This is a genomic window from Bacillus sp. SIMBA_074 (assembly GCF_046534555.1).
In the GTDB taxonomy this organism is placed as follows: domain Bacteria; phylum Bacillota; class Bacilli; order Bacillales; family Bacillaceae_G; genus Bacillus_A; species Bacillus_A mycoides.
Genome location: NZ_JAWRYM010000002.1, coordinates 287302 through 344972, shown reverse-complemented (window position 1 = coordinate 344972; position 57671 = coordinate 287302). Strand labels below are relative to the sequence as shown.

Annotated in this window: 54 protein-coding genes and 1 riboswitch; of the genes, 37 read left to right on the top strand and 17 right to left on the bottom strand. The window is 36.0% G+C overall.

Features of this window, described 5'->3' with window-relative positions; all coding sequences use genetic code 11:
* Window positions 1-159 precede the first annotated feature (159 nt).
* The 29 genes from fabZ (at window position 160) to SB773_RS03920 (ending at window position 27268) form a co-directional block, all read left to right on the top strand.
* Window positions 160-594, top strand: a complete 435-nt coding sequence (fabZ, locus tag SB773_RS04060; protein WP_000931959.1) for a 3-hydroxyacyl-ACP dehydratase FabZ — start codon at window positions 160-162, stop codon at window positions 592-594.
* A 366-nt stretch (window positions 595-960) separates the two neighbouring features.
* Window positions 961-1638, top strand: a complete 678-nt coding sequence (locus tag SB773_RS04055) for a CpsD/CapB family tyrosine-protein kinase (protein ID WP_353825702.1) — start codon at window positions 961-963, stop codon at window positions 1636-1638.
* 275 nt (window positions 1639-1913) lie between these two features.
* Window positions 1914-2657, top strand: a complete 744-nt coding sequence (locus tag SB773_RS04050; protein ID WP_410588707.1) for a YveK family protein — start codon at window positions 1914-1916, stop codon at window positions 2655-2657.
* Window positions 2647-3351 carry a CpsD/CapB family tyrosine-protein kinase gene (locus SB773_RS04045; RefSeq protein WP_215563812.1) on the top strand — a complete coding sequence of 235 codons (705 nt, stop codon included), beginning with the start codon at window positions 2647-2649 and terminating at the stop codon, window positions 3349-3351. Before SB773_RS04050 ends, SB773_RS04045 begins: the two co-directional genes overlap by 11 nt.
* A 109-nt stretch (window positions 3352-3460) precedes the next feature.
* Window positions 3461-4228, top strand: a complete 768-nt coding sequence (locus tag SB773_RS04040) for a tyrosine-protein phosphatase (protein WP_410588704.1) — start codon at window positions 3461-3463, stop codon at window positions 4226-4228.
* Window positions 4229-4476: 248 nt separating this feature from the next.
* Window positions 4477-5358 (top strand): UTP--glucose-1-phosphate uridylyltransferase BpsC, encoded by an 882-nt coding sequence (bpsC, locus tag SB773_RS04035; RefSeq protein ID WP_410588702.1) that lies wholly within the window; start codon window positions 4477-4479, stop codon window positions 5356-5358.
* Between the two features lie 17 nt (window positions 5359-5375).
* Window positions 5376-6056 (top strand): sugar transferase, encoded by a 681-nt coding sequence (locus tag SB773_RS04030; RefSeq protein ID WP_078206559.1) that lies wholly within the window; start codon window positions 5376-5378, stop codon window positions 6054-6056.
* Window positions 6057-6094: 38 nt separating this feature from the next.
* On the top strand, window positions 6095-6832 hold the full coding sequence (locus SB773_RS04025; RefSeq protein WP_410588700.1) for a PHP domain-containing protein: 738 nt from the start codon (window positions 6095-6097) through the stop codon (window positions 6830-6832).
* Window positions 6771-7379: a phosphoribosyltransferase gene (locus tag SB773_RS04020; RefSeq protein ID WP_410588698.1), complete on the top strand. Its 609-nt coding sequence runs from the start codon at window positions 6771-6773 to the stop codon at window positions 7377-7379. Before SB773_RS04025 ends, SB773_RS04020 begins: the two co-directional genes overlap by 62 nt.
* Window positions 7366-8316 carry a glycosyltransferase family 2 protein gene (locus SB773_RS04015; protein WP_410588696.1) on the top strand — a complete coding sequence of 317 codons (951 nt, stop codon included), beginning with the start codon at window positions 7366-7368 and terminating at the stop codon, window positions 8314-8316. The genes SB773_RS04020 and SB773_RS04015 overlap by 14 nt, the downstream gene beginning before the upstream one ends.
* Window position 8317: 1 nt before the next feature.
* Window positions 8318-9358: an EpsG family protein gene (locus SB773_RS04010; RefSeq protein ID WP_410588694.1), complete on the top strand. Its 1041-nt coding sequence runs from the start codon at window positions 8318-8320 to the stop codon at window positions 9356-9358.
* Window positions 9359-9457: 99 nt separating this feature from the next.
* Window positions 9458-10201 carry a glycosyltransferase family 32 protein gene (locus tag SB773_RS04005; protein WP_410588692.1) on the top strand — a complete coding sequence of 248 codons (744 nt, stop codon included), beginning with the start codon at window positions 9458-9460 and terminating at the stop codon, window positions 10199-10201.
* A 58-nt stretch (window positions 10202-10259) separates the two neighbouring features.
* Entirely contained in the window at window positions 10260-11402 is a 1143-nt protein-coding gene (locus tag SB773_RS04000) for a CDP-glycerol glycerophosphotransferase family protein (RefSeq protein ID WP_410588690.1), read from the top strand.
* Between the two features lie 18 nt (window positions 11403-11420).
* Complete coding sequence (locus SB773_RS03995) at window positions 11421-12848, top strand: oligosaccharide flippase family protein (RefSeq protein ID WP_410588688.1); 1428 nt, start codon at window positions 11421-11423, stop codon at window positions 12846-12848.
* Between the two features lie 27 nt (window positions 12849-12875).
* Complete coding sequence (gene tagD, locus SB773_RS03990) at window positions 12876-13268, top strand: glycerol-3-phosphate cytidylyltransferase (RefSeq protein WP_137075933.1); 393 nt, start codon at window positions 12876-12878, stop codon at window positions 13266-13268.
* A gap of 99 nt (window positions 13269-13367) precedes the next feature.
* On the top strand, window positions 13368-14282 hold the full coding sequence (tagU, locus tag SB773_RS03985; protein ID WP_137075932.1) for a polyisoprenyl-teichoic acid--peptidoglycan teichoic acid transferase TagU: 915 nt from the start codon (window positions 13368-13370) through the stop codon (window positions 14280-14282).
* Window positions 14283-14381: 99 nt separating this feature from the next.
* Window positions 14382-15212, top strand: a complete 831-nt coding sequence (locus SB773_RS03980; RefSeq protein WP_410588685.1) for an SGNH/GDSL hydrolase family protein — start codon at window positions 14382-14384, stop codon at window positions 15210-15212.
* A gap of 92 nt (window positions 15213-15304) precedes the next feature.
* Window positions 15305-16297, top strand: a complete 993-nt coding sequence (gene galE, locus SB773_RS03975; RefSeq protein ID WP_410588683.1) for a UDP-glucose 4-epimerase GalE — start codon at window positions 15305-15307, stop codon at window positions 16295-16297.
* 119 nt (window positions 16298-16416) lie between these two features.
* The gene (locus SB773_RS03970; protein WP_002166430.1) at window positions 16417-17088 is read left to right on the top strand and encodes a response regulator transcription factor; all 672 of its coding nucleotides are present in this window, start codon (window positions 16417-16419) and stop codon (window positions 17086-17088) included.
* An 11-nt stretch (window positions 17089-17099) separates the two neighbouring features.
* The gene (locus SB773_RS03965; protein WP_002034822.1) at window positions 17100-18530 is read left to right on the top strand and encodes a HAMP domain-containing sensor histidine kinase; all 1431 of its coding nucleotides are present in this window, start codon (window positions 17100-17102) and stop codon (window positions 18528-18530) included.
* Window positions 18531-18596: 66 nt separating this feature from the next.
* Complete coding sequence (locus SB773_RS03960; RefSeq protein ID WP_016102280.1) at window positions 18597-19379, top strand: DUF3919 family protein; 783 nt, start codon at window positions 18597-18599, stop codon at window positions 19377-19379.
* Complete coding sequence (locus tag SB773_RS03955; RefSeq protein WP_410588680.1) at window positions 19376-20410, top strand: ABC transporter substrate-binding protein; 1035 nt, start codon at window positions 19376-19378, stop codon at window positions 20408-20410. Before SB773_RS03960 ends, SB773_RS03955 begins: the two co-directional genes overlap by 4 nt.
* A 19-nt stretch (window positions 20411-20429) precedes the next feature.
* On the top strand, window positions 20430-21764 hold the full coding sequence (gene pgtP, locus SB773_RS03950; RefSeq protein ID WP_410588678.1) for an MFS transporter: 1335 nt from the start codon (window positions 20430-20432) through the stop codon (window positions 21762-21764).
* Window positions 21765-22013: 249 nt separating this feature from the next.
* Window positions 22014-23201: an efflux RND transporter periplasmic adaptor subunit gene (locus tag SB773_RS03945; RefSeq protein ID WP_410588676.1), complete on the top strand. Its 1188-nt coding sequence runs from the start codon at window positions 22014-22016 to the stop codon at window positions 23199-23201.
* A complete protein-coding gene (locus tag SB773_RS03940; protein WP_002130002.1) occupies window positions 23198-23878 on the top strand; it encodes an ABC transporter ATP-binding protein in 681 nt (226 codons plus the stop codon). Before SB773_RS03945 ends, SB773_RS03940 begins: the two co-directional genes overlap by 4 nt.
* Window positions 23875-25074 (top strand): ABC transporter permease, encoded by a 1200-nt coding sequence (locus SB773_RS03935; protein WP_002167364.1) that lies wholly within the window; start codon window positions 23875-23877, stop codon window positions 25072-25074. The genes SB773_RS03940 and SB773_RS03935 overlap by 4 nt, the downstream gene beginning before the upstream one ends.
* A 127-nt stretch (window positions 25075-25201) precedes the next feature.
* The gene (gene yknW, locus SB773_RS03930; RefSeq protein ID WP_088292023.1) at window positions 25202-25900 is read left to right on the top strand and encodes a YknW family membrane protein; all 699 of its coding nucleotides are present in this window, start codon (window positions 25202-25204) and stop codon (window positions 25898-25900) included.
* A gap of 15 nt (window positions 25901-25915) precedes the next feature.
* Window positions 25916-26584: a YknW family membrane protein gene (gene yknW, locus SB773_RS03925; RefSeq protein ID WP_410588673.1), complete on the top strand. Its 669-nt coding sequence runs from the start codon at window positions 25916-25918 to the stop codon at window positions 26582-26584.
* 213 nt (window positions 26585-26797) lie between these two features.
* Window positions 26798-27268, top strand: a complete 471-nt coding sequence (locus tag SB773_RS03920) for a sigma-70 family RNA polymerase sigma factor (RefSeq protein ID WP_410588671.1) — start codon at window positions 26798-26800, stop codon at window positions 27266-27268.
* A 53-nt stretch (window positions 27269-27321) separates the two neighbouring features.
* On the opposite strand, the gene SB773_RS03915 is transcribed toward SB773_RS03920, so the two are convergent.
* Window positions 27322-27828, bottom strand: coding sequence for a competence protein ComK (locus tag SB773_RS03915; protein ID WP_410588669.1), 507 nt, complete (start codon window positions 27826-27828; stop codon window positions 27322-27324).
* Window positions 27829-28022: 194 nt separating this feature from the next.
* Between SB773_RS03915 and SB773_RS03910 the strand changes: the two genes are divergently transcribed.
* Window positions 28023-28421 carry a DUF4359 domain-containing protein gene (locus SB773_RS03910; RefSeq protein WP_002034805.1) on the top strand — a complete coding sequence of 133 codons (399 nt, stop codon included), beginning with the start codon at window positions 28023-28025 and terminating at the stop codon, window positions 28419-28421.
* Window positions 28422-28441: 20 nt separating this feature from the next.
* Here the strand turns inward: SB773_RS03910 and SB773_RS03905 are convergent, their stop codons facing one another.
* Together SB773_RS03905 and SB773_RS03900 are read right to left on the bottom strand one after the other, a co-directional pair.
* The gene (locus SB773_RS03905; protein ID WP_410588667.1) at window positions 28442-28657 is read right to left on the bottom strand and encodes a DUF2922 domain-containing protein; all 216 of its coding nucleotides are present in this window, start codon (window positions 28655-28657) and stop codon (window positions 28442-28444) included.
* Between the two features lie 21 nt (window positions 28658-28678).
* Window positions 28679-28903 carry a DUF1659 domain-containing protein gene (locus SB773_RS03900; protein ID WP_002089672.1) on the bottom strand — a complete coding sequence of 75 codons (225 nt, stop codon included), beginning with the start codon at window positions 28901-28903 and terminating at the stop codon, window positions 28679-28681.
* Window positions 28904-29014: 111 nt separating this feature from the next.
* On the opposite strand from SB773_RS03900, the gene SB773_RS03895 reads away from it, so the two are divergent.
* Entirely contained in the window at window positions 29015-29500 is a 486-nt protein-coding gene (locus SB773_RS03895) for a VanZ family protein (RefSeq protein ID WP_001080696.1), read from the top strand.
* Between the two features lie 99 nt (window positions 29501-29599).
* Here the strand turns inward: SB773_RS03895 and SB773_RS03890 are convergent, their stop codons facing one another.
* The 4 genes from SB773_RS03890 to SB773_RS03875 all read right to left on the bottom strand — a co-directional run bounded on the left by SB773_RS03890 (window position 29600) and on the right by SB773_RS03875 (window position 35364).
* Window positions 29600-32356, bottom strand: a complete 2757-nt coding sequence (locus SB773_RS03890; RefSeq protein ID WP_410588664.1) for a DEAD/DEAH box helicase — start codon at window positions 32354-32356, stop codon at window positions 29600-29602.
* Window positions 32340-33959 carry an SWIM zinc finger family protein gene (locus SB773_RS03885; protein WP_002068435.1) on the bottom strand — a complete coding sequence of 540 codons (1620 nt, stop codon included), beginning with the start codon at window positions 33957-33959 and terminating at the stop codon, window positions 32340-32342. Before SB773_RS03885 ends, SB773_RS03890 begins: the two co-directional genes overlap by 17 nt.
* 138 nt (window positions 33960-34097) lie before the next feature.
* A complete protein-coding gene (locus SB773_RS03880) occupies window positions 34098-34400 on the bottom strand; it encodes a DUF3910 family protein (protein WP_033731083.1) in 303 nt (100 codons plus the stop codon).
* An 85-nt stretch (window positions 34401-34485) separates the two neighbouring features.
* Window positions 34486-35364, bottom strand: coding sequence for a cell wall-binding protein EntA (locus tag SB773_RS03875; RefSeq protein WP_002167369.1), 879 nt, complete (start codon window positions 35362-35364; stop codon window positions 34486-34488).
* Between the two features lie 676 nt (window positions 35365-36040).
* Here SB773_RS03875 and opuD point away from each other — a divergent pair.
* Window positions 36041-37555: a glycine betaine transporter OpuD gene (gene opuD, locus SB773_RS03870; RefSeq protein WP_215576686.1), complete on the top strand. Its 1515-nt coding sequence runs from the start codon at window positions 36041-36043 to the stop codon at window positions 37553-37555.
* Window positions 37556-37861: 306 nt separating this feature from the next.
* Window positions 37862-37996, top strand: coding sequence for a hypothetical protein (locus tag SB773_RS03865; protein WP_002068447.1), 135 nt, complete (start codon window positions 37862-37864; stop codon window positions 37994-37996).
* Window positions 37997-38151: 155 nt separating this feature from the next.
* Here the strand turns inward: SB773_RS03865 and SB773_RS03860 are convergent, their stop codons facing one another.
* The 6 genes from SB773_RS03860 to SB773_RS03835 all read right to left on the bottom strand — a co-directional run bounded on the left by SB773_RS03860 (window position 38152) and on the right by SB773_RS03835 (window position 47395).
* Window positions 38152-39453: a glycosyltransferase family 2 protein gene (locus tag SB773_RS03860; RefSeq protein WP_002129979.1), complete on the bottom strand. Its 1302-nt coding sequence runs from the start codon at window positions 39451-39453 to the stop codon at window positions 38152-38154.
* Window positions 39450-40205 (bottom strand): diguanylate cyclase domain-containing protein, encoded by a 756-nt coding sequence (locus SB773_RS03855; protein ID WP_410588660.1) that lies wholly within the window; start codon window positions 40203-40205, stop codon window positions 39450-39452. Before SB773_RS03855 ends, SB773_RS03860 begins: the two co-directional genes overlap by 4 nt.
* 266 nt (window positions 40206-40471) lie before the next feature.
* The gene (locus SB773_RS03850) at window positions 40472-41683 is read right to left on the bottom strand and encodes a NupC/NupG family nucleoside CNT transporter (RefSeq protein WP_410588658.1); all 1212 of its coding nucleotides are present in this window, start codon (window positions 41681-41683) and stop codon (window positions 40472-40474) included.
* A 361-nt stretch (window positions 41684-42044) separates the two neighbouring features.
* The gene (locus SB773_RS03845; protein WP_410588656.1) at window positions 42045-43796 is read right to left on the bottom strand and encodes a C40 family peptidase; all 1752 of its coding nucleotides are present in this window, start codon (window positions 43794-43796) and stop codon (window positions 42045-42047) included.
* 211 nt (window positions 43797-44007) lie between these two features.
* Window positions 44008-44892 (bottom strand): D-amino-acid transaminase, encoded by an 885-nt coding sequence (locus SB773_RS03840; RefSeq protein ID WP_131246500.1) that lies wholly within the window; start codon window positions 44890-44892, stop codon window positions 44008-44010.
* Window positions 44893-45466: 574 nt separating this feature from the next.
* Window positions 45467-47395, bottom strand: coding sequence for an LTA synthase family protein (locus tag SB773_RS03835; RefSeq protein WP_002191187.1), 1929 nt, complete (start codon window positions 47393-47395; stop codon window positions 45467-45469).
* A 550-nt stretch (window positions 47396-47945) separates the two neighbouring features.
* Here SB773_RS03835 and SB773_RS03830 point away from each other — a divergent pair.
* Both SB773_RS03830 and SB773_RS03825 read left to right on the top strand, forming a co-directional pair.
* On the top strand, window positions 47946-48311 hold the full coding sequence (locus SB773_RS03830) for a YkvA family protein (RefSeq protein ID WP_002016186.1): 366 nt from the start codon (window positions 47946-47948) through the stop codon (window positions 48309-48311).
* 50 nt (window positions 48312-48361) lie between these two features.
* Window positions 48362-48853 carry a metal-binding protein gene (locus tag SB773_RS03825; RefSeq protein WP_002089644.1) on the top strand — a complete coding sequence of 164 codons (492 nt, stop codon included), beginning with the start codon at window positions 48362-48364 and terminating at the stop codon, window positions 48851-48853.
* Window positions 48854-49029: 176 nt separating this feature from the next.
* Here the strand turns inward: SB773_RS03825 and SB773_RS03820 are convergent, their stop codons facing one another.
* Window positions 49030-49347 carry a magnetosome magnetite crystal formation protein family gene (locus tag SB773_RS03820; RefSeq protein ID WP_002167374.1) on the bottom strand — a complete coding sequence of 106 codons (318 nt, stop codon included), beginning with the start codon at window positions 49345-49347 and terminating at the stop codon, window positions 49030-49032.
* A gap of 287 nt (window positions 49348-49634) precedes the next feature.
* On the opposite strand from SB773_RS03820, the gene lldP reads away from it, so the two are divergent.
* Both lldP and thiC read left to right on the top strand, forming a co-directional pair.
* Window positions 49635-51296: an L-lactate permease gene (gene lldP, locus SB773_RS03815; RefSeq protein WP_410588652.1), complete on the top strand. Its 1662-nt coding sequence runs from the start codon at window positions 49635-49637 to the stop codon at window positions 51294-51296.
* Between the two features lie 71 nt (window positions 51297-51367).
* Window positions 51368-51483: riboswitch (TPP riboswitch) on the top strand.
* Window positions 51484-51595: 112 nt separating this feature from the next.
* Window positions 51596-53356 (top strand): phosphomethylpyrimidine synthase ThiC, encoded by a 1761-nt coding sequence (gene thiC, locus SB773_RS03810; protein WP_410588650.1) that lies wholly within the window; start codon window positions 51596-51598, stop codon window positions 53354-53356.
* A gap of 236 nt (window positions 53357-53592) precedes the next feature.
* Here the strand turns inward: thiC and SB773_RS03805 are convergent, their stop codons facing one another.
* The 3 genes from SB773_RS03805 to cydA form a co-directional block, all read right to left on the bottom strand.
* Entirely contained in the window at window positions 53593-54951 is a 1359-nt protein-coding gene (locus SB773_RS03805; RefSeq protein ID WP_410588648.1) for an arsenic transporter, read from the bottom strand.
* 219 nt (window positions 54952-55170) lie between these two features.
* A complete protein-coding gene (locus tag SB773_RS03800; protein WP_002089640.1) occupies window positions 55171-56196 on the bottom strand; it encodes a cytochrome d ubiquinol oxidase subunit II in 1026 nt (341 codons plus the stop codon).
* Entirely contained in the window at window positions 56189-57544 is a 1356-nt protein-coding gene (cydA, locus tag SB773_RS03795; protein WP_002016174.1) for a cytochrome ubiquinol oxidase subunit I, read from the bottom strand. The genes SB773_RS03800 and cydA overlap by 8 nt, the downstream gene beginning before the upstream one ends.
* Between the last annotated feature and the right edge of the window lie 127 nt (window positions 57545-57671).

Here is a 57671-nt window from a genome sequence, read left to right as displayed (position 1 = left end):
AGTGCAACTATTTTAATGGAATAGAGTGTGTGCATTTTTTTATAATAAGAAGCTAAACGGAGTAAAGTTTTACTTTATAATGACAAATAATAAACAAAATGGGATAATAACAATATGTCCAAGTGGTAAGACCAATATTGTAAAAGGGGCGATTGTTACATGCTAAATATAGAACAAATTAAAGAAATCATTCCTCACCGCTATCCATTTCTACTTGTTGATAAAATATTAGAAGTAGATGAAGGAAAAAGAGCGGTTGGAATTAAAAATGTATCCGCAAACGAGGAGTTCTTTAACGGACATTTTCCTGACTATGCAGTTATGCCTGGTGTACTTATTGTAGAAGCATTAGCACAAGTTGGTGCAGTTGCTGTATTAAAGAAAGAAGAAAACCGCGGGAGACTTGCTTTCTTCGCAGGTATCGACAACTGTCGCTTCAAAAAACAAGTACGCCCAGGTGATCAACTTCGTTTAGAAGTAGAAATGACACGCGTACGTGGACCAATCGGAAAAGGAAAAGCAATCGCAACAGTGGATGGTGAAGTTGCGTGTGAAGCTGAAATTACATTTGCAATTGGTGATAAAAAAGAATAGAGAGTAATTAAAAAAATCCTTCTGCATATTACAGAAGGATTTTTTTAATTACCTATATTCTTTGTTCTAAATATAAAAATGCAAAGTAATCAGAAAGTTTATTGTAAATTAATGGGATTTTGTATATAATAGCGATGTAAATATCTTGAAATTAAGATAAATGATAGTGCGACAAAAATAGAGATGTCGTTGTCACATTATAGAGGTTATGAGATAGGACAAAGGTTATTATGATTCGTTATGATGAACTGTAGAGGAAAGTAATGGGGAAATTTAACGGTAGAAGTTAATGAAAAATAGGCGTAGCATATCGAGCATAAAAGAGAAAAAGGGAAAAGGTCGCATTTTGAAAAAGGAGACTAGAACATGTTCGGAAGAAAGAAAAGAAAACCATTACGACAATTAATTACACATAAAGAGCCTAAATCACGTATTACAGAACAATACCGTAACATTCGTACGAACATTGAATTTACATCTGTAGATAACCATATTCGTTCTATTATTGTCACTTCAGCAGATCCAGGAGACGGGAAAACAACGACTATTTCTAATCTAGCAGTTGTTTTCGGTCAACAAGGGAAAAAAGTATTGTTAATTGGGGCGGACTTACGTAAGCCGACATTACAAAACTTATTTGCGGTTCACAATCCAAATGGTTTAACAAATTTATTATCAGGACAGGCTTCGTTTATGCAATGTATTCAAAAAACAGATATAGATAATGTATATGTCATGCCAGCAGGCCCAATCCCGCCAAACCCAGCAGAACTACTAGGATACCGTAAAATGGATGAAATGCTTCTAGAGGCATATAAGATGTTTGATGTCATTTTAATCGATACACCACCTGTACTAGCCGTTACAGATGCACAAATACTCGCAAATAAATGCGACGGAATTGTATTAGTAGCTCGTAGTGAAAAAACAGAAAAAGATAAACTGATAAAGGCGAAACAAATATTAGATAAAGCATCTGGAAAACTACTTGGCGTCGTTTTAAATGATAAAAAAGAAGAACAAAAACAATATGGATATTATTAGAAAATAATGTGTAAAATAGTAATTTTTAAAACTGGTAAGTGTTTTTACCAGTTTTTTTGAATTATTTCAAAATTATATATTGAATTATATAAAAAAAATGATATAATAGGAATTTTGGAAATTTGATGGAATGTGTTGTCATATTTAAGATTATTTTGTAAGATTATATATGTTTTCAAATACCAATCGTACATAGATATTACTAAAATAAAAAAATATAAGATTATATGTTATAATTTTTCTTGTGTGCAAATTTTAGAAAGTTGGAGGAACTTATGGAAGAAACAATTAGTTTAAAAGAGCTATTTTATATCTTAAAAAAACGTTTAGCAATGATCCTCGTAATCGCCTTTGGTGCAGCTATTGTAAGTGCTATCATTAGCTTCTTCTTCATGACACCAATCTATCAATCTTCAACGCAAATTCTTGTGAATCAGAAGAAGCAAGAAGGGGCAATGATTCAAGCTGGTGAAATTCAAACAAATATTCAATTAACGAATACATATAAGGTCATTATTAAAAGTCCAGTAGTCTTAGACCAAGTGAATGAAAAATTACATTTAAATATGACTGCACAAGCTTTAACAGGAAAGATTAATGTTGCAAACGAAAAAGACTCACAGGTCATTTCTGTTACAGCGGAGGATAAAGATCCGAAGTTAGCTCGTGATATTGCAAATGCAACTGCAGATGTATTTAAAGGTGAAGTTGCAAAAATTATGAATGTCGATAACGTAACGGTATTATCGAAAGCAGAAGTTGGAGAAAATCAGTCTCCAATTAAACCACGTCCGATGTTAAACGTAGTAATTGCTTTTGTTGTTGGTTTAATGGCTGCAGTTGGTCTTGCATTCTTACTAGAATACTTAGACAACACAGTGAAAAAAGAAGAAGACGTAGAAAACTTACTTGGATTACCAGTGTTAGGTATTGTTGCGCGTATGGATGAAGAAACAACGAACGTGAAATCACATGCTTCATCATCAAGAAAAGTGAGGGGGCAAACAATTGGCTCTTAATAGTTTATTTAAAAAGAACAAAAATCATCGTCAACGTCGTCAATTAATTGCTCATCAACAACCGAAATCACCAATTTCAGAACAATATCGTAATATTCGAACGAATATTGAATTTGCAGCTGTTGATACAAACTTGCATTCGTTAATGGTAACATCTGCGAACCCGAGTGAAGGGAAAACGACAACGACAGCGAATATGGCAGTTGTTTTCGCTCAACAAGGAAAGAAAGTATTGTTAATTGATGCAGATATGCGTAAACCGGCGATGCATCAAATGTTCCAAGTCGATAATATTTTCGGATTAACGAACGTATTAACACATAGTGAACGTTTAGAGAAGTGTGTACAAACGACAAATGTAGATAATTTATACTTTTTAGCATGTGGCCCAATCCCGCCAAATCCAGCGGAATTATTAGGTTCGAAATCGATGCAAGAGCTTCTTGCTCAAGCGTATAGTATGTACGATTTAGTTATTTTTGATTTACCGCCAATTTTAGCTGTAACAGACGCACAAATTATGGCGAATGTATGTGATGCATCTATTCTTGTCGTTCGTAGTGAATCGACAGAAAAAGAAACAGCGGTAAAAGCAAAAGGATTATTAGAATCTGCAAAAGGTAAATTGTTAGGTGTTGTTCTGAACGATCGTGAAAGAGAACACGGCTTATATTATTACTACGGTGCGAACTAATTAAAAAGTGAGATATGGCAAGAACATATCTCCTTTTTTCCTTTGGATATGAGATAACTCATATTCAAAGGAAAAAAGATTTTTATATGAGAGAGGGAGGATGAAACAAATGATTGATTTACATTGTCACATTTTACCTGGCATCGATGACGGTGCACAAACAGTAACAGATAGTCTGGCCATGGCACAAAAGGCTGTCCAAGAAGGAATACATACAATCGTCGCAACACCACACCATCAAAACGGGAAATATACAAATGAACGTACTTCAATTATTCATCAAGTAAAACAACTAAATGATGAACTACAACAAAATGAAATTCCGCTGAAAATTTTACCAGGGCAAGAGGTCAGGTTATATGGTGATTTATTAGAAGACTATGAAGCTAGTAAAATCGTTACCTTAAACGAAACGAATAAATACATATTAATTGAGTTTCCATCTAATCACGTACCTCGCTATGCAGAACAACTATTATATGAACTACGCGTTAAAGGGATGATCCCAATTATCGTTCATCCGGAACGCAATGCCGAGTTAATCGAGCGGCCAGATAAGTTATACAATCTTGTAAGTAAAGGTTCATTAACACAAGTAACGGCAGGAAGTTTACTAGGAAAGTTCGGCAAAAAGATAAAAAAATTCTCACTACAACTCGTTGAACATAATTTAACGCATATGATCGCATCAGATGCACATAACACAACATCAAGAGGATTTCATCTAGCGGAAAGCTACGAATTAATCGGAAAAGAATTCGGAATGAACGTTATGAGTGATTTAAAAGAAAATCCGTATTTATTAATTAGTGGAAAAGCAATTTATAAAGAAGATCCAGAACTAATTCGTCGTAAAAAATTGTTCGGTATTTTCTAAATAAAGAATTGGTGATGTCTCCTAACCGTTATCAACGGGGGCACTCGGTTGTGCTGTGGGTAGAAATTTTTATTTCGAACCTACCTTAGACGCTTGTCGTCGGGAGTATGGCGTGAGGATGGGTTGGATGCCCATAAATTTATTTTTATTAGAAACTCTACCTATGGAGTTATAAAAATGACTCTATAGGTAGGGTTTTTGTTATTGCTACATATAGATAAACCAATGTTCTTTTGGGGGGACTAGATTTGAAAAAAGTAAGAAAAGCAATTATACCCGCTGCTGGTCTTGGGACAAGATTTTTACCAGCAACGAAGGCAATGCCGAAAGAAATGTTACCAATTGTCGATAAACCGACAATTCAATACATAGTTGAAGAAGCGATAGAATCAGGAATTGAAGACATTATTATTGTTACTGGAAAAGGAAAGCGTGCGATTGAAGATCATTTTGATCATTCTTTTGAGTTAGAACAAAACTTACTTGAAAAAGGAAAGCATGAAGTTCTTGAAAAAGTACAAGCTTCTTCAAAAATTAACATTCATTACATAAGACAAAAAGAGCCAAAAGGTTTAGGGCATGCGGTATGGTGTGCACGTAAATTTATTGGAAATGAGCCATTTGCGGTATTGCTTGGCGATGATATTGTTCAAGCTGAAACACCATGTTTACGACAATTAATGGATCAATATGAAGGTACACAATCATCAGTTATTGGTGTGCAAACAGTGTCAGAAAATGAGACACATCGTTATGGAATTATCGATCCGATTGAGCGAAATGATCGCAGTTATCAAGTGCGTCAATTTGTTGAGAAACCTGCAGAAGGTACAGCACCATCTAATTTGGCAATTATGGGACGTTACGTATTAACGCCAGAAATTTTTATGTTCCTTGAGAATCAACAGACAGGCGCTGGTGGAGAGATTCAGTTAACAGATGCGATTCAACGGTTAAATGAAATTCAACGTGTGTTTGCTTATGATTTTGAAGGAGTTCGCTATGATGTTGGAGAGAAGTTTGGGTTTATTAAGACTACAATTGAGATGGCACTTCAACATGAAAATTTAAATAAAGAATTAATAAATTACATGAATGAGGTTATAAAAAGAGAACAGGTAAATGTATAAAGGAAAAGGTGATATATTTGGACAATCGTGAAATAGCAAGTGAGCCATTAGAACAAAGTACGTTGGAAATAAAAAAACCTAATATTATTTATTTATGTGCAAAAAGGATTATGGATCTACTTGGAGCAATGGTTGGATTGATAATCTTTTCTCCAATATTTCTTGTAATTTCAATTTTATATATGACAGGGGATAATAAAGGGCCTATCTTTTTTAAACAGATTCGCATGGGGAAAGATGGAAAAAGATTTTATATTTATAAATTCAGGTCAATGATTGTGAACGCGGAAGAAAAACTAAAGGGCAATGAAATATTATATAAAAAATATATAGATAATAATTATAAATTAGAACCAATTGAAGATCCACGCATAACAAAAGTAGGACAGTTTTTAAGAAAGACTAGTTTAGATGAACTTCCACAGTTTTTAAATGTTTTAAAAGGTGATATGAGCCTTGTTGGTCCAAGACCAGTGGTACAAGAAGAGTTGATAGAGTATGGTAAAAGAAAAGATGAATTTTTATCTGTAAAGCCAGGTCTTACAGGCTATTGGCAAGTGAGTGGAAGAAGTGATGTAGGATATCCAGAGAGGGTAGATTTAGAGTTGTATTATGCTTATAATGCATCATTATGGTTCGATATTAAGATTTTGCTATTAACTGTTAAGAATGTTGTAGTCGGCAGAGGCGCATATTAAATTTTTTGATTTATTTGTTTAGAAAGTAGGAGGAATATATGGGGATAAATGTTGAATTGCACACCCATACTTGTCATTCACATGATAGCACTTTAGGCAAGTGGTTCTATTTGGTTATGTTAAAACTAAGAAGAATAAATGTAGTAGCGATTACGGATCATGATGAAATTGAGGGTGCGTTAAAATTTAAACCTTTTCTTGAGAAACATTCAATTAGAGTAATTATTGGAGAAGAAATATTTTCTAGTAAGGGTGAAATAATAGGATTATTTATAAATGAAAAGATAAGCCCGGGAAAATCTCCAAGGGATACAATGCTAGAGATAAAAAAACAAGGAGGAATAGTATATATTCCTCATCCATATGATGAAAAAAGATATAAAACAGTTTTGGTGGAAGAAGAGATTCGAAAAAACCTAGATTTAATTGATATCATTGAAGTTCACAATGGTAGAAATATAAAGGGATATTTTTCAGAAATTCAATTAGAAATTGCGAACAGATATAATGCAACTAAGGCTATAGGTAGTGATGCGCATACATTTATAGAATTAGGTAGAAACTACAACGTTATGGAAGAGTTTAATGATGATCCACAGAAATTTAAAGAAAATTTAAAAAGGGCAAAATATGTAAAAAAGGAATGCCTGCAGATGGCCCATCATATAACTAAGTTCGCTAGAGTTTTTAAATTAATAAAAAGAGGTAAATACAGTGAATTGTGTAGAATTATCAATAAGAAATTTAGAAATAGAAAGCAAAAAATTAGCAACTAAAATTGAAAAAGATTTTCAACCAGATGTAGTTATATTTATAGCTAAGGGTTCATTTTTAATAGGAGAAACAATAAGTGAGTACTTAAGGGTGCCATTATTAGAAATCCAAGCAGTACGTAAGGGAAATAAATTAAAAGAATTTATAAAACCTGTAATAAAAATTATTCCTAAATCCCTTAAAGAATATTTAAGACGTAAAGAAATTCAATCCGGAGTTCATAATCAGAATGTAGATAGAGAAATTTACTTTGATATGAATAAACATGAGATGAAAAATATAAATAAAATTTTGGTTGTAGATGATTCGGTAGACACGGGGCACACAGCTAATCAAGTAGTAAAATATTTAGGGAATATGTATACTGAAACAGAAATTAAATTTGCTAGTTTAAATTATTTTAAAGATAGTGTGAATGTTTTTAGAGTTGATTACTCTTTATATGAAAATCATATTTTAATGGGACCCTGGTCCAATGATTCCAAATATAATAAAGAATTTATTGGATTATATAATCGATGGAAGGAGGTAAACTATGGAGAGGCCTAAAATTAGTATAGTTGTAGCAGCATATAATGTTGAGGATTATATTGAAAAGTGTTTGGAAAGTCTTATTGCGCAGAGTATTAAGGAAGTTGAAATATTAGTTATAAATGATGGCTCACGTGACAATACAGTAAATATCGCTAATGAGTTTACAAAGCATGATAAACGTGTACGAGTAATTTCTCAAGAAAATGGTGGCTTAAGTGTCGCAAGAAATACGGGGATTAATCATGCTAGTGGAGAATTTATAGCATTTGTAGATGGTGATGATTATTTAGATAAATCTATGTATGAGACTTTGTATAAAAAAATCATTGCAGATAATCTTGATTTGGTAATTTGTGGTTTTAAAAAGGTTTGGTTAGCTGAGGATGCAAGTAAGCTTCGTGAGAAAGAATATTATTTTAATAAAGATTTATTGAATGGTAATATTCTAGAGAATTTCCTGTGTAAACATGATGAGCCTTTTGTTGTAGCTTGGAACAAGTTGTATAGAACAGAAATAATTAAACAAAATGGGCTATACTTTGAAAATCGTGCTTTCTTTGAAGATGTAGGTTTTATGCCACGATATTTATATTTTTGTAATAGTGTAGAAGTAGTAAATGAAGCTTTGTATTATTATATCCAGAGAGAAGGATCAATAACTCGAAGTTATAATCCGATCATTGAGGAATCTTTAATAAATACCATGAATGTATTAAAAACATTTTTTAAAGAAAGTCCCTATGAGAAATATTGTGGAGTGGTTGAAGCAAGATTGTGGATATACTTAATAAATTACTCATTAGAAAATAAGAAATCTGTAAAAGAGAAAAAGAGGCAACTGAATAGTCTTTCAGATTCTTACAACTTATTACCTTTTAAGCATAGAATAGGTGTTGTTTTATTAAAGATAGGCTTGTATGAAGTTTTATTTAAACGTTTAAGGAGTTCATAAAATGTTTGCATATATTTTTATGCTAATACTATCGTTATTAACCTTATTGAAGGGGAAATATGCTCAAGTGTTCTATTGGTTGGCTAGTACGTACGTTCTTCTATTAGCCGGATTTAGATATGGAGTAGGGACAGATTATTATTCTTATGAAAGAATGTATACTGAGGGGAGAGTTTGGTTTTCAGAACCTGGGCTAGTATATATAATGGATTTTATGAAGTTTTTAGGCATACCAGTCCAAATCTTTTTCTTAGTTATAGCGTTTCTTATACAGTATTTAATTTATAAAGCAATAAAAAGTTACAGCGGCACAAGAGAAGTATATTACATGGCTGTATTCTTTTATATTAGTTTATATTATTTTAATACCTCTTTAAATACAATAAGGCAATTTATGGCCATGGGACTGTTTTTAATTAATATAAATAATATAATCAATAAAAGGTTCATTAAATATAATTTAATGTTTGTTGTAACAATTATGTTTCATACCAGTGCAATATTCTTCTATCCAATGTATTTTTTACATAATTTAGTAACGAAATATATTAATACCAATACTAAAAGAGTTACTTTACTAGTTATTTCTTTTTCTTTGATGTTTGTTAGATTTGACGAATTAATTATTAAAATAATATCTAAAGTTTTTGGTAATCAATATGCTTATTATACAGAATGGGCATCAAGTCAATATTTAGAATACTCATTATCATGGAAAATGGCAATGCTATTAATTGTTAAATTGTTATTAAGTATATGGTTAGTAAGAAATAAAGAGAAGTTTATTCATCTAAAGAAGCATGAGGTTATATTTGGGATATATTATATAAGTTTAATATTAACATTTCCTTTGTATCCAATGCTAATATTTAGACGTTTACTTTTCTATATTAGTATTACAGAAATTATTATCTTTGCGTTATTTATACAAAAAAATCAAAAAGCAAAGCTTGTATTTATTCTTTTTGCACTAAGTTATTATTTTGCCAACCTATTATTGGGATATAGTACGCCGCTTCCCTATGAAATCAGGTTGTGGTAGTGTTTTTATAAGTTAATATATTAAAAATAGACATAATGAATTTAAATTCATTATGTCTATTTTTAAATAAAGATACAATTTATTAAATTATTTTATAGAATGGGGCATAATGAAATGAATAAAATTCCTAAGGTAATTCATTACTGTTGGTTTGGAAAAAATAAAAAATCGGAATTTATAGAAAAATGTATAGAGTCATGGGAGAAACATTTACCAGATTATGAATTTGTGGAATGGAATGAGGAGAATTTCGATATTAATTGTAATCAATTTGTAAAAGAGGCTTATGAGGAGAAAAAGTGGGCATTTGTTTCTGATTATGTACGGCTATGGGCACTTTATCATTATGGTGGTATTTATCTTGATACGGATGTGGAAGTTTTAAAGGGATTTGATGCATTTTTAGGGCATGACAGCTTTAGTGGGTTTGAAGATGATATTACTATTCCAACAGGAATTATAGGAGCTATGAAAAATAGTCAGGCAATCAATATGTTTTTGAAATACTATGATAATAGAAGTTTTTATTTAGAAAACGGGGATCTTGATACAACTACGAATGTAGAAATTATAACTGAAATTTGCTCTGATCAAGGATTTGAGGCTAATGGAAGTTATCAAATATTAAATAATGGGATGCATATTTATCCTAAAGAGTATTTTTGTCCTAAAGAATATAAAACAGGGATTTTAAAAGTAACTAAAAATACGTATTGTATTCATCATTTTAATGGGTCTTGGATTACCAAGGATAAAAAGTTTAAAAAGGAAATCAGATTATTTATGTTTAGGATTCTGGGGGAAAGAACAACTAATTTTCTTTTGAATATCGTGAAAAGATAAATAAGGAAGAAATTTTTATTGCTGTTACATTGAAAAATAGTAAGCCAGGAGAGAAAATATGAGGAATAGAATTATATTTTTAATTGCTAGAATTATTTTCTGTTTTTTAAGAATAAATCCCCAGAAATTAATTTTTATAGATTATGTACCAGGTTCAGGATCTAATGTAAAAGTGTTATATGATTTTATGATTAAAGAATATGGTGATCTAGATTTAATATATATAAATTTTCAAAAAGTACTAGAAAACCCAATAAAAAATGCTATGCATTTAGGGACGGGATATATTGTTATCACATCGCATGGCCCTATAAAAAAAATGAAAAAGAAACAAAAATTCATTGAATTATGGCATGGAATACCATTGAAAAAAATGGGGCTATTAGAAAATGAAACTACCATGAATAAAAAGAAAATCGATACATTAGATCGCGTAATATCTAGCTCAGAAACGTACACGACGTTATTGAATGCTTGTATAGGAATAAATAATAAATATGTTATCACTGGATTCCCTCGAAATGATCTTTTAAATTTGAGGGGGGGAGAAAAGAGAGACATTATATTGAAGTACTTTTCTGTTAGTGAAAATGATAAATTAATGGTATTTATGCCGACATTCAGAAAAGGGTATATTAGGGAAGAATCAGACTTGAATAGAGAATGTAATATATTCGGTTTAACAGATATGGATGTTAATGAATTTAATACTTATTTACTAAAAAATAGAATTACAGTTATTGTGAAATTACACCCTAAAGAGGAGGAGTATTATAAAAAAACATTAGGGGACCTTTCTAATATCAAGTTATGTACGTTGGAATTTTTAGCAAAATATAATTTAGATATATACCAAATATTGTCTGAAACAGATTTATTAATAACAGATTACTCGAGTGTTTATTTTGATTATCTTTTAGTAGATAAGCCGATATTGTTTTTGAATACAGATTTAGCTCAATATCGCAATAATAGGGGATTCCTATTAAATCCATTTGACTTTTGGACACCTGGCCCAAAAGTGAACATGTACAATGATTTTATCTGTGAATTAGAGAAATTGCTTACTGATGAAAAATATTATAAAACTGAAAGGGAAAATATAAAAAAGATAGTTCATGAGTATACTGATTTTAAGTATTCAGAAAGGGTGGCTAAATATATATATAGTGATTATTTAAATATGAATAATTACAAATAAATTAGCTGAAATTACAATATGAAAAAAGTGTTACGTGACTTTTTATATAATGCTTTATATCAATTATTTATTATAATAACTCCAATTCTTACTATGCCATTTCTCTCTAGGGTCTTAGGAGTAAAGGCACTAGGAATAAACAGTTATACTTTTTCAGTTGTTCAAATTTTAAGTGTATTAGCTTTTTTAGGGATTGGTCAACTGGGGATTAGAAATATAGCAAAAAATAGAGAGTCTCAAAATAAAGTAAATGAAACATTTTGGGGACTATGGTTAATTCAATTTTTAGCGGGGATTATAGTTATAGGGTTATATATATTCTATATTACGAATGTAAATCAAGAATATAGAATGTATTTTTTGTTGCAACTACCAATTCTTTTGGGAGTTATTTTTGATATTTCATGGTTTTATATTGGAATTGAAAGAATTAAACAAGTAGTTTTAAGAAATATGCTAATTAAATCTGTATCAATTATATTGATCTTTATTTTGATTCGCAGTGAAAATGACTTGTGGAAATATATGCTTATAATGTCCTTAGGGGCCTTGCTAGGAAATATAGTATTTTGGATTGGGCTATCTAAATATGTAACAAAGATTTCATTTAATAGACAGTACCTGAAGGATAACTTTAGGGCTGCCTTACTACTACTAATTCCACAATTATCTATTCAAGTATATATTACATTTGATAAAACAATTTTAGGAATGATAGCTGGCCCTGTTGAATTATCCTATTATGATCAATCACAAAAAATATCTAGAATTATTTTGGCTGTCATTACCTCGCTAAGTATGGTTTTATTACCTAGACTCGCAAATATGGTTGTTAATGACCAAAATGAAATTCTTCATAAATACTTGAAGAAGTCTTTAGATTATACGATAGTGCTCTCACTATTATTCTGTAATATCGTAATGCTTAATTCCTATGAATTTGTTCCCTGGTTCTTTGGAGAAAGCTTTATTCCTATGTCACCTCTAATGTTTTGGGTAAGTTTAATCATTATTTTTATTCCGATAGGTGGTGTCTTTGCAAATCAATATGCGCTCGCTTTTGAGAAGGATAAACAATACGTATTACCATTATTGCTAGGTGCAATAATCAGCCTGACACTTAATATAATATTTATACCACGATATGGTGCAATAGGTGCAACAATTGTTATAGTAGCTGTTGAATTTATGGTGTGCTTTTTTAGGATATATCTAATTCGAAAATATCTGGATTTAAAGTTTATGTTCCAAGGAGTATATACTTATTTTTTTGCAGCATTGATAACTTTTATTTTCGTATATTTCATCCCAAAAATGTTTGTAAATGATTTTATAAATATGACGGTTAAATCTTTAGTCATTGGCACGATATATATAATAATTATTTTTGTTTTACCTAATAGTATTTCTCAGGATTTAAAAAGATTAATCTTAAAAAATAAATAAGAAGATTTTAGGAGTGTATTTTAAAATATGAAGCGAATTTTAACTTATGGAACATTTGACTTACTACATTATGGTCATATAAATTTAGTAAGACGAGCAAAAGATTTAGGTGATTATTTAATAGTTGGAATATCAACAGATGAATTTAATGCATTAAAAGGAAAAGAATCTTATTTTAAATTTGAAGAGAGAAAAATGCTACTGGAAAGCATTAGATATGTGGACTTAGTAATATCGGAAAATACTTGGGAACAAAAGATTGAAGATATCATAAAGTATGAAATTGATGTATTTGTTATGGGTGATGATTGGGAAGGGAAATTTGATTTTTTAAAAGAATATTGCGAAGTGGTTTATTTACCAAGAACTGAAGATATATCAACTACTCAAATAAAAAGTGAACTTTCATTACAATCATAAGAAATAAAAAAGCTTTTATTTATAAATGTATTTGTTGTAATATGTGAATAGCAATAACGCATAATTAGTTATAAATAAAAATTAAAGAAGGTATAAGTTATGAAAAAGAAAATTTTATTTTGGATTTTAGGTATAATAGGTTTTCTAGTTGTTGCAGGAGGAGCATATGCATACTATGTGTATTCTAATGTGTCAAATACATTAAATGCAGTGCATAAACCGTTAGATCGTGATAAGTCTGAAAAACGTGATAAGAAAGTAGATGTTGCAGATAATAAGCCGATATCTATTTTATTAATGGGTGTGGATCAAAGAGCAGATGAGACAGGACGTTCAGATTCGATGATGTTATTTACGCTAAATCCACAAAAAAAATCCATGAAAATTACTAGTATTCCACGTGATTCTTATACAGAAATTGTAGGTAAGGATAAAAAGGATAAGATTAATCATGCCTATGCTTTTGGTGGAATTGATATGGCTGTAAAAACGGTAGAAAATTTCCTTGATATACCAGTTGATCATTATATTGAAGTGAACATGGCTGGCTTTAAAGATGTTGTGGATGCAGTTGGTGGAGTAGACGTTAATAATGATTTAGAATTTAAATATGAAGGATCACAATTTGCTAAAGGGAATATACATCTTAATGGTACAGAAGCATTAAGATATTCTCGTATGCGTTATGAAGATCCACGCGGTGACTTCGGTCGTCAAATGCGCCAGCGTCAAGTTATCCAAGCAGTAATTAAAAAAGGTGCAAGTGTTTCTTCTCTAGCAAGCTACGGTGATGTATTAAAAGCAATTGAGAAAAACGTTAAAACAAGTTTAACTCAAGACCAAATGTTTGATATTCAAAAGAACTATAAAGATTGCCTGCAGAACAGTGAAGAAATCCAAATCCCTGGCGACGGTCACAAAGCCGCTGACGGCATTTGGTACTACTATGTTCCGGATGCAGCAAAACAAGATTTAACGAACAAGTTAAGATCACATCTTGAATTAACGAAGTAATGTTTATTGAACCCAACTCCTTTGGAAGGAGTTGGGTTTATTTTTGCGTAGGTTTGTATTAGTATTATATATTGTGAGATTAATAGATGAGGTGAATCGATGAATAAGAAAGCAGTACTTGTCCTATTTATTTTTGTATTGTTTATCGCTTCGGTTGTGAGCGGTAAATTATATTGGAATAAGAAGATTGCGAATGCAACAGGGCAAACGAGTGAAGTAACGAAAACAAAGGCTGAAGTGAAAGATAGCCGTGCGAAGAAGGACGAGAAAAAAGAAGAGAAAAAACAAGATGTAAAGTCATCTTTTAATGAAGCATACGCGAAGAACTTACCTGATGCAGTGAAAGAGAAGTTGAAGAAAGCTGCTGCGGATAAGAAGGCAGTAAACCTTGTTGTTGTTGGTGATGAAGCTTCTTCATCTGAAAAAGATGCTTGGGTAGGTAAGTTCACTGCTAATTTAGAGGCTTCTTACGGTAAAGGTTTATGGAATGTGACGGTAAAGGAATATAAGGGTGAAAGTACAGAGGAATTAATTGCGAATAAACGCGATAAAGAGATTGCGAAAGACGATCCGGATGTAATTTTATTTGAACCACCATTTATTACCGACAACGGAAAAACTGGTAATGGAAATTCTGTAGCGAGTACACAGAAGTTTGTGCAAGCACTTTCTACTAGTGCAAAAGGCGCTACAATTATGATTCAACCATCAAACCCAGTGTATGGTGCGAAGAATTATCCGAAAGCGATTGAAGCATTAAAACAATTTGCGACGCAAAATGGTTATACATATGTTGATCATTGGACAGCTTGGCCTGATGCAACAACGAAAGCAATTTTACCGTACTTACAAACAGAGTTCGGTTTCCCAAGTGCTAAAGGGCATGAAGTTTGGGCGCAATATGTAACGGATTATTTTGTAGCTAAGTAATGAAGGGTATATAAAAGGTATACGAGTAGTCGTATACCTTTTATATTAGTAAAGTAATTAAGAAATCTTAGTAAATATGTGGGAGGAAAACAATGAACTCAATCTTAATCTGCGGCGGAGCGGGCTATATCGGTTCTCATGCTGTGAAAAAATTAGTAGACGAAGGTTTATCTGTAGTAGTAGTAGATAACTTACAAACTGGTCATGAAGATGCGATTACGGAAGGCGCGAAGTTTTATAATGGTGACCTTCGTGATAAAGCATTTTTAAGAGATGTTTTTAAACAAGAAAATATCGAGGCGGTTATGCATTTTGCAGCTGATTCTTTAGTTGGAGTTAGTATGGAGAAGCCTCTTCAGTATTATAATAATAATGTGTATGGTGCACTTTGCTTGCTAGAAGTAATGGATGAGTTTAAAGTAGAGAAGTTTATTTTCTCTTCTACTGCGGCGACTTATGGTGAAGTAGATGTAGACCTTATTACTGAGGAAACGAAGACAAATCCGACGAATACATACGGAGAGACGAAGTTAGCAATCGAAAAGATGCTTCATTGGTATAGCCAAGCTTCAAATTTACGCTATAAGATTTTCAGATACTTTAATGTGGCTGGTGCAACTCCAAGTGGTATTATTGGAGAAGATCACCGTCCAGAGACACATTTAATTCCGCTTGTTTTACAAGTGGCGTTAGGTCAACGTGAGAAGATTATGATGTTTGGTGATGATTATAATACACCAGATGGTACTTGTATCCGTGATTATATTCATGTTGAAGATTTAGTGGCAGCTCATTTCTTAGGGCTTAAGGACCTGCAAAATGGTGGAGAGAGTGATTTCTACAACTTAGGAAATGGTAATGGCTTTAGTGTAAAAGAAATCGTTGATGCAGTTCGTGAAGTTACGAATCATGAGATTCCAGCTGAGATGGCACCACGCCGTGCGGGAGATCCAGCACGCTTAGTAGCTTCTTCTCAAAAGGCGAAAGAGAAGTTAGGATGGAATCCTGAGTATGTAAATGTGAAGACAATTATCGAGCATGCGTGGGATTGGCATCAGAAGAAACCTAATGGGTATGAGAAATAAGTTTAATAAATGAGAGAGGGTACTGTCGTTCAACATATGTTCGACAATACCCTCTCTTTTTTCGTCTTATTTTTGCTATACTAAACTGTACTATAATACAGGATGGAAGGAGGAGAATGATGAAAATACTTGTAGTAGATGATGAATCGAGTATTCGTAATTTGATTCGGATGCAGTTAGAGATGGAAGGGTATGAAGTATTGACGGCGGCTGATGGGAGAGAAGCTTTAGAGAGATGGAATGAGCAGCCGGATGTACTTATTTTAGATGTGATGCTTCCTGATACGGATGGGTATGAGTTGTTACGTTTATTCAGAGAGAAGGAGCGTGATATTCCGGTGCTTATGCTGACAGCGAAGAGTCAGATGAATGATAAGTTACTTGGTCTTCAGCTTGGAGCTGATGATTATGTGACGAAGCCTTTTAATTATGCGGAGCTTATTCTTCGGGTGAAGAATATGGCGCGGCGCGTGAAGAAGAAGGAGGTTCCTTTAAATCATGAGGTGATTGGGGCTGGTGATTTACTTATTTGTCCAAAGGAACGAAAGCTTCATGTGAGTGGGCAGGAGATTCAGTTAACGTACCGAGAGTTTAATTTATGTCAGTTGTTTGTTTCGAATCCGCAGCGTGTGTTCATGAGGGATGAGCTATTAGAGAAGGTATGGGGGTTTGAGTATATCGGAAATACGAGAGCGGTTGATATTATGGTGCAAAGGCTTCGGAAGAAACTCGGCGCAAGCGGGGAGTATATTAAGACAATTTATGGTGTGGGGTATAAGCTTGATTGCTAAAAGGTGATGATATGTCTTTAAAACGAAATATGGTGTTTGGAATAGTTGGGTTGTTGATTCCAATTCTTGTTCTTTTGTATGCGGTTGTTTATATTGCACTGGAGAAGAATGTGTATCATAATGCGGCAGATTCCTTAGAAAAGTTAAGTGTGGAAGCGCAAATTTATACGATGAATTATTTAGAGAAGGAAGCAGAAGTGGAGACGTTAGGTCCTAATTCGCTTTTAATTGCTTCGTATTTAGCGAAGCGAATGGATGTCCGGGTGCAGATGATTGGGAAGAATGGAGATGTTGTTGCAGATACACAAAAAGGAGCGTTACTTCATCGGAATATTGACATTGAGAGTTCTTTGAAGGGAAAGAAATCGTATGTTTTCGAGGAGGGAGACCCAGCTCCAATTCTTTTGTTTTCAAGTCCGGTTTATTATGGAAACGATGTCATTGGAAGTATTCGTTTTATAAATGAGTTAACGGATGAGAAGGAAGTTTTAACAAATGTAAGTTGGACGTTTTTAATGACATCGCTTTGTTTAGTAGCTGCTGGTATTTTCTTTGCGATTCGTTTGGCGAAGTCTCTTCATAAACCAATTGATCAGTTAAGGCAAATGGCATATCGGCTTGCGAATGGAGATTATGAAAGTAAGATTGAGCTGAATGAGTATGTGGAAATTGCGCAGCTTTCAGCGTCCTTTAATGCGATGGCTGATGGGATTGAGCTGCATATTAAGCAGCTGAAGGAAGAGAAAGAGAAACAGAAAGATTTCTTGGACCGCATTACGCATGAGCTGAAAACACCGCTAACAGCGATTATCGGTTATGTGGATTTAATTCCGAAGTTGCAGTCGAAGGAGGATGTGCAGGAGAGCCTCCGTTATGTGTCTGTAGAAAGTGAGCGTCTATTATCACTTGTAGAGGAATTACTTAAGTCTTCAAAGTACGGGAAGAGTACGTTTGAAGTGTCACCTACAGTCGTGAATATTAAAGAATTGGCAGAAGAAGCGGTTTCGATTGTGAAACTTAGGTTGCAGCAGTTTGAAATTGAAGTTATGAATGAGTTAACAGAAGTACACGTCGTTGCGGATTTTGATAAGACGAAGCAAATTTTCTTGAATGTGCTTGATAATGCGATTAAATATAGTGATGCTACGCAAGTTCGTATGAATGTAATTATAAATGAGCAGGAAGCGAAAGTTTTTGTTCATGATGATGGTATTGGTATGGATGAAGGTGTGCTTGCAGAATGGAATGAGTCTCCGGAAGGTAAGGTGCTTCCTTCAAGTTACGGGAATGGCTATGGCTTATACATTTGTCAGGAGATTATGAAGAAGCAAGGCGGAAGTATGCGAATTGAGAGTAGTGAAGAAATGGGAACTACAATATGCATTACATTTTTACTTCCGAGACGGATGGAAGACATAAAAAACTTGAAAGCGGTTAAATGATACATTTATGAAACAATTATGCGGTATTTTCGAAACAACGTTTTTTTATCTTGGAGGTAGGCAGAAATGAAAAGGCTATCATTTCAAATTCTTATGTTTGTCTTTTGTATGATCGTTTCTCTTATTTTGTTTTATGTTATTGAGAAGCAAATATATAATCGAATCACAATTGTGGATGACAAACAAGCCGTTTTACAAAGAGTGAATGAATCTCTTCCTACTGAAGTGAAAGTAAGGCATGAGAAGTGGGGAGAAATTGTTGTAACGGATGAAGTTCGTTTGCATACGATTGTTTCATTCTTTGACCGAATTCGAATAGAACCGAGAGAAGCGAGGAATCAAGAACAAGTATTTACTGGAGAAGTAACGTACTTGAATGGACATAAACGTACTTTTGCAGTAGGTGACTTGTTCCAGTACGAGACTAATGTATACGGAAAGAATGGCACGGATCCGATGATCTCAGCATTTCAAACGTATTTGTTAAGTCTGTATTATACACCAGAGCGCATTAGTAATTTCTTTGCGGAGGCAAAGGAAGTTGTAGTGAGGCAAGGGGATGTAATACGTACTATAGATCTTACACACATATTTGATTCTATTCGATACGCAAGGCAAATTACAGATTACGGAGAAATTCAGAAATTATTACAATCACAGAATGAGCCGATTGCTTATATTACTGCCTATAAAACAGGCAAACGTGTAAAGAATGAGCGGGAGGATATTCTAACTATTTCTGTGTATCCATCTTACTTTGTTGTGCAATATCTCGGTGATAATAACGGGAATGTCATGTATATGAAGGGCTCCCTAGCAGAATTCCTTGTAAAGGAGAGTGTGTCATGAGAAAGATAGCCTTTTTCTTCTTTTTGCTAGTAATCGGAGGAGCGATGTCTAGTTGCTCTCGAGATACAACCTCTATTAAATATAATAAAAGTGGTCTCCCTATTTTGGATGATCGTCATCTCGTTGCGTATGTAGCGGCCCGCGAGGAAGTTGGTGAAGCTTTGCTTTCGTCATTTTGTAAACAACGCGGGTGTACATATGAATTTATTCGTCTATCGACAGAAGAACTTCTTCGGAGAGTAGAAGAGGAAGCTGGAAATCCGAAGGCGGATATTATTATTGGCGGTACAGTAGATGCGCATCAAATGATGAAGCAAAAGAACCTTTCTATTCCTGTTACGACCCAGCATGCGAATCGTATTTCAAAGACTGTTAAAGATAAAGATGGTTATTGGTACGGTTATGAAGTGGAGAAACTGGCAATCGCGATTAATAAAGAGCGGTGGAATGAAGAAATAGCGCCGCTCGGTCTTCCATATCCATCAAGGTGGCAAGATTTATTAGATCCGGTATATACGGATAAGATTGCAATGCCTGATCCAAATGTTTCCGGCACAGCATATACTTTGTTTCAATCACTTATTGATACTTTAGGTGAAAGAGAAGCGAAAGAGTATGTTAAGAATCTTGCAAGGCAAGTTGGTGAAGTAACGGTGAATGGTTATATGCCTGCAGAACTGGTTGCGAGCGGTGAATATATGATAGGCATCAATTTTGCGGGAGATCAGAGAATGCTTCAAAAACAAGGCTTTCCTATTTTAAGTAACGAACCTGAGCAAACAGGGTTGTCCGTTAATGCGATTTCGAAACTAAAGCGTGCGCCGAGTGGTATTATTGCGGATTTATTTATTGATTATTGTTTATCGGAAGAAGCGGGGCATATTTTAGAAAAAGTTTCGTTTGGCGTACCAACGATGTTTGCGAAGAATGAGAAAGAAATAGAAGGACAGCCGGTTAGAAGGACGAACCAAAATATATCAAATAGTGGAATAATCGAGATATGGAATAGACAGCGTCTCTCTCAGCAGTGAGAAAAGGAGACGAAAGAATATGTTTAAATGGCTTAAGCCAGCACCTGCAATTGAGAGATTGCCGGCGGATATGATTGACAGGGTATACAAATTATTACGTATTCGTGTGCTAATGGGAATTTCAGTTGGGTATGCTGCTTATTATTTAGTTCGTAGTAACTTTAATTTATCTACTACGTATTTAGTAGACGAGTACGGATTTAGCACTACACAAATTGGGTTATTAGGTGCAGTAATGGCTGTTGTTTATGGACTTAGTAAATTCTTTATGGGGAATTTATCGGATAAGGCTTTTGCTCAACGATTTATTGCAGTAGGTTTATTTTTATCTGGGCTTGTTAATATTTGTTTCGGTTTTGCATCTTCCTTTGGGATGATTTTAACATTACTTGTTCTAAACGGTATTGTACAAGGTATGGGAGCACCACCGTGTAGTATTGTTATGACGAAATGGTTTTCAAAGAAAGAACGTGGTACGAAAACAGGTCTTTGGAATATTTCACATAACGTGGGTGGATTACTTGTTCCGCCATTCATTGGAATTGGTGTAGGTATTTTTGGTGAAAGTCATTGGCAAGGTGGCGTATTTATTTTCCCAGCGATTATCGTTATGGTAATTGCAGTTCTAGTATGGATTAATGCGAAGGATACACCAGAATCTGAAGGTCTTCCGCCAATTGATGAGTATCGTAATGACTATGAAAATCTTGAAAAAGCAGACAATGCTAACAAGATGTCACCAAAAGAAATTTTAATGAAATATGTAGTGACAAATAAGTTCGTTTGGTATTTATGTATTGCCAATGCATTTGTTTACTTAATTCGCTTCGGTGTTATTAACTGGGTACCAATTTACTTAACAACAGTTAAAGGTTTTACAAAAACAGAAGCGCATGCAGCGTATTCAATATTTGAGGCAGCAGCGATTCCAAGTTCTTTAATTGTCGGCTTTTTAAGTGATAAATTATTCAAAGGGAAACGTATGCCATTATGTGTTATTAGTATGGCTGGGGTTGTTGTTGGTACGGTTGTATATTGGCAGGCAACTAGCATACTTGTTGTGAGTATTGCAGTTTCTGTTATCGGTTGTTTAATTTACGTACCACAGTTTTTAATTGGTTTAAGTGCAATGGAATTAGTACCGAAATTTGCAGTAGGTACAACAGTTGGTATGTGTGGTCTGTTTGGTTATGTTGGAGGAAGCTTCGTAGCAAACGCAGCAATTGGTATTATTGTTGATCGTTCTGGCTGGGATGGTTGTTTCATGTTACTGTTAGCAGGCGGTGTTTTATCAACAATTTTCTTACTGATTGTTCAAATGGGACATGAGAGAAAAGGTCCTAAAGTGGCGTAATAGTTTATTCAGAAAAGCGATCCAATCATTATTTTGGATCGCTTTTTTTTATATAAGGAAACCTTTCCTTAAAACTATCTTAAAAGATAGAATGTCATATTTCTAATCATTGGTATTTTTGTTACAATATAAATGATTGTGTAAAACTTTGTAAAATGAGTGTAACAATGTAAGTGGTGATGAAATTTTCCGAAAGTTTTATACAATTAAATATCTATTAAACTATTAAGATATAAAAGGAGAGAGAATATGTTACCAAATACGGTTCGTACTCCAAACAAGAAGAAGAAATGGATTATCATCGGAGTTATTGCACTAATTGTTATTGTAGCAGCAGTTAATATTTTTGTAATGCAAGGCAAGAAGAAAGGCGCAGCAACAACGACTGATGCTGTGAGCTTTGAGAAGGTGACAGAGCGAAAGCTTAATAATACGAAGTTAATTTCTGGTCAAGTGAAGCCAGGAAATATTGAAAGTTTCTATGCGGATCCGACTAAAGGAAAAGTGAAAGATATTGAAGTGAAAGAAGGACAAGAGGTAGAAAAAGGAACGAAACTATTCTCTTATGATAATGAAGAAATTAATCTTCAAATGAAGCAAGCTGATCTTGATCAGAAGATGGCTGATATGCGTTACGATCAAGGGAAAAAGAAGATTGATTCATTGAAGAAAGAAATTAAGAAGGTAAAAGATAGTGGGGCTGGGAAAGAAGTAACAGACCCAATGGAAGAGCAAGTAAGTGAGTTAGAAGTGGCACAAAAGACAACTGACCTTGAGAAAGAAAAAGGGAAGTTACAAAAAGAAGAGTTAAGTAAAAAACAGAAAGAACTTACGATTTATAGTAATTTCACTGGTGTTGTACAGAAGTTAGATAAGGATGCAGCGCAAAGTTCATCTCAGGCATTAGGTGGTCAAGGGAAAGCATTTTTACAAGTTGCTTCTAAAGACCCGTTCCAGGTTCAAGGGACTTTAACAGAGCTTCAAAAGTCACAAATTCAAAAAGATCAAACGTTCACTGTAACTGCGAAAGCAAATAATAAGAAGAAGTGGACAGGTAAGATTACGGAAGTAAGTGAATTCCCAACGAGTGCAGAGATGGCTCAAGCTGCTGGTGAGGGAACTCAAAATATGTCTCAATATACATATAAAGCAAGTCTTGATAGCCAAGATGGTTTATCTCCAGGTTATCACGTTTCTCTGCAAGTAAATTTAGAGAATAAGACGATGATTGCTGTTCCAAGTAAGAGCATTGTAGAAAAAGGCGAAGATGCATTTGTTTATATTGAAGAGAAAGGAAAGCTTCGTAAACAAAATGTGAAAAAAGGTTCTACTGATGGAGACTGGACAGAGATTGTTGAAGGCGCAACAGTGGGGCAAAAGGTGGTTAAAAATCCTTCCGACGACGTGTATGACGGAATGGAAGTGAAAGAGAAATGATTACGTTAAATAATATTGCTAAAACATATTATCAAGGAAAATTGGCAGTGCCGATTTTACATGGTATTAGTTTAACAATTCAAAGCGGTGAGTTCGTTTCTATTATGGGACCGTCTGGTTCTGGTAAATCAACGCTTATGAATATTATCGGTTGTTTAGATCGTCCAACAGAAGGTGAATATATGTTGAATGATGTGAATATCTTAACAGCAGACGAGTCAAAACTAGCTTTAATTCGTAATGAATATATCGGCTTTGTGTTCCAGCACTTTAATTTGCTGCCGCGTCTTTCCGCAGTGGAAAACGTTGAACTTCCGCTCATCTACGGTGGGGTGAAGAAAGCAGAGCGTCGTCAGAGAGCCCTTGAAGCGCTTGGGAAAGTTGGATTATCAGATAGAGTCCATCATTTACCTAGTGAGTTATCAGGTGGACAGAAGCAACGTGTAGCGATTGCGAGATCGATTGCAAATAATCCAACGTTTATTATGGCCGATGAGCCGACAGGTGCACTTGATACGAAGTCTGGTGCACAAGTTATGGATATTTTCACGAAGCTAAATGCAGAAGGTACGACGATTGTTATGGTTACGCATGAAGAAGAGGTAGCAGCGTATTCTTCCCGCCGCATTGTACTGCGAGATGGGAAAGTTACAGAAGATAGAAGGTGTGCAGTATGAGTTTACTAGATAGTATGAAAATTGCCTTATCGTCTATTTTAGCTCATAAACTACGCTCAGCTTTGACGATGCTAGGGATTATTATCGGTGTAGGCTCTATTATTACCGTCGTTGCGATTGGGCAAGGCGGGGAAGCTGCACTGAAATCCCAATTTGTTGGATCAGGTAATCAAACGGTACCGATTCATTATAGTGCCGATATGAATGATCCTTTTGGTATGGCGATGGTAGAAGCACCGAAGATAACTGAAGAAGATATTTTTGAAATTAAAAAAATTCCAGATATCGCACATGTTGTAACAACAAATTCAAGTATGGAACCAATTGATATTGAAGATAAAATAGAAATGGTGAATATTACTGGATTAGACAGTGAGTACTTTGCAGTAAATAAAGTAAAGTTGTTAAAGGGACGTTCTTTACAAGAATCAGATGTGGATCAAGGTAATAATGTTGTCATGATTAGTAAACAAATGGAAGAAAAGGTGTTTAAGGATGCCAATCCAGTCGGTAAAATTATTGAAATGAAAGGTCAACCGATGCAAATTATCGGTGTCTACAAATCAGATAACGAGTTTATGGGAATGGGACCATCAGAAGCACTAGTTCCAATTTCATTATGGCCGACACTGTATGGAAAAGATGAAATTCAAAATATTTCTGTTCAAGCAAAAAATGTGGATAATTTAGAAAAAGCAGGTAAAAAAGCTGCAGATGTCTTAAATAGTCGTAAACCGAGTGATGCAACTGGTAAATACGAGGTTATGAATTTAAAAGAACTTCAAGAAGGTATTTCAAAAATGACTAATATTATGACGATGATCATCGGCGGTATCGCTGGTATTTCATTAGTCGTTGGTGGTATTGGTGTAATGAACATCATGCTCGTATCTGTAACGGAGCGTACGCGTGAAATCGGAGTGCGTAAAGCGCTTGGAGCAACACGTAGTAAAATTTTATTACAGTTTTTAATTGAAGCAGTTATGTTAACGCTTCTAGGTGGTTTAATCGGAATCGGTCTTGGGTATGGCGGGGCATATATCGTTTCCACATTTGCGAAATGGCCACCACTCGTTTCATGGGAAGTTGTCGTTGGAGGCGTATTGTTCTCGATGACACTTGGTATTATTTTCGGATTAATTCCAGCGAACAAAGCTGCGAAATTAGATCCAATTGAAGCACTTCGTTATGAGTAGATTATTAGTGTAGTAGAGAAGGGGTTCTCTACAACACATTACCGTTCTAGTGGGCGGTTCGTAGCCTCTATATGAGGATGTGAACCGCCCGTTAGAACGGGTTATATACATAGAAGGAGGCGTTATAATGGAAGCGAATTTGAATACGCAAAAAGTTAGCGGAGAGAAGCCGTCATTATTTGGAATGATTACTGCTCCAGGCTTACAGTTTGAGCGAATGAAGACGAGTGAAAAAGTTTGGGGTATGTTTTTCTTAGTTGCATTGTTACAAGGGCTTGTAGGTGGTTTGGAAGCATATGTTATGCATACATCACCTGAGATGATTAAATTGCAAAAAGAATTAGGTGAATTTGCAGGACAGAGTTCACTTTCATCGGAAGTTATTTACGGTGTTGTATCGGGTACTTTAGGTGCTATGCTTGTGACAGTGATTATCGCCGCTATTTATAAAGTATTTATGATGTTTTTCGGAAATGATACTTCTTATAAAAAATTAGTAATGATCATTGTATATGCGAATGTTGCCGTTATTATTGGTAGACTTATTAATGGTGTTATAGCTTTCATTATGGGCGATGGACTAACTTCATATACTAGTTTAGGATCGTTATTTGAGGAAGGTTCAGTTGCTTATGGAATAGGGAATACGATTGAAGTATTCTATTTATGGAATATCGTTTTAATTTGGTTAGGGTTACAAATTACAGCTGGATTAAGTAAAGTGAAAGCAGCCATTCCACTTATCGTTTTATTCATTATTAAAGCGGTATTCTTAGCGGCGATTGTTATGTTAGTTGCGGCGTTTTTACCTAATATGCCAATATAATAAGGAGGCGTTATAATGGAAGCAAATATTAATACGCAAGATGTAGGTTCGAAAAAGCCATCATTATTTGGGATGATTACATCTCCAGGTGTGCAGTTTGAGAGAATGAAGACTAGTAATGCGGTTTGGGGTGCGTTTTGGATACTTGTTTTATTAGGTGGACTTGTTGCAGGCCTTGTTGCTTATGTAGGATCCTTAACTCCAGAAGCCATTAAACTTAACAAGGATTTAGGTTTTGATGTTCCACCAGCAGTGACGGTTGGTATGGGATTCGGATTTGGTGCTTTAGGTATGGGGATAGGTTTCTTTATTAGTGCAGCGGTGTATAAAGTATTAATGATGTTAATGAGCAATGATACTTCTTATAAGAAATTATTAACGATTAGTGTGTACTCAAGCATTATTTCATTACTTGGTTTATTAATAAATACAGTTTTAGCACTTGTTTTAGGCGGATCAGGACAAGAAATGTACACTGGTTTAGGACCGATTTTCGCTTCAAGTGGTGGTGTTGCAAAAGGTATTGCAAATAATATTGAAGTGTTCACGATTTGGGGATTTGTTATTACATGGTTAGGTCTTCAAATTACGGCTGGTTTAAGTAAAAAGAAAGCAACAATTCTTATGGTTGTCTTCTTTATCTTAACTATTGGATTTGGTGCGGTAAAAGGAATGTTCCAATAATAAAATAAAAGAGGTGACTCTTCCTAGAGTCACCTTTTTTATTTTTACTCCTATTTCAAATACCTCAAACAGAATTTCAAATACTGCCTAGTGTAATTTCAAATTACGGCAGCAGTATTTGAAATTACCCACAATGAAATTTCCTTTCTCATTTTATATTGTAGAGGTACCGCGGAATACTGAAGAGGTATACCTTTTAGAAACGGGCACTGTGTGAAGCCAGCGACTTTTGCAGATACGGTTGTTTTGTATGAAGGTATGATTGTAAATCAAATAAAGAGGTTAAATATTTACCAAGATTATGAAGAGTATTATCAATGTGGTTTAATTGGTCTTTGGCATGCGTATGAAAGGTATGAGGAGGAGAAAGGGAGTTTTCCTGCTTATGCTGTCGTAACAGTACGTGGTTATATATTGGGAAGATTGGAGAAAGAATGTGTAGTGCAAGAGCGCTATGTATGCACGGACGAGTATGAGGAACGATTTGAGTGTGAAGATGCGGGAACGAGAGCGAAGGACTTTATGAGTGTGTTAGATGGGAGGGAGAGGCACATCATTTCAGAACGATTCTTTACAGGGAAAACGATGGGAGAGATAGCTATTGAAATGGGGATGACGTACTATCAAGTGAGATGGGTATATCGACAAGCACTTGAGAAAATGCGAAATAGTGTAAGGGGATAAGAATAATAAGTAGAATGGAAGGCAAGGAAATATTGCGTTCCATTCTACTTATTTTAAGGCAGTAAATGTGGCAAGAGGTTTTTTGAGTGTAGTGAATCTTTCATGTTCATTCGGGATAATACATGTCCAGCTTTGAAAAATTGTTGCTGTAACTTATGAGAACCTATTTGTATTGTTATGGTAGTTCCGTTAAAAAAATGAATGTTTGCTTTGTTAGTTTTTTTGGGAAACTCTATCTCCTCTATATGGTTATAGAACAACCAAATGCAGCTTGGAGAAGAAGGAGATTCTGTTGGGAAAACGCAAATATATTCTTTGTGATTAATCGGAATTGGAACATTTTGTTTGAGCTTAAAGTTTATTTGGACTGCATGACGTCTACCTTGATAAGTAGAATGAACATGTGTTAGACAAGATTTCTTTATGAGTTGGATAGCTGTTTGGCAAGAGTACAGAGGGTTTCCGCTACTGTCGATAATTTTTGTCCGGTAATAAGGGTGTTTGCAAGGTTCGAGCATCATTGTAGAACTAGAAATAAAAATATCATTTTCATCATTCATGATTCTAAAATCCTCCCTTATGAAAGTTTTTATTCCTAATATAATTATATACGAATTATGTAAAGTTATTATTAATCTTCTGTTGTGTATTGTAAATTTTTACTGTTCGTTTACAATCAATAGATGATAGTCTTTCTAATTTGCATCGCTTGTACATATATATGAAAATAGAAAAGAGTAGGCGGTGATATAGCATGAAGAAAAAGTATATTATTATGGCTCTAGCTGTTGTTCTCTTAGTTTATTTAGCAAACAGTAATCCGGGTAAGGGAGAATATACGGATTGGGCAGCAAAACAATTTATGAAGCGTAATGATGTGAGTAAGAAGCTAGAAGAGGTTGAGAAAGAAAACAAAGAGGGTATACTTGGCGATCTAGCATCGGCGGGAAAGAAATTAGCAAATAAGTATGTTGAACCACAAGTTGGATTATTAATTGAGCATTATACAAAGCGAAATGATTATATTTTCTTCTCAACATATACGACAGAGTTTGATTTGGGCGGAGAGAATTATAAGTATGTTTGTGTTGGTTTTTCAAACATCTTTATTCCAATTGAAATGCCGAAGAAAAAAGACGAATCTGCAAAATAATGCAGATTCGTCTTTTTGATTTACGGAGTGATTTGAACTTCAGATACGTTTTTTTCTATGAGGCGAGCCCCTTTTTTACGAGTATTTTCACTAATTGACGAAAATACAAATGAAGAAAGAATGGTATCCATTACTTGATTTACGACTAGTTCATTTACTGGTGTGATGGGATTTTCGATAGAAAAGGCAACTGTTTTTCCATCTTCTTTCACGAAAATTAACTCTAGTACTTGCATGCTTTATTCCCTCCTTTTTAATTATAGATTAGAAAGATCTGACGTGCTTACAAGTTGTACAGCGTGAAGTGATGATTGTTGTAGTGAAGCAAGAGCACGTGCTACTTCATGTACTTTTCCTAAATCTGCATTTGTTTTCACACGTTTGAATTGTTTGTTCTTAAAAACTGTTTTACCGTTTTTGTCTAATCCTCCGTTTAATACAAGGCGTAAAGTTAAATCCATTATGATTGTTTCAACTGCCATGTTTATCACCCCCTTTCACTTTATAAATAGGGTGTAAATGTCATGTTTTGGCGTGAAATTTTTTCTTTTTTTTGGTACTCTTAAAAGACTAAGAGAGGAGTTTTCGGGAGAATGAATCGTAAATGGTTATTTTGGATTCCTGTATTACTATGGATGGGGATTATTTTCTATTCTTCAGCACAGCCATATAAAAAACAGGATATGCGCTCGGATATTGAGCAATATGTAAATGCTGAGTTTGTGAAAGAGCATTTTTCATGGGTATCTATCGATTATGGGGGAGGTACACCTGTTAGTATCGCAAATAAAGGTGTAGGTGGATTTGTTGAGTTTTTCCTTCGTAAAGGTGCTCATTTTATGGTGTTCTTTATGCTCGGTTCATTGACGTATTATGCTTTTCATCGATCGGGTTATTCGAGAAAAAGGTGCTTTGCATACGCCCTCCTTTTCGTTGCGGGGTATGCAACATTTGATGAAATTCATCAATGGTTTACGGGAGACCGTACACCGATGTGGCAAGATTCATTGCTTGATACGTGCGGCGGGTTAACAGGAATTATAATAAGCAATTGGTTTTGGCATAGAAAAAGGAGCTAATCTCAGTTAGAGATTTGCTCCTTTTTCATTTATCCCGCTATTTGTGGGAATAGAAACATCCATCTTATCCCGCATTAACTGCCCGTAAAAGCCTTCACTTTATACGCCAAGTAATTCTTTTAGTTCGTCGGTTGATAGTTCGGTCATCCAACTATCGCTTGTAATGACGGCGTTGTTTAATGATTGTTTTCGTTCTAACATTTCATCAATCTTCTCTTCAAGTGTTCCCGTTGTAATAAGCTTATGAACGTGAACGAAGCGTTTTTGACCGATGCGATAAGCACGGTCTGTTGCTTGGTTTTCTACAGCTGGATTCCACCAACGGTCATAGTGAATGACATGGTTGGCGGCAGTTAAGTTTAATCCTGTTCCGCCGGCCTTTAACGATAAGATGAAGATGTCATACGTTCCGTTTTGGAACTGCTCAATCATCTTGTCACGCTCTTTCTTCGGTACGCTCCCGTTTAAGAAGAGGACGCGCTGACCGAATGTTTCTTCTAACATACTTTTTAGCATGTTCCCCATGCCAATGTACTGAGTGAAGATTAAGCAACTTTCATTTTGGTCTTTTATATTTTCGATGAGCTCCATTACCGTTTTTGTTTTCATAGAGCGCTCGACGATATTTTGTGGTTCTTCTTCTTTCAAATAAAGGGCTGGGTGATTACAAATTTGTTTTAGCTTGTTCAGCATAAGTAATATAAATCCGCGTCTTTCAATTCCGCTTAATCCTTCTACATTTTGTAATGTATCTTGAACAAGTTGTTCATATAAGGAAGCTTGTTCGCCGGTTAGTGGACAATAAGCTTTCTGTTCTTGTTTATCTGGTAAGTTTAATGCGACCGTTTGATCTTTCTTCGTACGACGCAGTAAAAACGGCGAGATAAACCGCTGAACTTGCTGGATTTTTCCTTCATCGCGGTCCTTTTCAATCGGTGTGACGAAGCGGCGCTGGAATTGTCCTAAGCTTCCGAGATACCCATGATTGATAAAGTCGAAAATAGACCAAAGCTCAGCAAGTCGGTTTTCCATCGGTGTACCGGTTAAAGCAATTTTGTGATTTGCTTGTAGGTTTCTTACTGCTTTCGACTGTTTCGTATGTGGGTTTTTTATATTTTGTGCTTCGTCTAAAATAACAGCGTCCCAGCATAACGTACTAAGTTCTTCTTCATCAAGCTGAGCTAATGCATAAGAAGTTAATATAACATCTGCTGATTGAAGAAAATCTTTAAATGACTCATCCTTAGATCGGTTACTTCCATAGTGTAACTGAACACGTAAGCTTGGTGCGAAACGCTCAAATTCTTTTTGCCAATTTCCAAGGACTGATGTTGGTGCCACAATTAATGCAGGACCTGTTTGGAGATTGTTTTCTTTAGCGTATAGTAAGTAAGTTATCGTTTGAATACTTTTTCCGAGTCCCATATCATCGGCTAATAACGCTCCAAATCCAAGCTTTCGTAAGTATAGTAACCACTCAACACCGTGTTGTTGATACGGACGGAGTGTTGCTTGTAGCGAAGATGGTACATCTACTTTTGGAATATCTCCAATGTGCAGAAGTTTTTGGAAAAGCTCTTCGTAATATCCATCTAGCTCGATTTCAATATCGGTAAACGGACTATCGTCTTCTACAATTTCTGTTTCTGCCGTATTAGATAAATGTTGCTGCAACACATCTTTCATTTCAAGTCCATATTTATCGGCACGGTGCATTAGTTTTTTTACTTCTTCAATAAAGGCAGGATCAAGTCTCATCCATTGACCATTTAAATTGAAAAGACGTTTGTTTTGTTCAACGAGTTCGAAAAATTCACTTTCTGATAAATCAATTCCGTCCGTTGAAATGCGCCAGTCGAAATTAACGAGCGTATTCATGCCGAAGAAAGACTGTGTTTGTGCTGTACTTTGCTTCAGCTGTACACGCAACCTCGGTTTTGTTGCTTTTAAATTTTGCCACCATGATGGTAGTAAAATTGTAATACCTGCTGCCAGTAATTCATTACTTGCTTCGGTTAAGAAGTTCCAAGCTTCCGTTTCAAAGAGTTCTTCTCGGAACTTGTCGTCCTCTTTTAGCCACGGTACGAGCTTACTGAATCCTTCTTGTGTTTCAAGGATCCGTTCTTCGTAATCGTGCCATCGTTTTGGTAAGGAATCGATACTTTCATATACATATATGCGATGTGCACCACGTTTTGGTGTAACGATTGTTTCAAGCTTCCACATTTCAAGTTCTTCTTGCGGTTCTTGTAGTCTTAAGCCGACTGTAAATGGAAGATCATCTTCAATGTAACCAATTTTTCGAAGCCAATCTTCTTCATGTAGTGCTGCTTCCAATTGCCTTTTCGTAAAGTCGTAATGTTCATATAGTCTCTTTGCATCTTCCCATCCGTCATTTGAGCGAGCATCTTGCAAAATACTTTCGTTCACAGCGGCAGAGAAAAGAGATGCTAACATGTCATCTTCAATTGAAGTATTCTGAACTTTCCAAGATGGCTGCTGAGACCACTGCTTCATGTCAGGTGCGAAGCTGCCGCTGACGAAAGCGTCCCATAATTCACTTGCGTCCTTTGTAAGTGCCGTAATAGGACCGTTCATTTGCATATTTGCAAATGAATTCATCGGTTTATTTGCGATGTATTCAAATGCCTGTGCATTCGTTAACATAACGCCTTGTTGTCCCTCATACGTTGCTTCTTTTAAAAACGTTCCGTAGAAAGAAGTAGAGTGCCATGCGAATGCATTTTTTTTCCAAGTTGCTACGGATAAGAGAGTACCGCTATCATCTTCTCCCCAAAGGAACCAACCTTGACTAACGTGCTGGAGCCTAATTGTTACTTCAGTTTGTATGATCATCGATTAATTTTCCTCTCCGTAATTCCTCTTGTAGTGCACGCAGACGTGAATGTAAGTTAGCGATATGAATAATGAAAGCATCCCATTCATCAGTTCGCTTCAGTCGTTTATAAAGCATACGTAATTTCTTTAAGTAACGAACGGCACGTTTATATGATTTGCGATTTCGCTCTTCAATTGCTTCCATTGCGGCATGGTGATAAAGAGGAAGTGCTGCTTCGGGCGCTTCTTTTTCAATATCTTTCAATGGTTCTTTCAAAAGTTCGATTACTTCGAATCCATATAAGAGCTGAAGTTCCGTCCATGCATGGTATTGTTTCTTCGCAAGTACATATTGTTCATAATTTGTGAAACTATACGGTAATAGTTCTTGTAAAATCATTTCTAATCCCGCTTGTTCATTCGTATGCGTTGCATATGTCTCATACATCATCACAAATAATCGAACGATATCTTGTATGAAGACGGTATTTTCTTGTTCCGTTATCGTTTCTTTTACTTGTTTATAAGTAAAGGAAAGCCAATCTTTAGCGCGGTCCCACTCCATCGCACTTAATAACTCTTCTAACCAATAGAAGTAAAGGCTCACAACAGAAGAAGGCTGTTTTTCCAGTAATTCCATTGCCGATACATCTTCACCGTTTAAAAAGAGCAGGTGAGAAGATGCTAATGCTTTGGAAAGTGGATTGATTTTAGTATCGATTCGTTTTTTTTCTTCTTGTAGCTGCTCTTCTGTTCTTAACAGTTCACCCCATACGTGACGATAAATGAAGAATCGCTCTTGTGTATAGGCATCGGTAGAGAAGAATGCTTCATGTATGAGCCGCGCTGTTTCTTCTAAAATCGGTTTGGATTCTTCTGGAATCGCCTCTGTTTTTAGGTCCCTAACGGTAGATTCAACTTTATCAACGAATAGGCGAACGACGTTAACTGGTTGGTGATAAGAATATAGTTTGTTTGCTTCAAATTCTTGAATTTCTTCTAATAATTTTTGAAAGCAATAAAGTGCCGCGTGCAACTTAAATAATTCATGAATAGCAACGATGCGCGGAGCTTTCCGTTCTAATTTTGTATAGAAGTCTGTAAAAAGACTCATAAGAAAATACATTTGTTTATAAGTGAGCCGCGCTTGTTCTTTTTTAAATGATTCATATTCATTTTCAAAGTATGTTTGCCAACTTTTATAATCCATTTCTTCAAAAGCTGATGATTGCAATACTTGTCGTGCAGTTCGAATAGGAGGAAGAGAAGGTTTTGTATTATTTTTGAATAAAGTTAATACATCTCCTACTTGCCCAAAACTAGAAGCTGCAGATAGTAACACAGCAAGCATATGCTGACATTGCGTTGGCGCGAAGCAATCGCAATAGCTTTCAGTGACATTACGAATCGGGATGTGAACGCTATATACACTGCCTTCAGCATTTACAGTTCCGGATAGCGTATAGCCATCAAAGTCAACGTTATAGACAACACCACTACGATATAGTTGCCGAGCTGTAGCGACATGCTCTTGATCAGCAACTTGCTGTGGATCAAGCCCTTGAACGAACTCATTCGCAATCATCATAATTTCATCTTTCGTAATTGAGTCTTGCAGCATAATATTCCTCCGTACACAGATTTCTTTCCTTTACCATTATAAACAAAAAATGCTCAAAACAGAAAAAATGAAATTTGGATTACAAAAAAGGATGTTGCCTAGTTGAACTTTCCTACTAGGTAGCATCCTTTTTGGGAATTAAGAGCGTGATTCTTGTAATACCGCTTTTACATATGGATCATGTAATATTTGTTTTATAATTGGTAACATGTTTTGCTCGAATGGAATATCAATAGGGAATGGCTTTTGAGAGCCTGGTTTTATTCCGTATTGTACGAGTTTGTAATGTGTATTTTCTTCAGACTTGAGCACAATTAATTTATAGCGATTGTCATCGTTTGTTAGTGAGAAGTCAATTGCGATTGCATCATATGTTATATCATCTTTATATATGTACGGTTTTGGTGTACCGACCCAGTCTACCTTAGCTTGTAAATTCATGGACGTCACCTCCTTATATGTATTATATAAAAAATAAAAGCCAGCTCTCAATAAAGAGAACCGGCTGTAATTTAGCAGTCATTGGTTATTTTAAAATTTTCACTTTAACAGTTTTGCGTCCCCATTTTTGAGCAGCGCTATCTGATCCAAGTAGGATGTCGATACGGTTACCTTTAATTGCACCGCCAGTATCTCCAGCGATAGCTTCTCCGTAACCTTCTACCCATACTTTAGATCCTAATGGGATTACTTTCGGGTCAACAGCGATCATTTTCATGTTTGGGTTCGCTGTTAAGTCATGACCCATTGCAGTTAATACACGGCCGCCGTATGTGCCACCGTTTTCACTTGGGTGAGCTGTATATGCCGTAGCTACAACTGTTAACTCACGACCACCAGAAGGTGTGCTAGTCTCAGCAGCTTTCACAGCAGGCTTAGCAGCTGGTTTTGCTTGTGCTGCAGGTGCTTGAGCTTTAGCTGGTGCTACAGTTTTAGCAGGAGCAGGTTGTTCTTGTTTCTCGATAACAGGTGCTGTACCTGTTAAGAAAGGAACGTGAACATAAGCTGTTTTCCCGTTATATTCAAATTGTAACCACTCATTTTGTACTTGGTTCGTTGTTTCGATCATATCGTCTTTCTTAAGCGTTCCAAGAATTTCTGAGTTTGTGTTCGCTTCAGCACGTACATTTAATACGTTAGCTGTTACATAGTAAGAGTTCTTTGTAAACTCTGCACTTACGAATGCGTCTTTACCATCTAATTTGATTTGTGACCATCCGTTTTCTGTATTTAGAACATCTAATTTATGACCATTCTGTAATTTACCGACAACTTTTGATTCAGTAGTAGGGTTTTCTCGTACGTTTAGTACGTCTGTTGTTACAACAGTTTCTGCATTAGCAGATGCGGTGAAAATCCCAAGACCAAAAACTGCTGCTGTTGCTATTCCAATTAATTTTTTCATGATAGCCTCCATTGCGTTTGTTTTCGTGTCCTCATTATAGCAACAGATTTTTTCGGATTTTGGGAAAACACACAATTACAAACCATTCGTAATAAGTCGTTAACACTTTGTAATATAGCTAGAATGAGAGGAAAGCGTTTTTCATTCCATATAATTAGTAGGTTTCTAGTTATATTCAAAATATTTAATACAACATATTTTTTTCGGTGCAAATAAAAATATTACAGGGGTATTACATAATGATTACTATACCGTTACATTCCTTGAGTATTTTACCGTTTTATGGGTAATATAGTTATATAAACATAAACATCTCGTTTGTGAAGTTATAAACACGCGCTATATACTAGCAAAAAACCGCATAATTGTTACAAGAAGAAAGGGTTGTAAAGAATAAATCTGCCCTTTTTTAAAACTGTAACACATCCTTTTTTGGGAAAATCTCTTCCCATCCGCATTTTTCTCACACAATTTGACAGTAGTATTCCAATCTTGTAGCTCTTGCAGAGTGGAAAGGTTGTACGGAAGGTAAGGCTGTCCATAAGAACTCTAATTGGTGAAGGCAAACTTGAGAGAGCCGAAAGAAAATCACCACAAAAACTATGGTTTTCTATCCGATTTAACATATCGGAATTTATGATTTTTACAAGAAATGAAACATACGAAGGGGGATTTGATGAGGAAACTGACGAAAACATTTATTGTCTCATTAACATTATGTATTGCATTTACACTTTGGGGGATTATTCCCGAATCTATTATTGGAAAAGGTAGCTTAGGAAATGTAACGACTGTAATTCAAGCTGCGTTAGTTAGTAAGTTTGGATGGTTCTATATTATTTCCGTTTCTATTTTCTTAGGAATTGCTATTTTCTTAATTGTTTCTAAGTACGGTTCGATTCGTTTAGGTAAAGATGATGATGAACCTGATTATAGTTATATGACATGGTTTGCTATGTTATTTAGTGCCGGTATGGGAATCGGTTTGGTTTTCTGGGGTGTCGCAGAACCGATGAACCATTTATACACACCTCCGTTTGGAGAGAGTGCGACTGAAGAGAGTGCACGCCTTGCACTTCGTTTCTCATTTTTCCATTGGGGATTACATCCGTGGGGATTATATGCACTTGTAGCATTATGTATTGCGTATTTTACATTTAGAAAAGGAAGAGCAAGTACAATTAGTGCGGCGGTAGGTCCGCTATTTAAAGGCGGTGAACATGGCCGTATTGCCCATATGTTTGATGTTCTAGCTGTATTTGCGACAGTATTTGGTGTGGCGACATCATTAGGACTTGGGGCAAAGCAAATTGCGGGTGGTGTTAGTTATTTAACATCCATTCCAAACTCATTATCGACACAGCTAGTAATCATCGGAATTGTAACTGTTCTTTATATGCTATCTGCGCAAACGGGACTCGATAAAGGAATTAAATATTTAAGTAATGCGAATATTATTTTAGCGTTTGCACTTATGATAATTGTATTATTTGCAGGTCCAACAAACTTTATTATGAATTATTTCACTTCAACAATCGGTTCATACATTCAAGAATTGCCAAGTATGAGTTTCCGTTTAAGTCCATTAAATGAAGGCGGAAATCAATGGATTCAGTCATGGACAATTTTCTACTGGGCATGGTGGATTGCATGGTCACCATTCGTAGGTACGTTTATTGCTCGTGTGTCACGCGGGCGTACAATTCGTGAATTTGTTGTTGGTGTGTTACTCGTACCAACAGTAATTGGTGCGCTTTGGTTCTCTGTTTTCGGAGGAACAGGTATTCACATGGAGCTATTTGGTGGTGCAAATATATATGGACAAATTAAAGAAATGGGCACAGAAGTAGGATTGTTTGCTATGTTAGACCAAATGGGTAGTATGGGACCGGCTTTATGTGTGTTAGCCATTTTACTTATTTCAACATTCTTTATTACATCGGCAGACTCTGCTACGTTTGTTCTAGCGATGTTAACGACACATGGTAGCTTAAACCCACCAAATCGTATTAAAATGGTTTGGGGTATTGTTCTAGCGGCGTTAGCTTCGATCTTATTGTATGTCGGAGGATTAGAGGCGCTGCAAACTGCTTCGATTATTGCGGCCTTCCCGTTCGTATTTGTTATTTTCTTTATGATTGCAGCACTATTCAAAGAGTTGCAAAAAGAAGGACGTATGAAACAACATTAATAATAGAAGAAAAAAATTATGTATATATAAATAGTATTAGGACTGTCGAATGTCGGCAGTCCTTTTTCACTGTTCTATACTATTGTAGGAAAAGCATTACTTTGTTGCGGAATACTATAGATATCGGTAATTTAAAAAGAAAAATCGATATAGTTCGACATTATCCGATATTTTACACATTATATTCATATTTTTGACAAAAATATGTCGGAAATGTGTTGTTACTTTTATGTATATGTGCTATATTATTTCCTGTAAGCGATTTCAAATAGTTTTAAAGCGCATTCAAGGGGGACAACTAGAATAATGAAACGTTACGAAAGAAAGTGGAAGCATATTTGTTTGAAACGTGTGGCACATCGAAATGCCCAAGAAAGCACGGAACCAAAGACTGAAACTCGTAAAGAGCATCAAGAGAAGCAATTGGTTCTACAAAAATAGCAATCACTTTTTCGTATATAAATGAAGGTCGATCGTTCGTTGGGGGATGGACGTGAAATAACTTTCAGCTAAGGGGTATTGTCTGATATATATAGTATTACGGTAAAAAATAAGCACAGAGCATACGGCGCTCTGTGCTTATTTTTTAATGAAATCTATTTTTCTTTTTTAAATCGTACTGTTTTATCCCAACCAATTACTTGTTTCTTGCTCTTTGCACGTAAGTAAAGAATGAGACTGCGAATAAACAAATACGTAAAGAGCTGTGCGTACGTAAAGTACATAATGACGCTTATGAAAATATTGGTCGGTGTAAAGGTTCGTTCGACGCTCTGAGCGCTAAATAATTGAGAAACATATGTAATATATGCGACATACCACATAAATAGTAATGGAATGCTATATTGAATTTGGAATATGCCGAGCAGTCCAATTATAAACCAAACGTTTGAAATGATTAGGAATAGCCAAAATACGACATACACTAAAACTTGTTGTAAGGAATGGACGAGAAGTTTCCCTTTAAAAAAGCTTAATGAAGAAAACATTTTTTCTAAAATGTATAAGTTTCCTTGAAGCCAACGTGTCCGCTGTTTTATAAGGATTTTTAAATGTTCAGGTTCTTGTTCCCATGTAATCGATTCCGGGACGATTGGTAAGAGATAGCCCTTTTGGGTAATTCTTAATGTTAATTCGGCATCCTCTGCAATTGCATAAGGATCATAGCCGCCAAGTTCTTCTAATGCGGAACGACGAAGAAGCATGTTTGTTCCGGTTAGTGAACCTGTTTGGAATAATAGCCAGCGTCCAGATTGCATAAGGAGCTGGAAAATCTGAAATTCTAATGAAATCATTCGTGTAAGCCAGTTTCTTTTCTCATTTACTGTACGAACGTGTCCAACTGCTCCAACGGCATCCTTTGTTGTTTCAGCATGTTCTACGAGCATTCGCAGTGCATGTGGTTCAGGTTGATTATCTGCATCGTAAACACAGAAATATTCACCATCCGAAATGCTAAGGCCGTAGTTTAATACACGCGATTTTCCTTTCGGTTCGCCAGGTGGTACACGAATGTGATGAATATGAGCATAAGCTTTGTCGAAATCATCGCCAATTTCAGGTGTTTCATCTTGAGAGTTATCGTTTAATAAATAAACGTTTAGTTTGCCTGGGTATTCAATCTTTGCCATTGCTTCTAATGTATCTTTAATAACCACCCCTTCATTATGGGCAGGTATTAAAATATCTACACTTGGATAATGTTCTAGCGTACGATCTTTTCGCTTACTATTTCGATGAATTAAGCCTGCGAGTGTTAAGAGAGAGTAGTAAACGAGTAGGCCTGAGAATAGAAAGGCAGTAAAAATAAGTACATATTTGATTGAAAATGTGATGCTAATCCAAAATACGAGTACGCAAAACAGAAGGAATAAAAGGAGTATAACGAGTGTCATCATAATAATGTCTGTCCTTTTGTCGTGATTTGTTCTCGTTTTATTTTAATGTCTTGAATTGCTTCAGCAGCAAGCCATTGCTCCATTTTTGGATGTAGACGGTTCATTACAATGTCAGCACCGGCTTCATTTGTATTTTGTAATAAAATGACTAATGTGTTGCTGTCATATTCAGCAGCAAGGTCAAAGTCAGCTCTGACTGTATCAACTAACAATGAAGCTACACGATCCATGACACTTTCCTTCGTATATTTACTAAAGGAAGTGAAATCAAAGAAAATGATAATGCCTGTTTCATTACGACGATTCATTGCAGTTGTTAATAATGCTTGTCGTCTTTCGAATTCTTGTCTTGTTAATAATTTTGATTCTCCAATGTATTGCTCAAGCACTCTTACCCGTTCAGTTAACTCTTTATTTTTAAGGATAACCTTTTTTAATAGATGGGTTGAAATATAAACAATGAAGAAGTTAGCTGCCATCAGGAAGTGGGTAATAATATATTCCCATTGATCTGATGTACTCCATAAGTGAAGCCATGCTTCATAAAATAAATAGAATACTGAAATGATTGTTCCTAGTATGAAGAAAATAAATGCTGTTTTATCAGCTAAAAATAGGAATAGTACATTTATGATGACATATATAATTGTAAAAATGAGCACGTGCTCATATTTCGTCACATGTACAGTAGTAAAATAAAATAAAATTTGTAAAATCCACATAGAGAGGACTTTATAGGACTTATCTTTCACGAAACGTTCCTCCTTAAAGCTAATTCGTGCTGGATATTTGTAGTATGCACAATTATTAAGAAATGGACCATGTAGCTGGAAGTCTTTTTTTAGTGAGCGACATCAGGTAGTATCCCTCTTGTACAAGAAAAAATAAACAGACATACATACTAATTATTGTAACATAGCGTCTATACATCTATACATAAAGTATTTAATATATATAAAAATTATATTTATGTTATATAAAAAAGTCTCCTCTTTAAAAGAGGAGACTTTACATGAGTTTATAGGAACATCATACCTGCGACTGCTGCGTTTAAGAAGTTCGCTAGTGTACCAGCGATAACTGCTTTAATCCCTAATTGTGCAATTTGTTTACGGCGAGTAGGAGCTAACGTTCCAGTTACACCTAATTGAATTGCAATAGAAGAGAAGTTTGCGAATCCACAGATTGCGAATGTTAAAATCAGATTTGTTTTTGCAGAGAACTCTGCCATATGTGGTCCTAAGTTTGCATATGCAACGAATTCGTTGATTGCAAGTTTTTGACCGATAAAGCTTGCTGCTTGTATAGCTTCACCTGGAGAAACCCCGATTAAGATTGCAAATGGTGATAATAAGTAACCGAAGATTAAATCTAGGCTAAGTTTAATATCGAACAAAGAACCAACCAATCCTAGTAATCCATTTAATAAAGCGATTAATGCGATGAAAGCCATTAACATTGCTGCTACGTTAATAACAAGTTGCATACCTTCAGATGCACCACGTGCAGCTGCATCAATAACGTTTGCGTCTTCACGTTCTGTAGAAAGCTCAACGTTATTATCTACTTCTTCTGTTTCTGGCATAATTAGTTTTGCAATTAATAAACTTGATGGAGCTGCCATAATTGCTGCTGCTAATAAGTGTTCTAACGGAATTCCCATCGCTGCATAGCCGACAAGAACTGACCCGGCAACAGCCGTCATACCACTTACCATAATAGTGAAGAATTCACTGTTAGTTAAACGTGCTAAGTATGGTTTAATTAAAATTGGTGCCTCAGTTTGTCCTAAAAATACAGTTGTTACTGAGTTTAAACTTTCTGCTTTTGAAGTTCCAAGAAGTTTACTTAATGCACCACCAACGACACTAACAAATTTCTGCATAATACCGAAATGATATAAGATTGCTACTAATGAACTAATAAATACAATTGGAAGTAGTGCTTGAATAAAGAAGACAAATCCCCAAGGGCCTTTTGCGTTGACTAAATCCCCAGCAACGAACTTAATTCCCTCGTAAGAAAAATTAATTAATCCTTGAACACCATCAGCAGCGTATTTTAAACCTGCTTTTCCGGCATCCCATCGTAATACGATAAATGAAAATGACATTTGTAATGCTAGCGCGATTAAAATTGTGCGCCAATTAATAGCTTTGCGGTTGGAAGATAGTAAGAAAGCAATTGCTAATACTCCAATCACACCGCCAATTCCCCATAAAACATTCATGCAGTGTATGCTCCTTCCTCATAGTAAAAAGTGTATAAACCAGTTGTCTATACTTTTGCGAATATAACATCTTAAGTAACTTATCATAATGGACATCGGAGGTCAAACGTCTAACGAAAAGTTTAAATAAAAAGAAAATTCTTTGAAAAAACACATATAAAATGAATAGGCATGAAATAGGTTATGTTTTTTGTTGAAATATATTCATTATGATAACGTTTTGGACAATTTTTATAGAATATAGTGTATGAAATAGGAGAATGAACGCATAATTTTTTCGTAGAGAGAATGAAAGGGGATTACTATATCGAGTCTTTTAAAAAGAGCCTTCTAGTAAACTAGAAGGCTCTGAAACTATAACTTAAGGTGCTTTCGTATAACCTAAGAAATGGCTTTTCCAATAAGAGTTGTTTAATGAAGCGATTGCTACACCTTTATCTCCAGATTGGATAAATGATCCGCCCCCAAGGTAGATACCCATGTGAGAAGGACCTGCTTTATAAGTGTCTTTGAAATAAATTAAGTCTCCAGGTTGTGGACTTGAAGTTTGTGGTAAGCTGCTCCAATATCCAGCAACACTTTGGCGGCTAATGTTATGACCAAATTTCTTAAATACGTGGTAGATGTAACCACTGCAGTCAACACCATTAGCAGAAGTACCGCCCCAAACATATGGTACGCCTTGCATAGATTTCGCGTATGCAAGTAGAGAAGAACTGTCACCGCTATTATTAGTGTTATTGTTATTGTTGTTATTATTTTGATTGTTATTTTGGTTGTCGTTAGGCTTATTATCTACTGCGCCACCAACTGGTGTTTTAGATAGGAAACGTGTTCCGATGTAACCAGTTTGACCGTTGTAGTTAATTTTGCTCCATCCAGAGTTTTCAGAGATTACTTGAACCTTCTGTCCTTGTGGAAGTGCGCCTATGATTCTATAATTTGTACCTTCGCCGCTACGTACATTTAGTGCAGAAGCATTAATGTAGTAGTCACCAATTGCACCTTGTTCAGGTTGTTTTGGCTGTTCTGGTTGTTTCGGTTGCTCAGGAGTAGCAGTGCCACCTTTGACGAATTTTACAAATTCGCTACTAACATAGCCTGTTTTTCCTTGGTAGTTTACTTTAAACCAGCCGTTTTCAGATCCGACTACGTTTAATGTTGTGCCATTTAACACGCCGCCAATTACACTATGGTAAGCAGCAGGGCCTGTACGAACACGTAGAGATGTTGCGTTAACAACGTAAGTACCACCAGTTTGAATAGTTCCATTATTATTTTGCTCTTGGTTGTTACCTTGAGTGACGTTTTCGTTAGAACCGCCTTTTGTTACGTAGTCCTTGCTTAAGTAAGCTGTTTGTCCTGCGTAATTGATTTTGAACCAATCTTGAACTTCGCCTACAACTTGTACTACTTGTCCTTGTTTAACAGAACCTACAGTTGGATGAGAAGTGCTAGGACCTGTACGAACGCGAAGGGAAGATACATTTACTGTATAGTTTCCACTTGCTGGTTGAACAGTTGCTTCATTGTTACTATTGTTGTTATTGCTTGTAGAGCCAGTATTTGAAGAAGCGCCTGATACAAATTGGCTACTAACATAACCAGTTTGTCCGTTATGGTTGATTTTCACCCAACCATTTTCTTCTCCAATTACGTTTAAAGTTTGTCCTTCATATACACGTCCTGAAACAGAACTAGAAGTGTTAGGAGCTGTACGTACACGTAATACATCGGCAGTAACTTTATTCTTTCCACCTGTTGTACTTACATTAGAATTACTTGCTCCATTTTTTGATACAAATTCGCCACTGACAAAGCCAGTTTTTCCATTATGGTTAATTTTGAACCAACCATTTTCTTCTCCAATTACGTTTAACGATTGACCATTATAAACGCGAGAGATGACGTCGTGAGAAGTACTTGATCCTGCACGAACATGTAGTACGCTAGCATTCACCGTATATGATGAATTGTTTGATGCGGAAGCTTGGACAGTTTGTGTAGCAGCTTTTTGTGTATTTTGTTCAGGGGCAGCTTGAACGCTATCAAGTGTAGGAGCTGCTCCTCCTGCTACAGACACTGCCGCAAGACCGGCAAGGTATTTTTTCATAATTTGTCGATTCCTTTCTGTCTGTAATGTAGTGAAGAAATATTTACCAACTGTTAAAAATTCTAAAGAGCATGTCGATTACTGTCAAGACTTATGTGGTAATCTGAATATGACAAAAAGGTTACAAAAAAAAAATCAAGGTATAAATCTGCACCTTGATTCCCATTTAAATACATATATTTGATGTGGAAAATGAGAAGATTATTCGTATTTAGGAAGATGTGCTGTTGGATTTTAAAAGACTTTGAGAAAATGACCTTTGTAGTAATTTAGTGATAGGGCCAACTTGACCATCTTGAATCGCAGTTCCATCGAGATGGGTCATCGGTAAAATTTCAATAGTTGTTCCCGTAAAGAAGGATTCATCTGCTTGATAAACATCGCGAACGCTGAAAAGCTCTTCCTTTACAGGAAGTTGAAGAGTGTTAGCTAAAGAAATGACGTACTGACGAATAATGCCGTTTAAAATAAGGTGATTGGCTGGATGCGTATACAGTGTTCCGTTTTTTATAAGAAAGAAGTTAGAGTGGCTACCTTCAGTTACAATACCATTTCGTACGAGAAGTGCTTCTTTACAACCTTTGCGTTCAGCTTTCGTATAAGCTAATACATTTGGTAATAAATTTAACGATTTAATATCACAGCGGAGCCAGCGTGTATCGGGTTCTGATATAGCACGTACACCGTATTCAATCCATAAAGATGGTCTTTCTTTTTTTGAAATATAAGCATAGATTGTCGGAGATATGTCATATGAAAATGCATGTGCTCGAGCTTGTACACCACGAGATACTTGTAAGTAAATTGTTCCGTCTTCGTGGAAATTATTGTTTTCAATTAATTTGTAGAGTAAGATGATGAGTTCGGCTTTTGAGAAAGGAAGTGATAATTCTATTTCTTCAAGGGATCGATATAATCTTGTTAAATGTGGGTCTAATAAGTGAAAGTTTCCGTTATAAAGGCGAATAACTTCATAGACGCCATCACCAAATTGTAAACCTCTTTCTTCAAGTTCTATGTACGCGCGATGTTTTGTTGTATCAATAACTGCATCATTCCATAGTACAAATCTTTCGTATGCCAATTTTCGTCCCATCCTTTCGTTAGTACATGAATAAAAATCACTATAGTAATTTTTATGTAAGCAATTCTCTACATATGACGTATATGTATTTGTAAATCACAGAGAAGTAGTGGTGATTTATCCTGCATTAACTGCCCGTAAACGCCCGATTGGTGAGGGCTAATAATCAGTGGGGGATGAACAAAACACCCAATGATTAAAGTTTCACTTTATAGCATTTTGTATATACAAATTCGGAAATGAGAAATAAGAATCCTGCTTTTTGAAAAAAAAAAGCAACATTCGTATGGAATGCTGCACAAGGAGGGTAGCTATCATTCATAGGGACATCGTCTTTAAAGGTTTCATTTATGCAAACAAAACACTTGGAAAGACAATTATAAGAAAGTTGAAAACAAATGATGCACACATTTCTCTAAGGGATCCTATTGAAGATGAGAGATAAGAAATATGTGGAACCTTGTTTGCATATTTTATTATAAAGATGTTTCGTTAATGTGGTGTAAATGTTAGGTGAAGGTTATGTAATTTTAAAGTTAATGAATAGGAGAGGAAGGATAGCAGAAAATAAAAAAAGAGGCTGAGATTACTCAGCGCTCTTCTTTTCTTCTTTAATAGCTGTCTTTACTTCACCAGTTTTGATCTTGTTACTTTCAGAGAAGCGAAGTAAGTCACCTTCAATGATTTTGTCAGACATGTTCAATTCATTTTGGGCACGATCAATTAGTGGTTGAGATTCTTCTTTCGGTAATTGCACAACTTCGCCAGTAGTACGGTCGTAGAATGTACTGTTCGTGTACATGTACTTATCTGTAACGAAGCTACCGTCACGAAGAACAACGAATCCTTTATTTTCTGGTGAGAATACATCATGACCGAATTGAATTTGATTCGTAGAATCTACACCAAGTAAGTTTAGAATTGTTGGCTTAATGTCAATTTCACCAGTTGGTTTTGAAATTGTTTTACCTTCTTTTTGACCTGGAACGTGAATAAACATCGGTGTTTTTTGTAAGTTCATATGGTCAAATGTAGTGATTTCTTCTTTTCCTAAGAACTGTGCCATTGCACGGTTATGGTTTTCAGAAATACCATAGTGATCACCGTAGAATACGATAACTGAGTTGTCGTAAATACCTTCTGCTTTTAGACGCTCAATAAAGTGTTTCATTGCTTCGTCTAAATAGCGAGCAGTTACCATGTAACGGTCAAATACGCCATCACCAGAATTGTATTCATCGATTAATTTCGTACTGTCATCATAAGTGAATGGGTAATGGTTTGTTAAAGTAAGGAAGCGAGTATAGAACGGTTGCTTCACTTCTTTTAACATATCGATAGATTGATCGAAGTATTCGATATCTTTTAATCCCCAATTTAATTTTGTTTCTGGCGTAATTTTGTAGTCAAGCTCGTTGTAGTAACGATCATAACCAAGTGCCGGATACATAATGTTACGGTTCCAGAACGTTGCGTTATTCGCGTGGAATACTGATGTGTGATATCCTTGCTGACGCAAAATTTCTGGAGTTGCTGTATATTCGTTATTACCGTGTGTGAAGAATACAGCACCACGGTCTAGTGGATACATTGAAGTATCTACTAAGAATTCAGCATCAGACGTTTTACCTTGCCCAGTTTGATGGAAGAAGTTATCGAAGTAATAACTTTCTTTCGCAAATTGGTTTAGGAATGGTGTAACTTCTTGTCCGTTAACTTGCGCACCAATTAAGAATGTTTGTAATGATTCAAGAGAGACAACAATTACGTTTTTCCCTTTTGCAGTACCAAACATATTTGGATCTGGTTTACTTTGTGTTGTTTTCACGTAGTTTTCTGTTTCTTGTAATTTACTACCATCAGCAAACGCTTTTTGTGAACTTGATTTTGCTTGTAAGCCAAGGTCGTATGCTTGGTGTACATATAACCCTAAGTTTTTAACAAGCATAACGCGGTCGAATGAACGTGTTAATAGTTCTGGACGCTCAGCTTCTGCAAATCCTAGGTTTACGCAGAAAATAGCAACCGTTGACACGAAGTATAGAGAACGCATCGGACGCGCTACACGTTCTGTCGGTGCAAAATCTTTCTTCTTCTTCAATAGAACGAAGAATACGATAATATCCGCAAATGCAAGGATGATTTTGTAGTTAAATAATTCTTTCACACTAGAACCTAAACTTCCGAAATTAGACGTTTGTCCTAGTACTGGTAAAGTAACGAAGTCATTGTAGAATCCGTAGAACATTACGTTACCAACAAGAATGAACGTTAAGATAAAGTTAATTCCTAGTGCTATATAGTTACGTTTTTTCCCTTTTGCAAATAATGCAAGACCCACAAACAGTAATGATGCTGCTAATGGACTAATGAATAAAATGAATTCTTGCATGAAAGATTCAAGTTTTAAATCGAAGCTAGTGCGTGTAATGATGTAGGATTTTAGCCATACGGCCAAAGCTACGAATAAAGTAAAACGCACGTTTTGAAATTGTGATTTCATGGTTTCTTTCATTCATTTCCACCCTTTCTCTATCAGGCTTGGTCGATTTTGGAGCGAAAAATGTTAAAATAAAAAATACATAGTTTTCTTGGCCATAATTAGAGTTTCTATATTCCCCCATATACGACTTTAACTATGCATACCCTTTTTGGTTTCTTGTGCTGCTCATAAGCATAACGTCATTTCTGTATTATACAACAAAATTCATTTCTGAGAAACACTATAACATTTTACATTTTTTGTATGTGATTTGTCACTACCAGAGAAAACTTTAACATTCGTTTATATGCCCGTCAACTAGAAAATATAACAAAAATAGAAAAGAATGTTAAGTGGAATTGAAAGTTTTTTGGTTGAGAAATATGGAATGGAAATCTTTAAGTGGTTGTCTAGAAAACTATTATATGAAGGAAAATATGAAAAAATTAACGAACACTTGTTCTTTTTGGTTTTGTCTGTTACAATGAAATTTCATTGATAGATTATGTGTAATTTTGATGAACTTTTACTGATAACATAACATATTGTAGCTTATTTCTTTTGAAAATAGGGAGGCTTTTGAATGAAACAAAAATTTTCAGTTGAAGCGTTTTGGAAGAAAATAAAACATGTTGCGAAACAGGCAGGGCAGTCGGTAATCTATGCGAGTTTATTGTTGTTTTACGTGTTGCAAAGACCGGATGTTCCAAAACGAGTGAAAATTATTGTAATCGGAGCACTTGCTTATTTCATTGCACCGATTGATGCCATTCCAGATTTCATTGCTGGAGTCGGTTATACGGATGATTTAGGTGCGTTAATGGCCGCACTATTACAAGCATCGATATACGTAAATGAAGATGTGAAAGATAAGGCACGAGTGAAGTTGGCAGAATGGTTTGGTTCGGATATAGACACATCATTTATCGATCAAAAATTAGATCAATAGGTGAGAACTGTCATAGGATGACAGGGCGAACGTAAGCGAGGAAGTGCATTATGCCATCAGGAAGAACGCATACGAAAATAAACTTAATATCCCTTCCGGTTGTTTTGTTTATGCTCTTTTCGTATGGATTAACAAGTTTTGATTTTTTATTAACTTTTGCAATTGGCTTTTTAGTAGGTACTTCATTTCTAACACCGGATTTAGATACGTACAGTAATGCGTATAATAAATGGGGATTCCTCCGTATTTTTTGGTATCCATATAGGAGCGTAATGCCCCATCGTTCCTTCTTCACACATACGATTATAATTGGTGATATTATTCGTATTGCATACATGTTAATCGTGTTTTCTCCGTTTTTATTCCTATTAAATATAATCGCATTCGGTGGAAATTTAATAGAAATTGCGAAGGAACACGAGGTTGAAATTGTAACGTTTGTAATGGGGATTGTTGTGGCGAGTACGCTCCACATTATAGCGGATAAAGCGAATACGCGCCGAAAGAAAATGATGAGAAAAAAGAAGAAACGTAGAAGATAAAAAAACCGTCCCAAAAGGTATTTTGGGACGGTTTTTTCTTATTAATAGGTAGGTTATTCTTGTCGTATTTTGTAGTTAAGTCGATATTCATTGTCGAATCGCCGATGAAATTTCATTTACGATCATGCGACATTAATTTTTGGACAGTTCCTTTTTAATCAAACGTTTGTTTAAAACTAAGCTTTCAGTATCTTAATACCTTTCACGATATTCCAAATGAAGTAGTATAAGCTAATGATTCCGCAAATGCATAAGACGATGATTGCCCCAATTCCAAGTGTTACGTCTGGTTGATCAGATCCGATGCCCATAATTCCTAAAATAACTAATCCAATAAATGAAGCGATGCTTGGAACGATATGTGTCCATAGAGCACGTTTCGCATGTGGTTTCGTTTCAGAATCGCCCACAATCCACACGATAATAGGGAATAAGATAGGTGCAAATAATACACTAAAGTATGATAAAGCTGCTAATATTTTGTTTCCGTTCATATATATCACCTCATAAGTAATGTCCGTTGTTATACTTTTAGTATGCGATAAATTTGGCGACCTTCCTATCGATTAACATTACAAAAACGTGACGCTTTTGTAAGATTTCCTTTTCAAATGATGAAATTTTCGAAAAAATCTTTTTGAATGAAAATTGTTGTGATAAAATTATTGAAAACGTTTTCTTAAACGTTTTGTATTTTTTAGACTTAAAGGTATGATGACCTGGTAGTCTATTGATAAGGTTATATCTTATTTAAAAGGGGATTCTTTAGGGGGAGAGAACAATGAACACATGGACACAAGTTTACGATCCGTTCAGTAACATTTGGATTTCGGCAGCAGTCGCACTTATTCCAATCATCTTTTTTTTCTTAGCTTTAGCGGTTTTCCGCATGAAGGGGTATGTGGCAGGATTTATTACAGTTGTATTAACGATTTTGGTGGCGTTATTTGCGTATAAAATGCCATTCACAATGGCAATGGCAGCGACCGGATACGGTTTCTTATACGGATTATGGCCAATTGCGTGGATTATCATTATGTCAGTATTTTTATATAAAATTTCTGTGAAAACAGGTCAATTTGATGTCATTCGTGCATCTGTATTATCCATTACGAATGACCATCGTTTACTCGTTATTTTAATTGGATTTTCATTTGGAGCATTTTTGGAAGGGGCAGCAGGATTTGGTGCACCAGTAGCGATTACGGCAGCGCTTCTGGCAGGCCTTGGGCTAAATCCTTTATATGCAGCAGGTCTTTGTTTAATCGCAAATACTGCACCAGTAGCGTTCGGAGCGATGGGGATTCCGATTACAGTTGCTGGACAAGTGACAGGCATTGATCCGCATAAAATTGGACAAATGGCTGGGCATCAATTACCGTTCTTATCTTTATTTGTTCCGTTCTTTATCGTATTTTTAATGGATGGCTTTAAAGGAGTAAAACAAACGTGGCCTGCTTTATTTGTAGCGGGTAGTTCATTTGCAATTACGCAGTTTATTACAGCGACGTTTTTAGGACCAGAACTTCCGGATATTACGTCAGCGCTTGTAAGTTTAGTAAGTTTATCGCTATTCTTAAAAGTTTGGCAGCCGAAAGAAATTTATCAAACTAAGCAAGCGAATAGTGAAGTAGCAGCAACGACGACGGCGACATCTATGCCGAAACTAACGGTAGGAAAAGTAGTAAAAGCGTGGTCTCCGTTCATTATTTTGACTGTGATGGTAGTCATCTGGAGCCAAAGTTTCTTTAAATCGTTATTCGCTCCGGGCGGCGCTTTAGAAAGTCTCGTATTTAAATTTGAAGTTCCAAGCTTGCACAATTTAGTAATGAAAGCAGAGCCAATTGTAAATAAACCAACACCTTATGAAGCAATCTTGAAATTAGATATTTTATCAGCGACTGGAACAGCAATTTTAATTGCTTGTATCATTTCTATCTTTATTTTGAAAATGAGTGCAAAAGATGCAGTAGCAACATTTAAAGAAACGTTAAACGAACTAAAAATGCCAATTCTATCTATTGGATTCGTATTAGGATTCGCATTTATCGCAAACTATTCTGGTCTATCTTCTACATTAGCGTTAGCACTTGCAGGAACTGGCGGACTATTCCCGTTCTTCTCACCATTCTTAGGATGGATTGGCGTATTCTTAACAGGATCAGATACGTCAGCGAACGCACTGTTCTCGAATTTACAAGCAATTACAGCGCAGCAAGTCGGTGTATCTGAAGTGCTTCTTGTTGCAGCAAATACAACGGGCGGTGTAACAGGTAAAATGATTTCTCCGCAATCAATTGCGATTGCTTGTGCGGCAGTTGGACTTGCTGGGAAAGAGTCAGATTTGTTCCGCTTTACATTGAAGCATAGTTTATTCTTCGTTACTATTGTTGGGATTATGACGTATGTGCAGGCTTATTATTTAACTTGGATGATTCCGTAAGCAACAAAAGAAATAAACTTTGCATTTTTCAGATTATAGTGTATGATGGGAAAGTATTGAAAATTAAATCAGTGATAAACTAGGGGTGCCTAACGTATGCGTAGGCTGAGAGAGAAGCGTGTGAACTTCTTAACCCTTTGGACCTGATCTGGCTCGTACCAGCGTAGGGAAGTTAACGGCTTTACATAATTATGTCTTTATGAGCCAGGTCCTTATTCTTTTATGGACCTGGCTCTTTTTATTTTGGCATGCGCTGGCCATATCTCGTCCTTGTCACGAACAGGGGGGCAACAAAGGTTATGAAACAGTCTGTTTCAGCTGAGCAAATTGAATTGAAATCGAGTTTACCAGGAAGTAAGAAAGTGTATGTGGATGGAACACGCGCGGGTATGAAAGTACCAATGCGCGAGATTGAACAAAGCGATACGAACGGTGTTCAAAATCCGCCAATCCGTGTGTATGATACGAGTGGACCTTATACAGATCCAGAGTATAAAGTGGAGCTGGAAAAAGGGATTCCAACGCCGCGCCACTCTTGGACCTTGGGGCGTGGTGATGTGGAAGCTTATGAAGGACGCGAAATTAAACCTGAGGATGACGGTGTGAAAGTGGCTTCAAAACATACACCTGTTTTCCCGCAAATGGATCGTAAGCCGCTTAGAGCGAAGCAAGGTGCAAATGTTTCGCAAATGCATTATGCGCGTAATGGCATTATTACGTCTGAGATGGAATATGTTGCGATTCGTGAAGGGGTAGAGCCTGAATTTGTTCGTAAGGAGATTGCAGAAGGTCGTGCGATTTTGCCGGCGAACATTAACCATCCTGAAGCGGAACCGATGATAATTGGACGTAATTTTCACGTGAAGGTAAATGCAAATATCGGAAACTCTGCTGTATCGTCTTCTATTGCAGAAGAAGTAGAGAAGATGACGTGGGCGACTCGCTGGGGTGCAGATACGATTATGGATTTATCTACAGGTAAAAACATTCATACAACACGTGAGTGGATTATTCGTAATGCTCCGGTACCAGTTGGAACTGTGCCAATTTATCAAGCGCTTGAAAAAGTAAACGGAATTGCAGAAGATTTAACGTGGGAAGTATATCGTGATACGTTAATTGAGCAGGCGGAGCAAGGCGTTGATTACTTCACGATTCACGCTGGTGTATTACTTCGTTACATTCCAATTACTGCAAAGCGTATGACAGGTATTGTTTCGCGCGGTGGTTCGATTATGGCGCAGTGGTGTTTATTCCATCATAAAGAAAACTTCCTATATACTCACTTTGAAGAGATTTGTGAAATTATGAAGCAGTACGATGTTTCGTTTTCTCTTGGAGATGGATTACGTCCAGGTTCTATTGCAGATGCAAATGACGAAGCGCAGTTTTCTGAGCTTGAGACACTTGGTGAATTAACAAAAATCGCTTGGAAACATGATGTGCAAGTTATGATTGAAGGACCTGGGCATGTACCGATGCATTTAATTAAAGAAAATATGGAGAAAGAACTTGATATTTGTCAGGGTGCGCCGTTCTATACACTTGGGCCGTTAACGACAGATATTGCACCAGGTTATGATCATATTACTTCAGCGATTGGTGCTGCGATGATCGGCTGGTTTGGAACGGCGATGCTTTGTTATGTAACCCCGAAAGAACATTTAGGTTTACCGAACAAAGATGATGTTCGCGAAGGGGTTATTACGTACAAAATCGCTGCGCATGCAGCCGATCTTGCGAAAGGGCATAAAACGGCTCATCAGCGTGATGATGCACTTTCAAAAGCACGATTTGAATTCCGTTGGCGCGACCAATTTAATTTATCTTTAGATCCTGAACGCGCGATGGAGTACCATGATGAAACGTTGCCAGCAGAAGGGGCGAAAACAGCGCATTTCTGTTCAATGTGTGGCCCAAAGTTTTGTAGTATGAGAATTTCACATGATATTCGTGAATATGCGAAAGAAAATGACTTAGAAACGACAGAAGCAATTGAAAAAGGAATGAAAGAGAAAGCGGTAGAATTCAAAGAAACTGGTAGTCACTTATATCAATAACACGTTACACCTCTTTACTTGATTGATCACACTGTACCTAACTTAAATATAGAAGAAGCCCCCTTTGCTAAGACGGTAGCAAAGGGGGCTTCTGTCGTCTATCCCGCTATTTGTGGGCAGTAAAACTCCCACCTCAAAATTTGGCTGGAGCAAAGAAGTTAGGTGGGAGATAAACTGCCCGTAAACGCCCGATTGGTGCGGGCTAATAATCAGTGGGGGATGAACACCCACCCACTTTATAAGGTGAAGAATAATTGTACCCAGTAGTATAAGAGGAATAATGTGACGACTGTTGTGAGTGGGATTACGATGAGAGATACGCTTAAATAATCTTTCCATTTCACTTTAATTTTGTTTTGTCTTAAGATATACATCCAAATGAGGGAAGCTAGTGTACCGATTGGTAATAATAGTGAACCGATGTCACTACCGATGATATTTGCGAGATAGATAGTTTTTAATGTGACTGGATCTAGTCCCATTTCTGTTAATGTGATTGTACCAATCATAAGTGCAGGGTGGTTATTGAAGACGTTAGAGAGGAGGGAAACGAGTCCGCCCATTGCAAAGCTGGCATAGAGTAGATGCTGACTTACAACTGGTTCGAGCCAATGGACAAGCGCCGCTGTTAATCCTGCGTTGTGAAGCCCGTAAATAATTACGTACATAGAGAAGGCGAAAATTAAAATGTGCCACGGTGTCTTTTTCAAAATATCGACTGGGTTTGTTCGTAAGTAGTACCATCTCCAGATGAGAAGAACGAGTGAACCGAGTACGGCAACGATTTCGATTGGAATCGATAAGAAGGATGCAACGAATAGAAGACAGCGCATAAGGAAAACGAAGCCTAATACTTTTAACATGAATTTCGTACGTTTTTGTTTCGTATTAACAGAATTTTGTCCTTTTAACGGATGGAAGTTTTTCGTGAAGAAAATCTCTTCAATATCGTATGAAGAAACAGGTAATCTTTCTGGAAGTTTTTTCTTTAAAACTGTATACATGAGCCATGACATAAACAGTAGCCCTAATGTTGCAGGTACAAACATCATAGCTGTATGCATATAAAGAGTCATATTAACAATATTTAATGCGATTAAGTTTACGATATTACTTACACCGATTGGTGCACTAGATGCAGTGGCAATTAAAGCACCGCTTAATAAATAAGGGATTTGTTGATGAGGTTTTAATTGAAGGTTTTTCAGAAGTAAAATTAAAATCGGTGTTGTAATTAAAATACTACCGTCGTTATTGAATAAAAGAGTCATAAGAAAACATAATAATTGAATATACCAGTATAAGCGGCGACCGGAGCCCTTTGCTAAATTTGCAAGTTTTGCTGCGGACCAGTGGAAGAAGCCGAAGCTTTCTAATATAACCGCCATAACGATGGTCGCTAATATCGTTATAGAGGCACCGCCGATTTTACTTATAATGTCCATGACGTCTGGTTTTGATACAAGTCCAGTAATGAGGATAATGCTAGCGCCGACTGCTGCCGGCCACGCCTCATTTAAACCGCGAGGTCGCCAAAAGATAACAATCATCGTTAAGAAGAATACAATAATAGTAATCCATATTTCAATGCTCATATTTAACCTACCTTTCTATTTTCCCTTGAACAAATGTGGCTTGTCTCAAGTTTATATAGCATTATATTCAAAAGAAAATAAGAAGAACTAGGCATCTACCTTAATCTAGTGAATATGTGTATTTTGAGCAATAAGGCAAGTATAAGTAGTAGTGTAATAACTATTAGGAGAGGAGTCTAATAAATTAGGGGCATTCTATGTGTGAATGCCCCTAATTTACTATTTTTCCTTTAAAAATGTTCGATCTTTTAAGAATAAATTCCAGAAGAAAATAAATCCTGGTAGTAAAATTGCAATCCCGATTGCGTAAAGAATAAGAAGTGCATAGAATGTTTCGACCGTCGTAAAGCTTGTAAATACAGTTACATCCGGGTAAATGATATAAGGTAAATGGGCGACGCCGTAAGCGTAGCTTGCAAATGCATATTGAGCGACGACAGCTAAAACTGCAATGCGAGGAAAGCCTAGTGTGCCATATTTCTTATTTGTCCACCAAAGCGAAGAGTATCCGATAACAAATAAAATGATAGAGACTGTAAACCATGGGAATTGCTTTATTAGTCCTTGCATAAGCCAGTGTGTTTCAGGGTCCATTACAACGAGAGCGATAATAGCAGTCACGAGCGTTGCAGGACCAAGTATGATGGCATTTCTTCTATAAATTCGGTACGTATCTTCAGAACCTTGTTCCCTAGCAAAATCAGCAAGAAAGAGAGATGATAGAAATAGTTCCGAAGTTAGTCCGAAGAGCATATAACAATAAATAACGGGACTAGAAAGAAGTTTTCCGTAAAGGAGCACTTCTTTTCCTTCAGACATCGTAATATAGGCACCTTCTGTAACTGGCAGAACGGTAATTAATAGAGCTGGGATTAAGAGCCCGGTAATACCTGAAATAATCCGAAGAAGGTGTTGGTATTTTGGCAGGGAGTAAGCAAATACCATAAATGTACTACGAATCGCAACGAGTACTAAAATTAACATAACTGGTACAAACATAACGGTTGCAAGGGTAAAGGCCGCTTTTGGGAAGAAACCGAGAAAAGCAACGACGACAAAGACAAGAAACGTATTCGTTACTTCCCAAGTTGGTGATAAGTACCGATTAGCAAGCTTGGCAGCAAGCGTCGGGTGTTTAGCGTATACCATGCCCCAAAAACCAGCTCCAAAATCAATAGATCCTAATATGCTATATACGAAAATAAGAGCCCATAAGATGATGATTGCAATGCTTTCCTCATGCACGAGAATCGCCTCCTTCGTGATGTAAATCATTCTTTAATGGATGTTTCTTAAAGAATGTCCGTAGTACAAAGACGGTTAAAATACCAAGTCCGATATATAAAATGATGAATAAAACAAATAAAGGACCGACGAAATCAGCGCGCGTAGAAGCATCTACCGTGCGTTGCATGCCATAAATTGTCCATGGCTGACGACCACTACAACTAAAAATCCATCCGAATTCAATACCGAGCAACATAACGGGTCCACAGGCGGCAGCTCCCCAAAGAAGCCACTTCGGTAACTCTACTCCTTTTTTTCGGTAAACAAAGTACCAATATAAGAGGGCAATAGCTGCAACTGCAAAGGTAAAGGCAGCGGTGCCGACCATTAAATTGAACAGTGTATGTGTGTAAAATGGTGGCCATGTTTCTTGCGGGAATTCATTTAGCCCTTTTACAACGGTGTTAGGGTCTAGTCCCACTAATAAGCTAAGCATGTTCGGAATTTCAAGGGCATAGTTTAGTTCAAGTGTGTTAGGGTCCACAACCCCGCCAATCGATAAAGGCGCGTGTGATGTCGTTTCAAACAAAGCTTCAGCAGATGCTAGTTTTTCAGGTGAATGTTTATGTAAGGCAATAGCAGATTCGTGTCCTGAAAGCCACATCGTAGCACCTGTGATAAATGTAACGACAAGCCCTAACAGTAATCCTTTTTTATGGTAAGCAATTTCACGAGCACTTAAATTTTTCTTTAATAATTTAAATCCAGCGATAGAAGCAATAACAGCTGCTCCAGTTGTATAGGCCGTAATAACGACGTGGAATGCACTTGTGCCAAAGCTCGGATTAAAGAAAGCTTTCCACGGATCAACGTTAAAAACTGAGCCATCTGGATTCATTGAAAAGCCCGCAGGTGTATTCATCCATGTGTTTGCCGATGTAATAAGCACGGCAGATGCAGTGGCGCCAATCATAACGAAAAATAGCGAGATTAATCTCATAACTGGAGGCAGTTTATCAGCCGCATATACGTAAATAGACATGAATAAAGCCTCTAAAAAGAAGGCGAAAATCTCAATTTGAAACGGAACGGAAATAACTTGCCCAACAATTTTGGCGAAACCAGGCCAAAGAAGTGAAATTTGTACACCAACAATTGTTCCAGTTGGAATTGCTACACCGAGAAGGATAGCAAAAGCCTTTGTCCATCTTTTTGCCATAATGGCATAGTCGGAATCTTTCTTCCAGTGATAGAGTATTTCACTTATAAAAATCATTAAAGAAAGCCCGACTCCAAGCGTTGCAAAGATAATGTGGAATGCTAATGAAGAACCAAAAAATGCCCTTGCTAATGTTACGGTATCCATATGTATACTCCCCTTCTTTTTGCCATTATTTTCTGATTGAATTGGAAAATTTATTCAAAAAACTACCAAAAATATATATGTATTTAAAAAATGAGTACGGTAATATAATGTTTAAATATTCTAAAGA

Coding starts and splice junctions, on each gene's coding strand:
- SB773_RS03875 (WP_002167369.1), bottom strand. CDS start 35,364: ATGAAAAAATTAATTGGAATAGCAACAGCAGCAGTTTTTGGTCTTGGG.
- SB773_RS03840 (WP_131246500.1), bottom strand. CDS start 44,892: ATGGGACGAAAATTGGCATACGAAAGATTTGTACTATGGAATGATGCA.
- SB773_RS04000 (WP_410588690.1), top strand. CDS start 10,260: ATGAGGAATAGAATTATATTTTTAATTGCTAGAATTATTTTCTGTTTT.
- SB773_RS03910 (WP_002034805.1), top strand. CDS start 28,023: ATGAAGAAAAAGTATATTATTATGGCTCTAGCTGTTGTTCTCTTAGTT.
- SB773_RS03820 (WP_002167374.1), bottom strand. CDS start 49,347: ATGAACGGAAACAAAATATTAGCAGCTTTATCATACTTTAGTGTATTA.
- cydA (WP_002016174.1), bottom strand. CDS start 57,544: ATGGATACCGTAACATTAGCAAGGGCATTTTTTGGTTCTTCATTAGCA.
- SB773_RS03905 (WP_410588667.1), bottom strand. CDS start 28,657: ATGCAAGTACTAGAGTTAATTTTCGTGAAAGAAGATGGAAAAACAGTT.
- SB773_RS03805 (WP_410588648.1), bottom strand. CDS start 54,951: ATGAGCATTGAAATATGGATTACTATTATTGTATTCTTCTTAACGATG.
- SB773_RS03900 (WP_002089672.1), bottom strand. CDS start 28,903: ATGGCAGTTGAAACAATCATAATGGATTTAACTTTACGCCTTGTATTA.
- opuD (WP_215576686.1), top strand. CDS start 36,041: ATGAGGAAACTGACGAAAACATTTATTGTCTCATTAACATTATGTATT.
- SB773_RS03980 (WP_410588685.1), top strand. CDS start 14,382: ATGAATAAGAAAGCAGTACTTGTCCTATTTATTTTTGTATTGTTTATC.
- SB773_RS03915 (WP_410588669.1), bottom strand. CDS start 27,828: ATGAATGATGAAAATGATATTTTTATTTCTAGTTCTACAATGATGCTC.
- SB773_RS03850 (WP_410588658.1), bottom strand. CDS start 41,683: ATGAATGTTTTATGGGGAATTGGCGGTGTGATTGGAGTATTAGCAATT.
- pgtP (WP_410588678.1), top strand. CDS start 20,430: ATGTTTAAATGGCTTAAGCCAGCACCTGCAATTGAGAGATTGCCGGCG.
- SB773_RS04005 (WP_410588692.1), top strand. CDS start 9,458: ATGGGGCATAATGAAATGAATAAAATTCCTAAGGTAATTCATTACTGT.
- SB773_RS03865 (WP_002068447.1), top strand. CDS start 37,862: ATGAAACGTTACGAAAGAAAGTGGAAGCATATTTGTTTGAAACGTGTG.
- yknW (WP_088292023.1), top strand. CDS start 25,202: ATGGAAGCGAATTTGAATACGCAAAAAGTTAGCGGAGAGAAGCCGTCA.
- fabZ (WP_000931959.1), top strand. CDS start 160: ATGCTAAATATAGAACAAATTAAAGAAATCATTCCTCACCGCTATCCA.
- SB773_RS03995 (WP_410588688.1), top strand. CDS start 11,421: ATGAAAAAAGTGTTACGTGACTTTTTATATAATGCTTTATATCAATTA.
- SB773_RS03835 (WP_002191187.1), bottom strand. CDS start 47,395: ATGAAAGAAACCATGAAATCACAATTTCAAAACGTGCGTTTTACTTTA.
- SB773_RS04015 (WP_410588696.1), top strand. CDS start 7,366: ATGGAGAGGCCTAAAATTAGTATAGTTGTAGCAGCATATAATGTTGAG.
- SB773_RS03895 (WP_001080696.1), top strand. CDS start 29,015: ATGAATCGTAAATGGTTATTTTGGATTCCTGTATTACTATGGATGGGG.
- thiC (WP_410588650.1), top strand. CDS start 51,596: ATGAAACAGTCTGTTTCAGCTGAGCAAATTGAATTGAAATCGAGTTTA.
- SB773_RS03885 (WP_002068435.1), bottom strand. CDS start 33,959: ATGCTGCAAGACTCAATTACGAAAGATGAAATTATGATGATTGCGAAT.
- SB773_RS03965 (WP_002034822.1), top strand. CDS start 17,100: ATGTCTTTAAAACGAAATATGGTGTTTGGAATAGTTGGGTTGTTGATT.
- SB773_RS03825 (WP_002089644.1), top strand. CDS start 48,362: ATGCCATCAGGAAGAACGCATACGAAAATAAACTTAATATCCCTTCCG.
- SB773_RS04055 (WP_353825702.1), top strand. CDS start 961: ATGTTCGGAAGAAAGAAAAGAAAACCATTACGACAATTAATTACACAT.
- SB773_RS04040 (WP_410588704.1), top strand. CDS start 3,461: ATGATTGATTTACATTGTCACATTTTACCTGGCATCGATGACGGTGCA.
- SB773_RS03890 (WP_410588664.1), bottom strand. CDS start 32,356: ATGATCATACAAACTGAAGTAACAATTAGGCTCCAGCACGTTAGTCAA.
- SB773_RS03960 (WP_016102280.1), top strand. CDS start 18,597: ATGAAAAGGCTATCATTTCAAATTCTTATGTTTGTCTTTTGTATGATC.
- SB773_RS03970 (WP_002166430.1), top strand. CDS start 16,417: ATGAAAATACTTGTAGTAGATGATGAATCGAGTATTCGTAATTTGATT.
- SB773_RS03945 (WP_410588676.1), top strand. CDS start 22,014: ATGTTACCAAATACGGTTCGTACTCCAAACAAGAAGAAGAAATGGATT.
- tagD (WP_137075933.1), top strand. CDS start 12,876: ATGAAGCGAATTTTAACTTATGGAACATTTGACTTACTACATTATGGT.
- tagU (WP_137075932.1), top strand. CDS start 13,368: ATGAAAAAGAAAATTTTATTTTGGATTTTAGGTATAATAGGTTTTCTA.
- SB773_RS04050 (WP_410588707.1), top strand. CDS start 1,914: ATGGAAGAAACAATTAGTTTAAAAGAGCTATTTTATATCTTAAAAAAA.
- yknW (WP_410588673.1), top strand. CDS start 25,916: ATGGAAGCAAATATTAATACGCAAGATGTAGGTTCGAAAAAGCCATCA.
- SB773_RS04025 (WP_410588700.1), top strand. CDS start 6,095: ATGGGGATAAATGTTGAATTGCACACCCATACTTGTCATTCACATGAT.
- galE (WP_410588683.1), top strand. CDS start 15,305: ATGAACTCAATCTTAATCTGCGGCGGAGCGGGCTATATCGGTTCTCAT.
- SB773_RS03955 (WP_410588680.1), top strand. CDS start 19,376: ATGAGAAAGATAGCCTTTTTCTTCTTTTTGCTAGTAATCGGAGGAGCG.
- SB773_RS03830 (WP_002016186.1), top strand. CDS start 47,946: ATGAAACAAAAATTTTCAGTTGAAGCGTTTTGGAAGAAAATAAAACAT.
- SB773_RS03935 (WP_002167364.1), top strand. CDS start 23,875: ATGAGTTTACTAGATAGTATGAAAATTGCCTTATCGTCTATTTTAGCT.
- SB773_RS03860 (WP_002129979.1), bottom strand. CDS start 39,453: ATGATGACACTCGTTATACTCCTTTTATTCCTTCTGTTTTGCGTACTC.
- SB773_RS03940 (WP_002130002.1), top strand. CDS start 23,198: ATGATTACGTTAAATAATATTGCTAAAACATATTATCAAGGAAAATTG.
- lldP (WP_410588652.1), top strand. CDS start 49,635: ATGAACACATGGACACAAGTTTACGATCCGTTCAGTAACATTTGGATT.
- SB773_RS03880 (WP_033731083.1), bottom strand. CDS start 34,400: ATGAATTTACAAGCTAAGGTAGACTGGGTCGGTACACCAAAACCGTAC.
- SB773_RS03845 (WP_410588656.1), bottom strand. CDS start 43,796: ATGAAAAAATACCTTGCCGGTCTTGCGGCAGTGTCTGTAGCAGGAGGA.
- SB773_RS04010 (WP_410588694.1), top strand. CDS start 8,318: ATGTTTGCATATATTTTTATGCTAATACTATCGTTATTAACCTTATTG.